Consider the following 57,671-nt stretch of genomic DNA (forward strand, 5'->3'; position numbering starts at 1 on the left):
AGACCATACCCCAAAAGCGGAGATAGAGAAAAGGGTGACTGAATTGCTTGCCTTGGTTGGTTTGGATGAAAAACACCATGACTATCCGGTAAACTTATCCGGCGGACAAAAACAGCGGGTAGCCATTGCCAGAACACTGGCCAGCAATCCTAAAGTACTACTTTGTGATGAGGCCACGAGTGCCTTAGATCCTGCAACAACCAAATCTATTCTCGCTTTATTGAAAGACATCAATAAACGGCTGAACATCACCATACTGCTCATTACGCATGAAATGGAGGTTGTTAAAGACATTTGCGATGAAGTGGCGGTCATTTCTGAAGGAAAATTAATTGAACAGGGTGCGGTGAGTGAAATATTCTCTCATCCAAAAACGGAACTGGCGAAGGCGTTCATTGCCTCTGCTTTGAGCCTGGACATCCCAGCAGACTATAAAGAGAGACTGGTTGCCTCCCCTGCAACCAACAAACGTCCATTATTGAAGCTTGAATTTACCGGACAATCAGTAGATGATCCGGTATTGTCTGAAGTTGCGCGTCTTTTCCAGATCGACAGCAATGTAATCAGTGCAAGAATGGACTATGCCGGAGGGATTAAATTTGGTGTCATGCTGATTGAAGTCTTCGGTACACAAGAAAACAGCCTTCAGGCCATAGAATTTTATAAAAGTAAAAACATTAAAGTAGAGGTAATAGGTTATGTCTGATTCAATGATTTTGCTCCTTGCTAAAGGAGCCTGGGAAACCATCGTCATGACTTTTGTTTCCGGATTTTTCGGTTTCTTAATTGGCTTACCTACGGGTGTGCTGTTATTTATGACCAGAAAAGGACAGGTTTTAGAACATAAAACCTTCAACCATACCATTTCTATTGTAGTGAACATCTTTCGTTCCATTCCCTTCATCATTTTGATCGTTTGGATGATTCCTTTCACCAGAGCATTGGTAGGTACTTCTATTGGGGTAGAAGCTGCAATTGTCCCTTTGAGCATTGGCGCTGCCCCTTTTATCGCCAGATTGATAGAAAATAGCCTGATCGAGGTTCCTGGCGGATTGGTAGAAGCTGCAAGAGCAATGGGCGCCACTCCTTTCCAGATTGTTTATAAGGTATTGCTACCAGAAGCCCTTCCTTCCATCCTCAACAGCGCATCTGTTACCCTGATTACCCTGGTGGGTTATTCTGCAATGGGTGGTGCCGTTGGTGCCGGCGGACTTGGCCAGATCGGCTATCAATATGGATATGTAGGTTACGATGTGGTAGTGATGAACACCGTATTACTCCTATTAATTGCATTGGTGTTTATCATTCAGTTTCTGGGTGATTTTATCGCTAAAAGAGTTGACCATAGGTAGTCTTTAAGGATTACCTATCAAATATGAAAAACAAATGAATACAAAAATCAAATTTATCGCGGCATTAGCCCTTCTAACGAGTTCAGTAGCCCTATTCAGCTGCAGCCGTACGGCAAAAAACGACGACCCTAACTATATCCAGGTAGGTGTAGAATCTGGTCCGGAGTATAGTTTAGCAGAAGCAGCAAAGAAAGTTGCAAAAGAAAAATACGGTCTGCAAGTTGACTTGGTGCAATTTAACGACTATGTAATGCCAAATGAGGCCCTTCAGCAAGGAGATATTGATGTCAATGTTTTCCAAAACAAACCTTATCTGGATGTACAATCAAAACAACGCGGGTATAAATTTGCGATCGTAGGAAATACATTTGTTTTCCCATTGGCAGGTTATTCCAAAAAGATCAAATCTTTATCAGAGCTTAAAGATGGCAGCACGGTGATCATTCCTAATGATGCTACTAATGGCGGAAGAGCTTTGTTGTTGATGGAGAAATTTGACCTGATCAAACTAAAAGACGGTGTTGGGCTTCTACCTACCGTAAATGACATCGTAGGTAATCCTAAAAAACTTAAAATTGTAGAGTTAGAGGCTCCGCAGCTGCCAAGGGCTTTGGATGACCAGAATGTAACAATTGCCATCATCAACAATACCTTTGCTGCACCAATTGGCTTAAGTCCTGAAAAAGATGGTTTATTTGTGGAAGCAAAGGATTCTCCTTACGTCAATAACATCGTAGCCAGAGAAGACAATAAGAACGCAGAGAAAGTATTAAAATTTGTCAAAGCATACCAAAGTTTAGAAGTAGAGAAAGCTGCACAGGAAGCCTTTAAAGGCGGTGCGATTAAAGGCTGGTAATATTCAATCAAAAATCTTTCTTATCCCTCCATAAAGCTGAAACTTTATGGAGGGATTTTTTTTGCAGTCATTAAAGCGCTTCCGCTGCTCGCTCTAAAAAATCAAAATGTTTAATGAAACTAAACATTTTAACATATACATTTAACTTTTCAATACGATTAACCAATTATAAACCACACAAATGAAAAAATCAATTATTGCCTTTTGTTTGCTTTGCGCGGGTTTGGGCGTCAATGCACAAGTAAAAAATGTGAAACATGTAGTCTTAATTGGCTGCGATGGCCTGGGTGCTTATGCCATTCCGGATGCACAAATGCCCCATCTTAAAAAGTTAATGGAAACCGGAGCTTCCAGTCTGCAGGCGAGATCTGTCCTTCCTTCTTCGAGTGCTGTAAACTGGGCCTCCATGCTTATGGGTGCCGGTCCAACAGAACACGGCTATACGGAATGGGGAAGTAAAACACCTGAAATCCCTTCGGTAACGACCACTAAGTATGGTATTTTCCCTTCTATTTTTAGTGTCATCAGAGCGCAGAAGCCGAATGCAAAAACCGCAGTTATTTATAGCTGGCCAGGAATTGGTCCATTGGTAGAAACAGATGCCATCAGTATTGTCGTTCCCGGAAATGATAAAGATGATTTTTGTGCAGACACGACTGCATCGATTATAAAAAGAGAAAAACCATACTTCACTTTCGTTCATTTTGATGAACCAGACCATACTGGTCATGAAATTGGCCACCGTACTCCGGCTTATTATGAGCAATTGAAAAAAGTAGATGAAAGGATCGGAAAAATCGTGCAGGCGGTAAAAGATGCTGGAATTGAAAAAGAAACGATCATTATTGTTTCTGCTGATCATGGAGGTACTGGTAAAGGTCATGGTGGTAAAACACTGGACGAAGTACAAATTCCATGGGTGATTAATGGTGTTGGAGTGAAGAAAAATCACCAGATCAAGGATATTATTATCACTTATGATACCGCAGCAACATTGGCCTGGATTATGGGATTAAAAGCTCCGCAAAGCTGGAGAGGTAAAGCAGTGAGCGATAGTTTCAGCAAATAAAAACATGTAATTCATGAATAAAACCAGCATTTAATGAATAAAACGGAGCAGGGTTTACCCTGCTCCGTTTTTCAATTCTCTACCGTATTTGTACGCTTCCTCACCTCTTCCGTATCTCTGTTGCTGATTCTATTCTTTATCGCTCCTCCAAAATTATAGCTGAATGAGAGTCTGCCGATCCGGGTCTCAATTTTATTTTCCCATACCTGATGGATTGCCCCAGAGTTTTGGCTGTACCTGGATTTGTAGCTCTCAAAAATATCGGTCACATTAAAGGCCAGCGTCCCTTTATTTTTGAAGAGCTTCTGACTCAGCCCTGCGGTGAAAATAAAAGAAGGATCGTTGATCAGGTTACGCTCCTGAAATTTCCCATTATAAATCAATAAAAACAACAAAGAGAATTTTTTCGTCAGTGAAAAGACCTGATAGGAATTGGCCCTAAATCCTGGAATCCCGGCACTATTCAATTCATACCCATTAAACTCCGCCTTATAAGTCCGCTGGTTATAACTGAGCACGATTGAATTGTACCAGCAGATATTGATTTGTTTATTGTAAGCCACATGGGCAGAAAAATACTGCGTATACCTGTTGTTCTCTGGTCTGGTACTGACCATGTCATTATCCTCATAAATCCTGGAAAAGGAGGTAAAATCATTTTTAGTATAAGTGTAGGCAATGGTCCCATAAAGCGCGTTCTTATGGCTATAGGTTAATGAGGCATGGTAAGCAACTGCGGGTTTCAGCTCCGGATTTCCCTGCAAGTAATGATTAGCGTCAAGGATCCTGATCAAAGGATTAAGATTCTCATAAGTAGGCCTGTTGATGTTCTTATTTAAAGTCAAATTCAAGGTATGATGAGCATTGAGCCTGTAATCCAAATTAAGCGAGGGGAACAGCTGAAAATATTGACGGTTGGTATTCATATTCAGTTCAGACTGTAATCCATTCCCCACCGTATTTTCCCCACGCAGTCCTATTTGATAAGAAAACTGCTTCCCATCCTGACTAAAAGTGGTATATACCGCGTTGATCATTTCTGTGTATTTGAAATGATCATTTTGCGTTGGATCCAAAATATTCATTCCTGCGCTTTCTCTGAAAAGCTGGTTCTCATTATCAGACCTGACAAAACTTGTTTTCAAGCCCAGTTCTATTTTGCGTTTTGATCCAAAGGGATGCGTATAATCTACTTTTGCGGCATACATCTTGTATTTTCGATCCTGATCCAGAAAAGATTTGAAGGTGTTCAGGGACATTGAATGGCTGCTATAGCTCAGGTTGGTATTGTTGTTTCCCGTCCGACTGTCATAATCATACCAATCAAAATCTGCGGTCAGTTCTTTTCCCAAAGTATCAATTTGTCGTAAAAAATGCAGACTGTAAGAAGAATTCATCGTTTTTGTGCGCTGTTGGGTTAAAAACAACTCTTGTTCATCAGCAGATTGATCTACCAATAAAGGAGAGGATATCGCATCTTTATGAAAACGCTGGATATTTTGAATCGTCGTAAAAGAAAGTGTTGATTTCCTGGAGAGGTAAAAATCCAGTCCAAGTGTTGGGATGTAGATCCGATTATTCCTTATACTTTTAATTCCTGAGCCGGTTTGATCCCCTTTCTGACCATTGATATCCAGGAAATCAGTGATCACATTCGTATCAAAGTAGTATTTATTGTAGTTGTAATTGGTATTTAACAGTACATTAAAATCCTCTCCTTTGTAATTCAGGTTTAATCCGCCTACTTGCTTCCCATACGCTCCTTGTCCGATGTTGGCAAAAACGTTTCCATTTAATCCAGCCTTATAGTTTCTTTTTCTAATGATATTGATAATCCCGGAGCCGGCTGCGGCCTCATACTTAGCTGAAGGGTTGGCTATCAATTCAATCTTTTGAATACTGGCCGGTGACATCCCTTTGAGTAAGCCGGCAAGCGCGTCTGAGCTCAAAGGAGTCGCTTTCCCATCGATATAGATCTGAATGACCCTCCCGTTCAAACTAATCTGATCATTAATCGGGTTAACCTGTACACCGGGTAGTTTGTTCATGACTTCCAGGATGGAAGGACTGGATTGCAGTTGATCGTCAATGTTGACAATAATTTTATCTGCTCTTCTTTCTATTAATGGAGGCCGACCTGTAATGGTAACTTCTGAAAGGCTTTTTGAAGATGGAATGAGCAGTATCATTCCTATATCAATTAAAGTGTTCTTTTGATCGATAGTCAATCCTCTTTTTTTTAAATCTTCGTATCCCATGGCTTTAATTTCCAGCAGGTACTTTCCCTCTTTTAACCCGGCAATAAAGAAAGTACCATTTTCTGCTCCTACCTGACGCTTATAAATCAGGCTATCGGTTTCCAGTCTAAGAAATATAGAGGCAAAAGGGATAGTGACTTTATTTTCATCCAGCAGGGTTCCTTTAATGCTTCCTGAAAGTACATTTTGGGCGGAGGTCGTATCACTACAAGCCATAAAAAACAAGATAGTGAGGTAGTGAATGATTTTTCTTAATGAGTTGAGCATAAGCGTATATGGTAAGTCTATAAGGTTTATAGGCTCAAACATACAACTAAGTTAATAGTTATACAACTAATCAAGTAGTTTTATTACTAATTGCTTAGTTTCAAAACCAAGTAATCAGTTCTTCTACTAAAGAACAAGCTAAAATCACAAAACAATCAATGGATAGCATATCCACAACAGATACCCAGCATTTCAGCTACCGATGTCCAGCCCATCCACAACATTAACCAACCAGCCTGCCACATCCCAACAAACAATCAACGTTTAAAATTCAGTCTAATATCATGCTTAATCCTAACAGGAGTACCATTTTGCTTTCCAGGAATCCAATTTGGAGAGTTGCTGATCACCCGTATTGCTTCTTTATCTAACGCAGGACTGATCCCCTTTTTTACTACAACTTCCGTAATGGCCCCATCTTTTTCCACTACAAAAGAGACGATTACGCTACCTTCCAATCCTTTGTTAAACTCCGCTTTCGGGTATTTGGTCTCTGCAATCAGATATCCTGTAAATTTGGATAATCCACCTGGAAATTCCGCTCCATAATTATCTGCATCTTTTCCTTTCTGCTCATTTTCCTTTTCTCCATCATCTTGTTTTACATTATCTTCTTTTCCAAATTCAGCAGGAGCAGTTTTCTCTTTCAGCCGACTCGCAATCTTAACCTGGCTTTTAGTCTCTTTTATGGCGGAAGAAAAGAATAGCAAACTGGAAAGCAAGGGAACCAGCCATAGGTATTTCCATAAAGCTCGTTTGTCAGATCTTTCTCTCTGCAGCATGAGTAGTCTCTTTTTAATCTCCGACTGGCGGAGAAAAGAGTTTGTCAGATCCGGACTTAAGCCCATCGCTTTATGCAGTAACAGCAATGCGTAATTCCTTTTACTGCCTTCAAACTCGGCCGCAGCCTCATCTGCCAGGTACTCATGGATATTTTTAATGCTTGACTTGTATAAATAAATAACCGGGTTAAACCATAGCAGCACTGCTGCAAGCTCCATCAATAAAACATCTATGCTATGAAATTGCCGAATATGAACTTCTTCATGTCGGTTAATCATTTCAAAATCCGGGAGCGCAGAATCTATCCGCTTAAAACCGAAAAAAGAAAAGGCCTGCCCTGTTTGAGGATTCTCCAACCTACTTTTCAGGATCCACAATTTATACAGGAACCATAGCATCGAAAGCATTGCCCCAAGAAAATACAGTCTATAAGTCCATTGCATCCAGTCGAAATCTGTGCCTGCTCCAACCCTGCCTTGTACTACTACATCCAACATTTTTGATTGCAGCTCCCTACTGACCGAACTTCTGCTCAGCCATTCAAAACGAAGAATTGCTGAGAAAAGCGCAAAACACAGGGTACTGATCAGGTATACCCTATTCCATAAGAAAAATGTTTCCTTGTAAAGGAACAGTCTATAAAATGAATAAAAAACAAGGAGGCAAAAATTGCTTTGGAACAAGAAGACGGCTAAACTCATCAGGCTAATCTTTGATATGGTCTATAATTTTCAGGAGTTCATCTACTTCCTTCTTATTCATTTTCTGCTCCTTCATGAAAAAAGAAAACATATCCTGAATAGAATTCTCAAAATAATCCGTCAGCAATTTCTGGGCTTGATAGCGGGTATAGTCGACTTTACTAATGAGTGGAAAATATCGGTGTGTTCTACCGAAAGCTTCATAACCAATTAAACCTTTTCCTTCCAGAATCCTGATGATGGTAGATGTGGTGTTATAAGCAGGCTTAGGCTCTGGCAATTCCGCAATCAACTCTTTTACAAATGCTTTATCCAGCTTCCAAAGCAGCTGCATCAGCTGTTCTTCTGCTTTTGTCAAGTCCTTAACTTCCATTTTGATGAATTAGCAAACGAGTAAACTTATGTTTAAAGTTATAACTAATTTCTTAGGTACAAGATATATCCCTAAGAAATTTTCGCTTAAGCGTGTTCTTTTTCAAAGAAATCTGCATAAAAATCAGGGATCGGGCTATTGCGAATTCCTACAATGGTTTCTTCCATTGGGTAGGCTACTTTTCGAATCACAGGTTTCAAAGCCTGAATTCCAGAAATACCGGCGATACTTTCTAATTGCAGGTAAGCTGCTTTTCTGTCTTTTTCTTTTGAACGGCCTACAGATCCTGCATTGATCATTAATTTCGGTTGCTGGTTATTGGATCCTGGCAGATACCGGAGGTAAGAAAGGTGGGTATGTCCTGATAGGATGACATCCACCTGCTCCTGCTCAAACAGCTGGCGAAGCCTGCTTTCATCGGCATCTTCATAAAGATACTCTTCATTGCTATTAGGGCTGCCGTGAACCAATAAAATATGCAAACCTTGCAGTTCAATTTTCAGTGTGGCAGGTAATGTGGACAAAAAAGCTTTGTTGGCGGCTGTAATGTCCTGCTTTGTAAAATTAATTGCGGCTAAACGTGCTTTTTGTTCTGCTAAACTGTGTTTGGAGAGTGAATGAACTGGATGATCAAAAGCGATGCGCTCATCGTGGTTCCCCATAATGGTAGGAATATTCAGTTCTTGAATCAATTCAATTACTTCATTATGCCATGGTGCAGCATCGGTTAAATCTCCAAGGCAATAGACCTGATCTGGTTTAAATGAGCCTATATCTTCTAATACTGCTTTTAGGGCTGGTAAGTTGGCATGTATGTCGCTAATGATGGCTATTTTCATTGGAGTACTGTAGCTGATTTCTATTGAATTGCAATAGCATAAAGATCGTCTTGAAGGGCAATTCAATTGTTGTACTATTCAGGGAAAAGTTGGTATAAATGAATTAACCTGCGTCTAAATCCTGTTCATTGCGGATTTTATGTACAAAACCCGCAAGTTCCCTTGTATAGTTATCCAGCATAATTGCCGATTCCTTGATCCCTTCGACAATAATTTTCAGGTCTTCGGGAGAATTACGGGAATCGTCAATCAAATCAGATAAACCCAGAATTTTCACCACTGGCTGCCTTAATTCATGAGAAATTTTAAACAGCATCTCTTCCATAGCATTGACTTGACCTTCTCTATCTTTTTCTTCTTTTTCTTTTCGTTCAGAAATGAGTGTCCTTAAAGAAAGGTATTGCACCGGTTTGCCCACTGAGTCTTTAATGGGTACAATCACACTGTCTACCCAGTAATAGCTGCCGTCTTTGGCTTGATTTTTTATCTCTCCATGCCATACTTGTCCTTTTCCGATTGTAGTCCACATCTTTTTAAGGAATTCTTTGGGATGAAAGCCGGAATTGATGATGCGGTGATTTTGACCTAACAACTCTTGTCTGCTAAATTTGGAAACCTCACAAAACCGTTGATTCACATGTATAATCGTCCCCTTCACATCTGTAATAGAGGAAATTATACTGGTATCTACAGCTTGCTGATACGCCATCAGTAGCGGAATCAATCGTTCCTGAGCACCATTTACCGTATAAACTTCATTCCTCTTTATTATTCCCATAAGCGCTCAAATTTACGGTTTACCCCTGTTTTCCGGGCAATAAAAAGTAAATTAAGCACACTCAGTTAAATTCCGATCGCCCTAAAGTACAGTATGCGTTTCTGGTGGAAATACCAATAAAGGTAATTTTGTATCAACAGCCATTCTTTGTGTATGACTACCTTCAAATAACCTCTTGATAAAATTATGTTTGCGATGAACCATAGCCAGCATGTCTATATCTACATGATCAGTTAGCCAGTTTAAACCTTCATCGATTCCCATATCTTTCACATGACGGTAATATACTTTATGGTAATGTACTTTACAGGTTACTTCATTTAGAAAGTCGTCAATTTTCTTTTGATCAACGTCAGGATTAAAATCATCCTTACTGATATGCACAATTAGAATTTCCGCATTAAAAGGTCGGGCAAAGATGGCCAGCGAATGAATTAATTCCAGGTCTCCTGCTGTTAAATCTGTCGCAAATGCGATTCTTTTAAAGGGTTTAAACTCCGTTCCCGGTGGAATTAATAAAATGGGCAGGCTACTGTTGGCGATTAAATCCCTGCTGGTACTTCCCAGGAACAATTTATTCAGGCCACTTGCGCCAGAGGTCCCCATCACCACCAGATTAATTTCCTCTTTTTCTGTTATCATCCTGATCACCTCAGGTACAGTTCCTACTTCGGACAGCACCTCTAATGGCGGACATATCCCGGAAGCAATTCCGGCATCTTTAACTGGTTTCTGCAGTTTTTCCGAAAGTTTTTTCAGTTCCCGATCGGCGTCTTTTTTCAAAGTACCCAGGTCCATTAGAGGCCAGGCTACCTGCGGCGACATTCGCGCTGCTGCCGGCACCATAATAGCATTACAAAGTTTAAGACCTGCTTTTATATGCTTTCCAAGTTCAAAAGCATAAAATGCAGCATGATCTGCATTAGGAGAAAAATCAGTAGGAATCAAAATAGTTTTCATCGCGCTTATTTTAGTTGATCTTTAACTAAGGTCTGAAATCCTTTCTTAAAGAAATATGATATCTATCATACTAAACACTGATACTGAGCCTATTTGTTTTAAAAAAGAAATCCTGTCTTCGTCAGGTCGTTAAAAACCAACAAAGACAGGATCGTATTTTGTATAAAAAACGGGGATATTTCCCTTTGAGCAATGGTTTAGAAAACCGGTTCTGCTGCTACCTGGAAATCTTCATCTCTCAGGTGGACCACTTCCATACTTTTTTCATAGTTTGTTGACTTCTTAGAGAAGAAATCATGCTGTGTAGTTTCGCCGTTCAATCCATTTAATACTATAGAATTTACTGCTTTCACTTCAAACAGCTCTTCAAAACCAAGGTTCATCATTGCTTTATTGGCATTATACCGCACATATTCTTTTACATCCGCAGTTAATCCAACTTCGGTATACAACTCATCCGTATACTTCAATTCATTTTCATAAAGCTCCATCAAAAGATCAATCAGTTCTTGTTTACTTTTTTCCGGATTTGGTAGTTTTTTATAAAGATCCTGTGCCAGCAGACCTACAAATACACCGTGGATAGACTCATCGGCTACAATTTTTTTAATGATATCTGCACTGGCTACCATCTGACCTTGTCCTGCCAACCATAATGGCATAAAGAATCCACTATAGAATAAGAAAGATTCCAGCAATACCGATGCAGCAAGTCCCATAAATAAGGTTTCATCACTTACTTTGTTTGCATCCAGATTCCTGTAATATTTGTCAATAGTGGAAGCTTTATATTGTAACAGCTTGTTATTTTCCACCCATTCAAACAGTTCATTGATTTCTGCGGTACTATTTACTGTGGTAAAAATCGTTGAGTAAGATTTGGCATGAATGGCCTCCATCATACACATAAAGGACAATACCGCTTTATTTTGCAATCCGTCGATATGGTCTAACAATTTAGGCATTCCAGTATGGCTTTGCAGGGTATCTAACAAAGTAAGGCCACCCAATGCTTTTTTATAAGCCTCCTGGATTTCAGGGCTCAAAGACTTCCAGCTGTCAATATCTTTAGAAGGAATATATTCAGTATCCACCCAAAACTGACGAAGATTTTGCTCCCAGAACATTCCTGCGTAATCATTTTCAGGTGTATTCCAGTTTACTGCTTTATATGAACTCATTTATATAATTTAATAAGGTAATTAATTAAGTCGGGGGTTAAACCGAGCAGGAAACACATTCATCAATAGAGGCTTTACGCGTCCTGGTATAATACAGGGATTTCAGTCCCATTTTATGCGCATAGATATAGTATTTAGCGATATCACGCGTACTGTCTTTCGTATTGGTATGCAAAATCGTTGAAATCCCCTGATCCACATGCTTTTGAATGACCGAAATCAGGCGCAACACGTTCTTCTGATCCATATCATAAGCAGATTTATAGAAGAAATAATTGTCGTTATCCAGGTAAGGCATTGGGTAATAGGTGGTACTATCACCATACTCTCTTACTTCAATCACATCCACTACCGGCATTACAGACGCGGTTGCATTCATGATATAAGAGGTAGATTGATTCGGTGCAATGGCCAGACGGTAAGCATGGTAAAGACCATGGATTTTCACCTGGTTCATCAGTTCCGTCCAATCTGCAACCGTAGGAATCGCCATTCCTTCGAATAAACCAGCAATTTTATCGCTTACCGGTGCAATGTCTTTGCTCAGGTAAGGCTGGAAATAATTACCATTTGCATATTCTGATTGCTCAAAGCCTACAAACGTCTCTTTTTTCTCTTTTGCGATTTCCATTGAACTTTGAATAGAATAGAAATTGACCATCATAAAGAACACATTACAGAAGTCCAGTGCTGCTGCACTTTCATACATAATAAAGTTTTTGGTCAGGAAGCCATGTAAGTTCATCGCACCAAGACCTACGCTGTGTAGTTCTTTATTTGCTTTCTGTACAGAAGGCACCATGGCAATATTGGTCAGGTCAGAAACTACGGTTAAAGAGCGCATTGCTGTTGCTACTGCTTCTTTGATTCTTTTATTTTCCATTACCGTGGCAATGTTCAATGAGCCGAGGTTACAGGAAATTCCGTAACGGATGGTATCTTCTTTGCCATAGATCTCGATATCTGAAACTTCGGAGATCTGCATGATTTCGGTACAAAGGTTAGAGAACTTCACATTTCCAAGTTCCTTTAAAGCATGTCCTCTATTGGCGTTTCCTTTGAAGAACAGGTATGGGTAACCGCTTTCTTTTTGGGTCTGAGCAATTTTCACCATCAAATGACGGGCATTGATCTTTTTCTTTTTCACCAAAGGATTGGTCACCAACTCCTCATACATCTCGTTCATGTCCAATTCATCCAGATATTTACCATATTGTTTATATACCGTATGAGGATAGAATAAGTAGCATGCTTCATCATTTTCTGCAAGTTCCATGAACTTATCAGGCACAATCACCCCTATGGAAAGGGATTTGATGCGGACTTTCTCATCCACATTGATTTTTTTACAATCCAGAAACTCTTCAATATCTGTGTGGAAGATGTTTAAGTATACTGCTCCAGCACCAGGGCGCTGCCCTAATTGGTTGGCATACGAAAAAGTATCTTCCAGAATTTTCATGATTGGCAATACACCTCCTGCACGACCTTCAACATCTTTGATCGACTCCCCTCTTGCACGTACTTTAGAGATGTTAAAAGAAACACCGCCACCGATTGAAGAAAGTTTCATTGCTGAATCAATAGCATATCCGATACCATTCAGGTTGTCACCGATTTCGTCCAAAAAGCAGGAAACCAATTCACCTGAGCGTTTTTTACCTGAGTTTAAGAAAGTAGGTGTTGCCGGTTGATACTCTTGATTGATCAGCAATTCTGCATATTGTTTGGCTTGAGGTACATCGCCTCTGGCCAGAAATAAAGCCACTGCGACCACGCGATCTTCATAACGTTCCAGGAATTTCTCCCCGCTATCGTCTCTTAGTGCATAACTTTGAAAAAACTTAAAAGCACTCATGAAGGATTGGAACCTGAATTTCTTGGCAAAAACCAGATCGTATACTTCTTCCATCTGTTCAAATGTATACCATTGATAAAAATCAATGTAATACTCCTGTTCTATCAGATAATCGATCTTCTCTTTTAGCGTATAAAAGAAAACCGTATTTTTATTTACATAGTCCAAAAAGTAAGAACGAACTGCTTCCTTGTCTTTGCTAAGGCTGAATTCGTCGTCTTTTTTAACCATGATCTCGTTGTTCAACAAGATCCATTTTTTAGTTACCATATCTTTTAGCCTTCTATATTGTCTATAAATTGTTGAATATCATCTGCGGTTCCTGAGAGTTCAAACTGCATTAAAACAGGCAGCTGAAACAAGGCAGAGATTTTTTTTGCAGCGAGGGCATAATTAGGGCCCCAGTTTTTATTCCCGCTGGAGGTAATAGATTTGATCCTGCCGCTATTTTCCTCCAGGAAACGCAACGTGGAGGCTGGGATTTCGCCAAAACCTGTAGTATAGGTAATCAGATGTCCTTCCTCTAAGGGGGCAGACACCTGATCAATCTTTTGAATATTCCAGTCGCGCTGTAACTTTAAGCGGTTCACAAACCGTTCTACATTACCGGTTTTACTGTCATAATAAATGCAGGTCATCGCAGCAGCAAGATTAAACGGCTAATGCGGCTAATTCTTCCGGTTTATAACCGATCACTCTTGCCATTTCCTGTTCTGCTTCCATTAGAATCACCGTAGGTACAGAACGTACTCTGAATTGCATGGCCAGTTCAGGTTGATTGAAAGGATTAATGGTTTCGTATACCACTCCTTTTCTATCCAGATATTCCGAGACCATATTACATGGGCTACAATCTTCTTTTTCGAATTTGATGATTCTTTTAGTACTCATTTCGTAGGATTTTGTTTGTAAAACAGGCCTCATGCAGGCCTGATGATCGAATTCAAAAATGGCAAATATTATCTGGAAAGACTCTAAACTGTTATCCACATTCGGTGGAAAAACAACTGAAATTTATGACAGATGAGGTACTGATAAAGTCGCAAAAATGATTACACTATATAGGGGTTATTCCGTAACCCATTCTTATCAAGTTTATTGAGTAAAATAATAGGATAAAGGAAAGCGTTTCGGCTATAAAAAAAGCTATACATTGAGCGAGATGGCCCTGTGTATAGCTGATCTGGAAATGACAAAATTCTGTCTTGAAAACTATTCTGTTTCTTCTTCCTCTTCTAAATAGATTTCATGAACCAGGAATTTAACTTTTTCCATAGTTTCTAGTAAATCTTCTATGTCTTCAGAAAGGATATGATGGATAAGGTCGCCGGTTTCTGGAATTTCCGAATTTGGAATTAATTCAAAAGCTTCGATACTGCCGCTCAAATTAAGGTTTACAATTTTCACATAATTAACCCCGTTATCGATCCAATCTTTCAGAATATTGGCGTCGAACTCTACATATCCTTCTATGTTTACCTTTTTCATAATGGTAAAGCTAAGGATAATTCGGGATTATCCTTTTAAAGGAAGTTTCATCACTCCTATTCCGGGCTTAATATTGACGAAAAGCAACATTCATTATTATGAACACCTGATTTAGATTTAGATTTAGAAAAAAAACCAGGAAGTGGTCGGGAAGTGGTCGGGAAGAGAAGGGCCTTATAATAGGGACTCCGTAGGGTTCCGATAGGGTCCACGTAGAATTGCCATAGTCTCTGCTATCCAGACCCTATCCGAACTCCTTCCTCCGGCTAAAAAAAATCAGGTCTCTTCCCGAGCACATCCTAGCCCCAACCGGAAGGAAATTATCAATATAAATACATCCAGCAGCCAAGATACGGACCTAAAAAAAGCCGACCATTCGGTCAGCTTCAGAACAAAGTAATTTTAAACCATTGCGGAAATTAAATCCGCTTTGCTGGTATTTAGTTAAACTAAGGTGCAACGATGGTAAATAGGTATACTGCAAAAATTACCAGCAATACAATTCCCTGCAGAATATTTGTTCGGCCGGTAGCTAATGACATCATAATCGTAAACAAAGACAGGAGTAATAATACGGTTGATTTCATATCGACTCCCAGAGTGATGGTCATTCCGGTGACCATTGAAACGATCGCAACTGCAGGAATAGTTAAACCAATACTGGCTAATGCAGAACCCATTGCCAGGTTCAGACTGGTTTGTAAACGGTTCTTTTTTGCGGCACGATAGGCGGCAAGACCTTCTGGCAAAAGCACCACTGCGGCAATAATTACGCCCACCAGAGATTTAGGTGCTCCTGCATTGACTACTGCCAGCTCAATATCTGGAGCAAGCGCTTTAGCCAGGAGTACCACGATACCTAAGCAGACTAATAATAACAGCGCACTCCATAGGGCTACACTTTTAGTTGGCGGCTCCGCATGTACATCTTCATCTCCATCGGCTTCCGGAGGAAGGAAAAAGTCGCGGTGTCTAACCGTCTGCACCAAGACAAAAGTGCCATATAAAACCAGGGAAACGATCGCTACAAAACCTAGCTGTGCCGAGGTATACACCGGACCAACGGTACTAGTTGTATAATTAGGAAGGATCAGGGTAAGGACTAAAATCGCGGTAAGGGCGATTAACGCGGCACTTACGCCTTGTGCACTAAAAACCTGCTCTTTAAATCGGGCACCGCCCACCACTAAACAGAGTCCAATCATTCCGGTTAAAATAATCATTACTGCAGCTAGCACCGTATCACGGGCTAAGGCAGTAGTTTCGGGACCTCCCGTTAACATGAGGGATACAATCAGGGCAACTTCTATGACCGTAATGGCCAGCGCCAATAATAATGTTCCATAAGGTTCACCAACTCTGTGGGCAACTACTTCGGCATGATGTACCGCAGCAAGCACACTACCGATTAATACTGCAGCAAGTACAAAAGAATATAGGTTTCCCAATTCTAATGACATTCCAAAATAAGCAATCCAGGCTAGAATGGGAATAACAATGGTCCATAAAGGAAGAGGTAACTTTTTTTTCATAGTAAAAGATATTTATTTAGAACCAAAAAAATCAATAATTGTTTAAATTAGCTGCATTTAGTCGTTCTATTTAAATTAGAACCGGGTATTTATACCTGTTTTTTCATTAGGGTATTTACACGCTTATAGAAACTGCAAAGTACAGGTACTTTAGAGGTATACAAATATCAACCTCCAATGATAGCCGAAACAGTACCTTTCGAACCCCTAAATTTACGAATCCTCAGTGAAGGGTTATTCCAACCTGTGCTTCATTTAAATCTGCAGCACCAAGCCAGCGGCAGGATTTCCGGGACGGCAATCATCACTATAAAAGAACTGACCGGCCCACTTAACCTCAGCTTTAAAGTGGTTGGAAATTACCAGCAGCAACTTGCAAACGTATCTATACAGCTCAAAGGTCATAAGTTGATGGATAGCGCCCAGAATCCCTGCTTATTTTTGAATTTAGAGATGAATTCTGAATATACCACAGGAATTTGCAATTATCAGTATCACAGTGAAATCAGCAAAAATGTGAGTAACGCAACCGTATCCAGTATACTATTTGCCACTACCCCATCAAAAAAACCTTTTAGAATGGCTGATCTTCCTCAAAATAATCATTACGCTCTATTGTGATCAAATACTGTTCAAATAGTAATTGATTTGATAACTGGCAGTCCCCCACCTGCCAGTTTTTTTTAAAAAAACAATTGACCTGCTATATTCTATAGAGAAAAATAGGTCATTAAATTCCCGAAAATGTATATTTTTTGTATAATTTCATTATAAAGCCCCACTAGAATTATATATATTTAAGTTTTTGCAGCCCCCTTAATCATTTTTATATGCTTCCAGATCCAAGCCCAAAATCGAACTATACTCATTATTTAGAAGGTGGAGGAGAAATGGGGCAGTTGATTCGGGATTATGACTGGTCAAAAACTGCTATAGGCGCTCCGGAACAATGGTCGCAAAGTTTATTAACCACCATTAGTCTGATCATCAGCTCCCGTTTTCCGATGTTTTTATGGTGGGGAGACGAGTTGCTGCAGTTTTATAATGATGCTTACCGGAAAAGTCTGGGCAATGATGGGAAACATCCCGCCGCCCTCGGACAATGTGGTGCAGATTGCTGGCCGGAAATCTGGCCTACCGTTCAGCCGATGATTGATCAGGCGCTTGCTGGTGGTGCTGCCACCTGGTGTGAAGATATATTGCTTCCAATTTTCAGAAATAACCAGATAGAGAACGTATACTGGACCTTTAGTTTTAGCAAAGTGAAAGATGCACCAGGAAAAACCGGCGGTGTACTGGTCATCTGCTCAGAAACTACAGAAAAAGTTAATGCCGATCAGAAGATGGAAAAGACACTGGCAGAACTCGCTGATCGTGAATCAAAAATCAGGTATATGCTGCAGGATGCCCCCGTTTCCATTGCGATGTTTACAGGTTACAATTTCATTATTGAATCGGCAAATAAACAGGCTCTGAAAGAATGGGGTAAAGGTGAAGAGGTTATTGGCAAGCCATTGGTACATGTTTCGCCAGAACTAAACGGGCAGCCATTTCTTAAATTATTGAAAGATGTAATGGACACCGGAATACCTTATTATGGAAATGAAGTTCGTGGCTTATTGAAGCAGCAGTATAAACTGGAAGAGTTTTATGCCAATTTCGTTTATCAGCCGATGAAGGATGAAAATGGTAAAACCAAAAGCATTTTAATGGTGGCCAATGTGATTACTGAGCAGGTAGCTGCAAGAAAAAAAGTGGAACAAGCAGAAGAAATGCTGCGTTTATCTATCGAATCTGCAAATGTAGGCACCTGGAGGCTGGATATTGAAAGCAATACTTTTATTGCTTCTCCGCGGATGAAAGAGTTGTTTGGTTATTCTGCCGAAGAGGAAGTGACATTGGCTGATACACTTAACCAGGTGCATGAAGATTACCGTCAGCAAGTTGCTGATGCGATCATCAAATCTATAGCAAGCGGAAAAGATTTTAGTGTGGAGCACCCGGTTTTGGGTCGGGACCATCAAAATATCCGATGGGTTAGGGCTTTGGGTCGAATTTATTCTATGGAAGCTGGTCATCCTGCTCATTTTTCAGGTATGATGTTAGATATTACGGAACAAAAGCAGGACGAGATCCGAAAAAACGACTTCATTGGAATGGTGAGTCATGAGTTGAAAACCCCGCTGACTTCTTTAAATGGATATCTTCAATTGATGATGCTCAAGTTAAAAGAGCCAAATGGTGATTTTATGGCTTCCTGTTTAAAAAAAGCGAATGTACAGGTCAAAAAAATGAGCAGCATGATCAATGGCTTCCTGAATTTATCGAGGTTGGAATCCGGAAAAATACATTTGAATATGGAACATTTTGACCTTGGTCAATTGATCAGAGAAACAATTGAAGAGACAAATCCGACCTTGCACCAGCATACCATTTCCTTAAATACTTGTGCTGAAATTACTGTGCATGCGGATCGTGATAAAATCGGATCTGTGGTTTCCAATTTATTGAGTAATGCGGTGAAATATTCGCCAAAAGGAAAAAAAATAGAGGTGAATTGCCAGGTGACGGATTTAGCCGCTCAAATTAGCATTAGGGATGAAGGGATGGGAATTAAACCCCAATCTTTAGAGAAGCTATTTGAACGTTTCTTTCGGGTAGAAACGAAACATACGGAAAACATTTCCGGCTTTGGCATTGGATTGTACCTCTGTTCGGAGATATTGGAGCACCACAAGGGTAAAATATGGGTGGAGAGTGAGGTTGGTGTGGGCTCTACTTTTCATTTCAGCCTTCCACGAGGGACCTAACTCACGCTCCTACCCTTAAAAAAAAACTATTTTGTTTTAAATTCTACGCGACGGTTTAACGCTCTTCCTTCTTCAGTAGCATTTGAAGTTACTGGATTTGTTGCGCCATGTCCTTTGATTTTTAATTTACTACCACTGATACCTGCATTCACCAAATAAGATTTTACTGCATTGGCACGGTCTACTGATAGAGACATGTTGTGTGCAGCAGATCCTTCAGTAGAGGAGTTACCGTGGATAGTTAGCACCACATCTGGTGATTTTTTCATTTGACTCACTACCTGATCCAGAATCTCAAAAGAAGCCGTTTTTAATACATCTGAATTGAATTCAAACTGTACATTACTGAAATTAAAACTTGCTTTTTCTTCAGGAGCAGGTGCTTCTTTTTCTTCTACTGGCGCAGGAGCCGGTTTTTCTACAGGTGCAGGAGCTGGTTTTTCTACAGGTGCAGTCGGTTTTGCGACTAATTTTTTAGTCTTACAAGCTTGCATCGAAAGGGTCAACAACCCAATCGCAACGATTAGTGTGCGTGTTCTTAAAATTTTCATTTGTGTTTTTATGTTTGTTAAAAATAAAAATTATTATCCAATGATTAAGGAATAAAACGAATTAGTTACGGTAATAGTGTTAGGCGCAACAATTTCCGGGATCAAATGGTATGGATCAGCGGCTGAAGCAGGTGGTCAGTCCATCAGAGAAAGTCATGGGGGCTGGCCCACTGAACAAATAACTACTTTTTCCCGCGTAAAATCCCACTGGAAATACCAAAACGAAGGTAGCTATACTTATCCCTATAATATATATTATAGGGATCTTCGCCATAATACCCTGCAGCCATCATAAGGTAGGCATTGTTCATAAAGGGAAAACTATAATGGAAAGAAAGCTCTGAGTTGAGTCTTTTTTTGATGGCAGTAAATTGATATGCTGTCATCGGGTTCAGTGCGTAATTAATTTCTGCATTTAGCCTCCACTGTTCTTTTGCGGGTTGATAATTCCTTAAAGAGAAGTTGTAGATCAACCTGCTAAATCCATAGTCGTGCTCCAGAGCCTTTTCGTAGCTAAACCATTTATGCCATTCAAAACCGACTTCATGATTTAAGGAATAATATCCCTTTGCTTTTTGCTTATTGACATCTCTTCCGAAATGATAGGCTAAGGTCAGGTAGTTCGTTGTAAAATTACCATTAATTGTATTGATGCTGCCATCCGGGTTTAGGGCCTCTCCGTCTTGTCCGTTAGAATGATGGGTAAACTTTAAAGTGGCATATTTATAATCGGGGATAGACCTGTCCAGCCTCACAAACAAGGTTCCTCCAAGTCTGAAACTGGGTGTCCGCACTCCTGCCGATTTTTCATCTCTGACCCGAACGGTGAAATCGGGCACTACAGCAAAGGCAATAGGCAGTTTTTCTGTAGCGAGCAGCATATAGGTGGTGGTCACCCTTCCGTTGATCACATATTTACTTGGAGCTCCTATTTCTCCTTTTGGAGAGATATAAGAAAGTTCCGCATTCTCCTTGTAGAGCTGTATAAAATCGTTATTTATTTCCTGTTGATTTTGAGCCTTAGCAGATGCGATACTAAAGCCATATACCAGTAAGATGATGCGTAGAATTTTCATTTGGAGCCTTTAGCATAGATACGCATCGAGCCTTTAAAAAGTTTCATTCTCCGAAAAAAAACAAATAGGATCAGTACCTGAATATTAATCCGGTTTCAGCCTCGATTAGTCTCGGTTAAAAGCATTGAGTGTGGCGGTTTTCCACCTCACATAGCCTAGTTTATCGCATTGTCTGGCTACTTCAGCGATGGCTGATTCCGGTACATCATTGACGATTTTCCAGCGAACCCCCTGCTTGCTATTGTAACCGATATAGATCACAATATCTTCAAATAAGGGCTCCATGAGCTCAAGATCTTTGAGGTGTAAATCCTGAAGTTCCCTGGCTAGCAGCACCAGCTGGTCATTCATTACTTTTACTAAAGGGTCTGCCGGTTTAATTTCCGGTTCTGCAATTGGAAGTACGGTTATGGTCATACGCTTGTTCAATCTAGGATCCTCTCTATTATCTGCCAGTCATAAATTCTGCAGACAAATGAAATACTACAAATATTAGCAAATATAAAAATTATTAAGCATTAAAAGAAGTGCTTTACTTATCTCCGCGCAAAAAGCCCATAGATAATGCGGAGCCTGTGCCTAAAACTGCTCCCGCAGCCACATCTGTAGGATAATGAACTCCAAGATATAAACGGGAAAAACCGACCGAACCTGCCCAAAGGTATGCTGGCGCGATTACGTACCATTTCTGATAACTATGTGACAGCGCTGTTGCCGTAGTAAAAGCAGTAGAAGTATGGCCTGATGGAAAAGAATAATGGGAAGGCTGATAAACGGCATTGATTTTCACGACCCCATTAAAGGGCCTGGGACGTTTTACAAGTTTTTTAATGAGCATAGTTGCCAGTACATTGACAGCAGAACTACTGGCTATGTAGGCTGCATTCTGACGCATCTCTTTGTCATTTGAAATGACTCCTGCTGCCATCAGGCCGACTGGAACCCCCACATTGACCACATCATTATATTTAGAAAGGAACATAAAGAAGCCGGTTTTTTCTGGCGTTCTCCGCTCGGAAAGGCTAATCAGGATCCGGTCGTCCAGCTGCTGCAGCTGATGCTGGCCAAAAACCTGCGATGGAATGGCTAGACCTACAGTCAACTGAAATATTAGAATATATTTGAGAAATGTGCTTTTCCTGCCAATCATGGTGTAAAGCTACAGTTTATTTTTTTAAACTTATCTTCGGAAGAAAATAAGCAAATGATCCCCAGAGGCAAATTAGACCTTAGTTTTTCAGATACTTTTGCCGGCATTTGCTACTGCCTTGCTGGCTATTTTCGCAAAAACAAAACGGCAGCAGACTTTCCAAAAGAAGAAAACCGTATGGTGACGCTCTCTGTGCGTACTGGTTTGGACCTCATCCTGACTGCTTTAAATTTCCCTCCCGGCACGGAAATCCTGGTCAGCGACATTAATATTCCAGATATGTTCCAAATTATCCGGGCACACCGGCTGATTCCTATCCCTTTATCTGTTAACAAAGACACGCTCAGCATTGATCTGGAAGCACTTAAAGCAGCAATAAATCCGGCCAGCAAAATGTTATTACTGAGCCATCTTTTCGGGGCCGTGATGGATATGGAGGCCATTATACCGATTGCAAAAGCACATCAGATTTTAGTGATGGAAGATGCCGCACAAGCTTTTATGGGCAACATTGAAAGTCCGCAGTTTTCAGCAGTCTCTCCTTATCCAGCATTTCCAGGGCACTCCGAAACCGATGTACTACTTTATAGTTTTGGCTTGATCAAAACAAATACTGCCCTTTCCGGTGCTGTTGTTCGCATAAAAGACCCTTCGCTTTATTTAAAAGTCTACTCACTGAACAAAGGTTTAACGAGGCAAAAAACAAGTGTATACCTAAAAAAATTGCTGAAGGTTTTATTCATGCAGATATTGACGACTCCTCCCATTTATACTTTATTTTATCATTTAATTACGAAGAGTGGAAGAGATTTCGATGAAGCGCTCGCTGGTTTTACCCGTGGATTTCCAGGTCAGGATGTCCTAAGCAAAATCAGGTTCAGACCTTGTACGGCCAATCATCAGTTGTTGAAAAGAAAATGGATGAATTTCTCTCCAGATGGGATTAGTGAAAGGAAGAAACTAGCTGCCACTATTTTAACCCGGTTGCCTGAGGCAATGAAAATCGGCTCTTTAAATAAAAACCATAGTTATTGGGTATTGCCCATTTACACTGCGTATCCAGATTCACTGATCAAACACCTCCGCAGCAATGGATTTGATGCCACTTCAAAAGCATCCAGCCTGGTCAGATTGGAGCCGCAAACAGCGGTCAACGATTTGTGTTCCACGCTTTGTTTGACACACATCATTTATCTGCCCATGGATATTAAGATGAAAAGTTCAAAGCGGGAGCAAATCTCTTCACTCCTGCTAAACTATCCTTAAAATCTGGTGTATAAAGCGAGCTGGATGGCATGATTAATTGTTTGCCCTTTACGCATTTTCTGCGCCTGGTTCAGGTAGCCCGCTTCCAGGTCAAATTGCTTGCTAAAGCGGAATCCTCCTGCAAGGTAAGCCCTGTTTTGATCAAAAAAATGACCATTTACATTGTCATTGTGCTGCACATTGAACATCAGTTCATTTTGTAATGCCGCAAATGCACCTCTTTCAAACTTCTGCTGACCTTTTCCCAGAGGAAGTATCACGCGGGCAAAGTACCTGATGCGCTGTGCAAATACATCTGTTCCATTCTGCTGTTCTATAAATCGTTGTTCTAACCTAAATCTATGGCTAAAGTTCAAGGTATTCAGCTTATGTCTGTAGATATATTGCTGCCAGATCCGATGTTCTGTGAGCTGAATATCAGCATTACTTTCCTGTGGGATGTACGTCTGATTTAACAAATAACCCAGAGTCAGGTCACTTTTATCATTTAGAAAATAAGTCAGACCTGGTCGGAACATAAAGTTTCTCAAATGACTAAACTGATCACCGGTTCTCAATTGAACATCCAGGTGGGTCCCCCATTTTTTTGATAATTTATTGTTGTTCATTAAGAACAGCCAACCAGTGCTTTGCACTGAAGTCTGGGCAATGGCCATGCTGCTGTACAAGCATAGGAAGGCCAGCAAAAAATAGTAAACACGCATTGTTAATAAGGTTTCAAATTGTTTTGCCCAAAATAAAACAATTATTTAAACAAATGGGATAAAAATTGGGATGCGAGTTATATTGCCTATGTTCGTAAAAAAACATGGGTGTAAAAAAGCATTTATTAGATGTGGAAGTGAAATTATCGGGTGGTAGAATTGTTAAAGGGCCAGTAACGACTTCAGACGACAAGACTTATCATTTCAAAAGCCAGTCCGGAGGCTCAGGTTTTTATCTTTATCTGATTAAAGACGACAATGGCTGGTACGAGTCTGGTGGAAATGAAGCGGAACATCCACAGGAAATCGTGGATCAGGTTGGTCTGCAGATTGACACTCATTTAAAAGAAAATCAAAAATCCTTATAAAGCAAAGGGCCGTATTTTTAAATACGGCCCTTTGCTATGATTTCAACTATTGCTTAGTCCATTACCAACTGTCCTAATGCTGCTTTGGTAAAGCCTTTCAGTTCTCCCAAACGGTTTTCTTTAATTTTCTTTACCCAGTTTGGATCTGCCAATAATGGTCTGCCCACGGCTACTAAATCAAAATCTCCACGCTCCATACGGCGCATCAATTCATCTAAAGAGCTTGGCTGAGCACTTTCTCCTGCAAAAGCTTTCAAGAACTCTCCGTCCAGTCCAACAGAACCTACGGTAATTGTTGCTTTTCCAGTGATTTTTTTAGCCCATCCTGCGAAGTTTAAATCTGAACCTTCAAATTCCGGCTCCCAGAATCTACGCTGTGAACAATGAAAAACATCTACACCAGCCTCAGCCATAGGAATTAACCATTCTTCCATTTCCTGGGGTGTTTTTGCCAATTGATAAGTATAATCTGCAGGTTTCCATTGAGATAAACGAAGAATAATGGTAAAATCTTCGCCTACTTGCCTGCGCACTTCTTTGATCACTTCTATGGCAAAGCGGCTGCGTTCCGCTAAGGTTTTACCTCCGTAACTATCGGTACGCAGGTTCGTGCCTTCCCAGAAAAACTGGTCGATCAGGTAACCATGTGCACCATGAATCTCTACCGTATCAAATCCCATTCTTTTTGCCTCTGCTGCCGCAGCACCATAAGCAAGAATCGCGGCTTTTATATCGGCTTCTGTCATGGTATTCCCATTGTTAAAACCCGGTCTGTTTAAACCAGAAGGGCCTTCAAATGGTGTGGAAGGCAGCCAGCCTGAAGCGTGGTTGTCCATGATTCCCATGTGCCAGATCTGAGGACCCATTGCACCGCCATTTGCATGCACTTCATTGATCACATTTTGCCATCCTGCCAATGCTTCCGTTCCATAAAAATGAGGAACATTTCCATCATTTGAAGAGGCTGGGCGATCAATTACGGTTCCTTCAGAAAGGATTAAGCCAACTTCTCCAGCTGCTCTTTTACTATAATAAGCAGCTACATCTGCACCTGGGATACCATTTGGCGAGAAAGATCTCGTCATTGGCGCCATCACTATTCTGTTTTTTATATTTAAAGATTTCAGACTAAATGGTCTGAACAAGCTATCTGTATTCATGATTATATGATTTATATATCGGATTCAATAATTTTACTCAATTCAATAAATGTTTCTTCATTTCTTTTATAATATGTCCACTGCCCTACTCTTGTAGAAGAAACCAGGCCAGCACGCTGAAGAATGGATAAATATTCTGAAACAGTAGATTGTGTCAATCCTGACTTCCTCTGAATTTCTCCTACACAAACCCCTACTTCAAATCCAGCGTGAATTTGCTCCGGAAAACTCACAGCAGGATCTTTTAACCACTGTAAAATTTCCAGTCGGGTCTTGTTAGACAGGGCTTTAAAAATTTCTAACTGTTTCATGTCACAAATATATATCGACTTTTTCCGATATACCTATTAAAGAAAAAGAGATGACATTATCCTGATGATATCGGGTTTTTCCGATATCATTAAGGCAGGATTGACAATTAAATTACTTAGAAAGCCAATAGTTTTCAATAAAATCAGATATTTGATTGCTATTTAGCTGCTCCGCATTAAACCACAGCTGCATTCATTTATAAAAGATGGGGCTAAACTCGCTTTATGAAAAAAGAGAAAAACTGGCGATTATACGTCAACACTACCCAAATGCTATTTCTACGATTGATAGCATCAACCGTTTAATTGATTTTGTAGAGGAAAACCTAGACCTGGAACCTTCTCAAATTATGATGGCCGATAGCATTTGCAGTGATGATGTAAATAGCATACAGTTTCCGGTGAGGTCGAATGAATTTCTAGGCCCATTCAAATTGGGCGGCCTGGATGGTTTTCCTTTCGCTGGATTGAGCGGTATGTGTGCTTTTGCCAGCCATGTCCCGGATGACGGTGCTGTTCTTGTCTATTATGGACCTCATATTGGCATTTCAAAAGCAGGGGTCCTTGGTGAAATCCATCGTTACGGGCAGCAGAATAGTACCGATTGCTGTGGTGCTGCAAAGGGTGCTTTAAAAAAGCTTTATTCCAATTCGATTATAGAAGGCCATCTGGAGGATATTGATTATCAGATGAATACGATAGAACAGATTATACTGAAAGAAAAAGAAAGGATTCTCGCCGCAGTTCATCCCATAAAGGAGACTACAGAGGTCATCTATGAGGCCATTGATGCGCGCATCAACACCTTGGTCAATCAAACAAAGTACACCTGTAAATATGTGATTCTATTGGGTACAATTCATATCAACAGCGATACTGACATGGGCTCTTTTACTTCTGCTAAACGCTTTGAGCTCATCAATCTTGCAACAAATGAGCGACAAAACCTAATGGAAGAATTTTTCAATTAAAACTGTCTTCAATAATAGTATATTAGAAAAAAATATCACGTTAAATATCAGCTATGAACTTAAATAGAGCCATCTTAACTACTACTTTGATCCTTGGAACAATCAGTATCAGCAACGCACAGGAAGCTAAGCATGAGGACACCGAATTTTACACCCCTGTTCCACCCATAGTTAGTCCTGCAAAAGTAATCGGAAATGCTCCTGGGGATGCCATTGTCCTTTTTGACGGAAAGAATATGGACCAATGGGTGATGACCGACGATCGCAGTAAACCTGCTACCTGGAAAGTTAGCAAAGGGGCATTTACCGTGGACAAGCACAGTGGAAACATTGAAACCAAGCAATCTTTCAACAATTACCAGCTGCATTTAGAATGGCAGGTTCCAGCGAATATCTCTGGTGAAGGACAAGCGCGCGGGAATAGCGGTCTTTTCCTGGCCTCTATTGGAAAGGGAGATTTGGGTTATGAACTGCAGATATTAGATGCTTATAACAACCCAACGTATACAAATGGAATGGCAGGCAGCATTTACAAGCAAACTACTCCATTGGTTAATCCTTCAAAAAAACCAGGAGAATGGCAAACTTATGATGTCATCTGGACTGCGCCGGTATTTGAAACTGACGGTACATTGAAAAGCCCGGCAAAGGTAACTGTGCTATTTAATGGTGTACTTGTCCAAAATAATTTTGAGCTAAAAGGACCTACTCAATATGTAGGATTACCTGCTTACCGTAAAGCACATGGTGCCTCTCCTATAAAATTACAGGCACATGGTGATAAAAGTGAGCCTTTAAGTTTCCGTAACATCTGGATCAGAGAACTATAAATTAAAGGTATAAAATCAAATCTATGAAAAAGTTAATTCTTCTTTTAGCCCTCGGCCTCAGCTTTGCAGGGTGCGGCAGTATGAAACGCTCTAAAGGTGGGCATACGGTGAGCCTGACTGGCAAGATTGAAATAATAGGAATGACTACCTATCAATATGGTACCCATACCATCCAATCTGACCATAAAACTTATGCCTTGAAGAGCAGCAGTGTAGACCTGAACAGTTATGAAAACAAAGAGGTTGAAGTGATTGGGACAAAAGTTCCGGGTTATCCTGTAGAGAATGGACCAGAACTGATCGAAGTCAGTGCTGTAAAAGTAAAATAAACTATAAAAAAATACTGGTCTCCCATTTTTTCATCAATGGGAGACCCTGTAATGGAAAGGGCTGCTAAATCAGACCGGCGTACCATTACTAAAAAACTGATCCTGATATGATTTCAGCTCATTTTTCAACAGACCTCTAGCCACGTGAATTCTTGTTTTCACGGTTCCTATCGGAATATTTAATTCCTTTGCAATTTCATGGTATTTATAACCTTCAAAGTATTTTACGAAAGGTGTGTAGTATTGAGGCTGCAATTTTCCAAGTGCACTGTGAATATCGTTCATGATACACTTCCCTACCCCGGTATTGTGGGACGCACCTAACGCTGCGCCAGTGGTCGTGATGTCGACCCCAAAATTCATAAAAGTTTTAGCCAGGTTTCTACGCCTGTAGCTGTTAATAAAGGTATTCCGTAGAATCATGTATAACCAACCTTTCAAATTCGTACCGTGCTTAAAGTTCTTTTCATAACGAATTGCTTTAAGCATGGTGTCCTGAACCAAGTCGTCGGCATCATCATCATTCTGTGTAAATGCCAGAGCGAAAGATCTTAAATTATCCTTATAGCTCCATAGTTGAAAGTTAAAATCGATTGTGGTTGTGCTCATGGTATTTGTTGATTAGTATACCATGGAAATATCAAATGCTATGCCTCAGACCGTGCCAAATTTCTAATCCGTATATATCATACATAAAACACGTATTAAGCATTTGTTTTTACGTATTTAACGCAGAAAGCCATTTTAAACCGTTTAAAGCCGATTTAAAATGGAGATAAAGCTTTTTCTTAGTGAATCAATCCATTCAATATGGCATAATGAATCAAGGCTGCAGTATTTCTAGATCCAGTTTTTTCTATTAAGCCTTGGCGGTGTCCTTCTACTGTTCTTTTACTAATGAATAATTTTTCAGATATTTCACTGTTAGTCAACCCTTCAGCGATCAAAGTCAGTATTTCAATTTCCCGATCAGAAAAATCATGACTTACTTCGGGAAAGTCCATACTTCTTGTTGCATTTTGACTACATTTCTCCAGCATTCTCATGGCTAATTCTGAACACAGGTATTTTCCTCCGGAATTGACATGCTTTAAAGAAAATATCAATTCTTCTGCACTCACATTCTTTAATAAATACCCCATAGCACCTGCTTCAAAAGCTTGTATCACATATTTTTCATTGTCATGCATAGAAAGCATGACCATCGATGAGGTAATATTCATGCTCTTCAACTCCTTCAGCAACATCATTCCATCTAATTCCGGCATATTGATGTCGGCGAGTATAATGTCTACTTTCTTTCCCGTAGCCAGAAATGCCAATGCTTCTACCCCATTTTCAGCTTCTGCAACGACATTGATGTCTTTATCCGTCTCTAACAGCATTTTAATGCCATTTCTAACAATATTGTGATCCTCTACTAATAATACCTGTAACATCTTCTAAATTTATTTTAATATGTGCTTCCTACCCCTTGTTCTCCAGGTTTTCATTTAAATCTAATAACATTTTTTTTAGGCGGTCAATATGGATTTTCATTTGACCTGCCCGTTCTATTGTGTTCTGAGGATGATTTTCCATCATGGTTTCAAGAAGGTTTTTTCTTTCCTCCATCATCCGGATGGCCACCCATAATGATTCTTCTCTTCTTTTAATCTTTTCAGCTTCAAGTACTTTTTCTGTATAGGTATGTGCGGTATAACAGCGATAAGGGGCGATCTGATCGTTTTCAACTTTTGCTAATATTCCACCGCAATCCGGGCAGGTGAAAGGAGTTAAGGGACCCAATTTTTCCTGGTCTTTTACAATGCTGCTCATTCTCATGGTAATTTCCGCTTCCAGTTTTACATCGGCAGGAACTTTTCCTCCTTTAAAAGGATTCTTAGCAAAGTTATCTGAAAATATATATCCCATCTCATTAATGGGAACTTTATAATCCACTTCCATATTATTCAGCACACTATTTGGCATGTCGGAAAATCGGCTTCCTGATGTTTCTGAACCATACAGCGGCCGCCACTCCTTTTTATAGCCGACATACCAGAAGTACCATCATGCAGATCATCATATGATGATCTGCATGGGCCAGATAAAAAACTTTCTTATTGGAAAAAACTTTCTTTGATTACTCTTCTCCGTCAGCTCGTCAGTAAGTTCAGAAAAATCATCCATTTGTAATTGCTGATTGGAACTATTTTGGTCTATATCCATATCCTTTCGGTATTTAAAGCTAATGTATGGTTAATATCGAAGTGATAAAAGTTTATTCAACAACGAAAATAGTTCAAATCAGGAAGATCTCCAGTCAAATTACTGTCCAGGAACAAATTGGCAAAGAAAATAAGGTTATTTTAAATAGCCGTTGACTACTGCATATAGGATTAATGAAGCGGTGTTGCGTACCCTGGTTTTCTCAATCAGCGTTTGCCGGACTTGTCGCCTCCCCCACCACTTTAATGCTTTTCTCCTGCCCTAATAATAAGCGAATACCATCCTTCGGCTAGCACAACTCTTAAAGCTTCCATGAAATGGATTTCGAAAAAAAACACAACATTTAACTCTAAAAGAAGAAATATTTCATCATCAATCTATGAAATCCAGTACAAATACGCGGCCATAGCAATCACTTACCAATTATCAAACAATAATTAAAATAAATTATCCTCAATTAATTAATTTATTACATTCGGAAGTAGGACCGAAATTACCGTTCCTTTTCCTATAACCGAATTAACAGCCATACAACCGTTTAAGAGATTTGCCTTGTTTCTAATTGCTTTCAGCCCAATTCCCTTATTCAATACCAATTCCTGATCAAATCCTTTTCCATTATCATCCACCTGGATAAGGATTACCTCCTCATTGGCATTAATGGTTAGGTTAATTCGCGTAGCTTCTGCATGCTTGATTACATTCATCATCAATTCCTGAACCACTCTATATATCGCAACTTCTATATAGTTATCCCATTTTTTTTCTAATCCGGTATAAGTGGTACGAATAACAATTGCCAGTTGAAATTGATTGCAGATATCATCCAATGCGGCTTTTAATCCAAAATCTTCGAGTATCGATGGCATGAGTTTATGAGATAGCTTTCGGCTCTCTCTAATGGCATCAGACAATAAATGATCGGTTTGCTGCATTTCTTTTAAAAGATCCGTCGGACTTAAATTAAAGAGATTGAGCATATTTTTAGCTAAGCTTAGCTTTACACCATACAACAGCTGCCCAAGTCCATTATGCAGATCCTCGGCTATCCGCTTACGCTCTGCCTGCTGTGTCCCTAGAATCGTCCTGAAAATTTCCTTTTGCAGCAATTCATTCTTTCTGAAAAGCTCAACTTGCATCGTCATGTCTATATCTACCCCTAACACCTTCAATGGCCTTCCATTTTCATCACGGTGTATGGAAGCTTTTATTTTCAGGACCTTCGGGATCTTTCCTACTAAAATCTCAAGACTTTCTTCAAAACCAGAGGTACCAGCCTTCATGAGTTCAATAATTTTCTCTGCTGCATCAGTATGTTCTGGTGCCGCATATTGAAGGTAAATTTCCGGTACTGGAACGTCCGTATGCTCCAGCTTAAAAAGCTGGTACATTCCTTCAGACCAGCTAAAGGCTCCAGAGCTCAAGTCGTATTCCCAACTTCCAATTTTAGCCAGTTCTTCAGATTGTTCCAGAATCATCAGATTTTTCGACTGCTCCTGTTCGGCAATTTTACGGGTAGTAATATTTACATTGGTCACAACTAACCCGTCTTCCATTTTCACAAACATACTGGAGAACCAGGCATCAAACCCATCATAGTTGTAATGATATTCGGTTTGCTGAGGAATGGAAGTCTCCATTACCTTTAACATCACATCAAACAATCCTGAGGGCTTTACACCAGGAAATTCAGTTAAATAATGTCTACCAATCAAATCTCCCCGTCCTGCTTCCTTTTCCAATTCCCGGCTCATCATTTCGATTCGAAAATCGACAATATCTCCATCAGTATTCCTAATTGGTTTTAACAAGGATACGCCCAGCAAACTAGCGTTGAACACAGATTCAATCAAGTCTTTACTTTCTTTCAGTTCTGCTTTTGTAAGATGATGTACAGTAACATCTTGAATTACCCCATAAAAACGAGTCAGGCCGGTAGTAATGTCCAGCAAAAATTCCATTTTCATGTGGATCATCTTCGTTTCCTTCTGCGCAGTAATTATACGGCAGCTATGCTCAAAAGCACATTTTTCCTGTCGATGTTCTTCAAATGTTTGCCTCACTAGGTTTTGGTCGTCTGGATGAAAATAGGAACAGAGCAGTTCAAAATCAAACAGCTTCTCTTTTGGCTGATAACCATAGATCCGGTACAGTTCGTCACTTAAATAAAGGGGATCGGTTTTACTGAGGCCTTCAAAGTAGCCGATATTACCCAGTTCCTGAGCCAATTTCAAACGGCGCTGTTCTTCCAGTAGCTGCAGTCTGGCTTTGGTAATTTCATTGATCTCGGTAAACATTAAAACTACTCCGGTTTCAGAAGGGATGGCATGAAGTGAAATCCATATTTCAGCCTGATTGCAGAAATATTCTGTAATTGTTACTTCTCTTTTTAAAATTGCTTTTTGAATGGCCTGAAAAGCTTCTTCACAAGCGTTTTTATCGAAAAAAGTCCAGGCGTTTGTACCTAAAAACGCGGCATCTCCCATTTTAAAAAGTGAAACCGCCTTTTTATTCCCATATAAAAAAACACTATTAACATCTAACTGAAAACAAGCTACATCGATTAAATTCAAAATATATTCTGGGCTGGAAACACCAGATAAGCTAAGGTCTTTTGATGGAGAAGTACTGATCATAAATAAGCGGAAACAATGTCATTAAATATATAACAAATATGCGTTAAAAGTGTTTTTTTTGCCCATCTGGCCAGCATTCTTGTCCTTAATATCCAGGATGTTTAAGAGAGATCAAGGCATTAAAAACAAGTATTTATACGTAAAAAAAACTCAGGAAAAACACGTACAATCACAACATAAAACACCTTAAATCAACCACTTAAATTATAAATCACTTATAAACTATAAACATTTTTATACATTGCTTGTTCCGGTGACATAACAAAATCGCTATAGAAAACAACAAGCTAAACCCAGAAACTATAAACGACCTGATTGAGATACACAAAGACCGCATTCTCGGTTATGAGAAGGCAATAGATGAATTAGAAGAAAAAGACAGTAACTTGATTGAGTGCTTCAATGCAAGGATTCAGGAAAGTCAGCAGTTCAAAGCGGCGCTAGTCAGAACCAGTATTTCATTGGGCGGGTAGCCGGCAGAAGACAGTACTGTTTCTGGAAAGATCTATCGCGCACGGATGAATGTTAAAACCGCCTTGGATACGGAAGATTTATCTACTGAATTGCGAATCTATTAACAGACCAGTAAGTACAGCTACAAAATCCGCATCAACATATCAGAATTTTAAGAGCTCAAATTGCCTAATCAAAAAACCACAAACATTACACCATGCAAAGAGGAACAGTAAAATTTTTTAATGCGACTAAAGGATTCGGGTTTATTGTTCCTGAAGATGGAAGTGCCGAAGTATTCGTACACTCTTCAGGGCTAAAAGAACCTATCCGTGAAAATGACAGCGTAAGTTACGAGGTCGCTCAAGGTAAAAAAGGCTTGAATGCTATCAATGTAAGAAAAAGTTAATTCATTTACTCCCTTCCCTAAATCAGGCCTACTGCAATCGATCGATTACGGTAGGCCTTTTATTGCTATTGTTATATTTCCCGCTTACCGTATCGTACGTATCATCAGAAAGCACATAGTTCATAATGTTGTTTTATATCTTCATTTAATTAGTTAACTTTAATTATGAATTAAATGAAAATTGAGTCATAGCATTGGCCTAACCACCTAAAGCGACTTGAATTACCTAAAATAACCTATAAACCACATAAGAATTAACACAATCAACCAATTAAACCACAAACTACTCAAAAGATAAATAAGCCTATTGATGCTTTGCAAAAAGCAGTTATAATTTGTTTTTCTTTTTTACCGCCCTCCACATGAATACAAAATCGAAATTTGAATTGGAAATTGTCCGTAAAGTACGGACGATCAGAAAAGAAAGAAACAAAGGGCAAACCTATATTGCCATGGTTTTGAAAGTTTCCGATGGCTACATAGGACAAATAGAAGGAGAAAGGTGGCCAGCGATGTACACCTATGATCAACTCAACAAAATCGCGATAGATTTCGGATGTAGTCCCCAGGATTTTATCCCCAATGAAAGTATCATTGAAAACTATAGCTGAGCCTTCTATACCTTGCTGGTAACCACTTATCAAGCACCTCGATGGAGGTGCTTTTTTTGTCTATCTCCCTATTTCAATACCAGAATACGTGTCGCTTCCAGCTTAAAATGAACGGCTCCAGAAAGCTCCAGCAGGCTCAAAAGTTTAGAGAGTTCGTCAAACCTGGAAGCTTCTAAACTAAGTAATGGCTGATCTGGATTAACCCCTTCATACACTACAGGAACATCATACCAGCGACTTATTTTTTCCATGATACTGCTCAATGGCTCCGATTTAAAGATAAACATTCCATTTTTCCAGGAAGTTGCAGCCGCTATGTCTACATTTTTCAGTTGAGCCATTGTTTCCGTCAGGATCAGCTGCTCACCAGGTTTCAGGATTGTTTCTTTGTTTCCTATTCCGGGATGGTCAACCAGCACACTACCAGTGACCAAAGTACTGCTCACAGCGGCATCTTCCGGATAACTGCTGACTTGAAAATGAGTGCCTAAAACTTTCAGTTCCTGTCTGGTCGATTTTACCATAAAAGGAGCAGCTGCATTGGTCGCTACCTCAAAATAAGCCTCCCCGCTGAGTTGTACTTTACGTACTTTCTCCGCTGAAAAAACACCAGGAAACTTAAGGGAAGAAGCTGCATTTAACCAAACTTTGGTACCATCAGCTAAAGTGAGCATATACTGACCGCCATTTGGAGTTTTGAGCGTTAAATCCATTCCATCTACCGAAACGGGCAATTGGGTTCCATCATTGTAAGTTATCCCAGATTCGGTAATCCTTAAGCCACTTTTAACCTCGCTTAAACTCAGCTCTTGTCCATCGGGCAATACTAGTGCAGCTTTATTACTACCAGGTACAATACCATAAGACGCTGATCCAGTAATCGGATCATCAAACTTAGAAGCCCTGAATTCCCGGTAAAACATAGACATAAAACCCGTTACCATTAAAGCCAGGCAAGCAATAGCGAGGTAGGCGAAGGACCTTTGTTTATAAAAAGGGATGAGCTTGATCTTTTGATCAGCAGATTTGATGACTGTACTTAATAAGGGATATAGTTCAGCGATATGTTTTTTTAAGCGTACATCTATGAATTTCGGAGGTAGCTCATCAACTAGTGCTTTGCGGATCAGCAAACGTAATTCCTTTTCAGAAAGCGTCCCGAAATGCGCGATCAAAAGTTCTGTTTCCTCCTCGGCGACAAACTTTCTAAAATAATCAAACACCAGGTTTTCAGCCATGGTATTCAGCTGAATTACAAAAGCAATTTTTAAAGACAGTTTTCCCCTACTGTCCCAAACGGTAAGGAATAAGTCCTGAATCAATTTATCTACCAGATTCTGATCCTTTAGGAGATGCAGCAGCTGCCCGTATATTTTTTCACTGAAATGTGCATAGAGTTTTCCGAAAGCAGTTTCTTCTCCTGCTTTCAGTTTGATCAGTTCTTCTTTTTCATTCCAGTGCTCTGGTGCTTTAATCCCCATATATTTTTAGCGTTGCCCCGATTATTTAAGCTTCATCCTTATTTTAAGAAAGCATCCAGCTCCGCAGTTTTCTTAATCAAGAATTAAGCAATTATTACTTATAACAATATTTTAATACAAACGTTTGTATTAAAAACAATTTCGCCTTTTGTTATTTAATAAGCAGTGCTTCTGATTTCTTCTATGGCTTCTACAGAAATAGCCAGGTCTTTCCCCAGTTTTTTATAGCCATCCGCGGTAATCACGTAATCATCTTCCACCCTAATGCCACCAAAATTGCGGTAAGCCTGGACTTTATCATAATTGATATAAGCTGAAAACTCATTGCTTGCCTGCCATTGATCGATTAGTTCAGGAATAAAATACAGTCCGGGCTCAACCGTAACGACATATCCTTCTTCCAATGCTTTTCCTAATCTCAGAGATTTTAAGCCAAATTGAGTGGTGTTTTTTTGAAGTTCATCCGTATAGCCTACATATTGTTCTCCTAAATTTTCCATATCATGCACATCCAGTCCCATCATGTGCCCAGTACCACATTGGAAAAATAAAGCATGTGCGCCCTGAGCTACTGCATCTTCCAGATTACCTTTCATCAAGCCAAGTGTTTTTAAACCTTCTGCAAGGCTCAAACAAGATTGATAATGCACATCAATATACCTTCGCCCAGGTTTCAACGTCTGTACGGCCTCCTGATAGGAATGAAGTACAATATTATAGGCATCTCTTTGTTCTGGGAGGAATTTTTTACCAGCAGGAAAAGTGCGTGTCAGGTCACCTGCATAACCCATTGGCGTTTCTGCACCTGAATCATTCAGAATCATATCTCCTTCTTTTAAAATATTACCATGGTAATGGTTGTGTAAGATCTGTCCATTTACCGTTAATATGATTGGGTATGAGAGCTGCCCTCCTGCTGTTAATGCGACTTGATGAACAGCTGCTGCCAATTCATTTTCCGACATCCCTGGTCTGGCCAGTTGCATTGCTTTCAGGTGCATATCCGCTGAAATCACTGAAGCTTTATCCAATTCTGTGATTTCCAATGCTGATTTTACCGACCGTTGTGCAACGACCGCTTTAATCAAGGAAACAGCAGCTTTTTCTTTTACTTGCGCCGGCTTGATATCCAGCAGTTCTGCCAGTTTAATTTTATGCTCCGCGCGATAAGGGGGAAGGAAATGTATGGCCCTTCCCTGTGCTTTTGCTTTAGCAAGATACTGATCCAAATGCTGAAAAGGCACTAATTTAGTGATTCCCGCTTCTTCTGCTTTTGCTGAAAGTGTTTTTTGTCTGCCCATCCATACGATGGCATCTATACTCATTTCATCTCCAAAAAGAGTCACCTGATTTTCATCCAGATCAATCACCGCAGCAAGCTGAGGTTCCGGTATCCCAAAATAATATAAAAATGTGCTGTCTTGGCGGAAATGGTAGGCATTGTCCAGAAAATTCATTGGGCTTTCCTCATTTCCCAGAAAAAGTAAAATTCCAGACTGGAACGCTGCTGAGAGCTGCTTTCTTCTTGCTATATATTCGTCTTTATGAAACATATCTGATCGTTTTTAACTGAATCTTCAAAGTTAGCGCTTAGCTTTAGAATTCTATCTTTTTCAACGAAATAATGAATACAGGAATATCAAAGGAGCGTCTATCAATTAGAGGAAGAAATTGGCAGGATGAGCAGAAGCTACTGCTTCAATAAAAAGGCTATCTCTTTGAGATAGCCTGCAAAAAATTGTTTATTTTAATACGTGAAAAGCCAGTACATTTTGTACATCGAACACATTGACTGACTTGTTAAATTTCTTTCTGACACTTGGTTGAGCTTCTCCGGAGATCCAGATTTTAAGTTCCGCATCCAAATCAAAAGTACCTGCGGTTTCCACACTAAAGCGTGAGATACTTTTATAAGAAATAGACATATATTCTGTTTTACTACCTGTAAGACCCTGAATATCCACCAGGATCAACCGTTTTGAAGTAAAAATAAATGTATCTCTAAGCAGTTTGAATCCCAATTCAATTTCCTCTCCATCAGTTAAAAGTTTATGAAAATCCTTATTCAACTGATCGTTGTTTACAATGCCTGCATTGCCCATCAGGGCAGAAAATAATCCCATATTATATTTTAGTGTTTGATTTTAAGGTATCCTCTTTCAATAGTTTAAACGATGTAGCTTTGAATCTGCCGTTTACAACTTTTCCTGTTACTTCCGCTTTTCTCACTTTATTACAGAAACCATCTTTAGCATGGGCGTCGCCGTGGTCATCAATATCAGAGCCATCTACAAAATAAGCCTGACCATCGATTCTTACCGCTAAGTCACATTCTTTTCCTTTCAAATCGAATTTACACTCACCGCAAGCAGTTTCTACAACATGTGGTGTTTTAAAATCAATAACTGGTTCTTTTTTTGCTTTTTGCTGCGCCTGAACTCCAATAGCCATCAAGGCGAAAAGCATAAGGGTAATCAACTTTTTCATGTTCGTTTAAATTTGTATAAAATTAGCACAAAAACCGGAGAATTGGATCCCCTTATAAAGGCTACCTAAAAGATTTAGGTGTACACTGCATGTGTTTTTTGAAAAATATGTTAAAATTGGCCGGATACTCAAAGCCAAGACAGTAGGCAATCTGCGCCACATTCCATTCTGTATGTTTCAATAGCGCAACGGCTTCCGTTGCAATTCTTCTAGCCAGATGGTCAGATGTGGTTCTTCCAGTGACCTCCTTCACACTATGATTCAAATGATTCACGTGTACAGATAGTTTATGCGCAAAATCATGTGCCGTCCGCAGTTCCAAAACATGATCTGAAGAACCAATTGGAAACTGGCGTTCCAACAGTTCCAAAAATAGAGAAGTCAGTCTAACAGACGCATTGTTTTCTTTGAAATAAGTACTTGCTGGCCTTACTTTCAAAGCTTCATGTACAATCAGATGGATATAATTACGCAAAAGGTCATATTTATGAACATATTCCCCTTCCATTTCTTCCATCATTTTGATCATAATTTCTTTGAAGGTTTCTTCCTGCTGTTCATTGATTAAGATGACAGGACAATCCTGGATTCTCCACAGCAAGGACTCCCGCAGACTTTCATTTCTCTTATGGATAAAATTCTCGGTAAAAAGGCAGAAATAGCCAGACTGAGATTCGGAAGTCGACTCCCAGGCATAAGGAATATTAGGATTGGTAAACAACAAAGCCCTTCCATTCACTTCTATCTTTTCATTGGGATAATGAAGTACACCATGACCAATAATCAGAGAGATTTTATAAAAATCCCTCCGGTTATAAGGAGTCGGATTCAAATGACAATAAGCCGATCTTTTGAAAACACCAAAATGACCGATATCACTGACCATCTCAAAACTTGGAACCGTAATTTCCGGGCGCTGAGTCTTTAAATGATCATAGTACTCCTTTAAGCTTTCGCTTTTATTCACTTGATAAAGATCCTGATTTTTAAACAACATACAATCAATCTTTAGGCAAATTTAGGGTTTGATTGGCGTTCCTGCACGTAATTCTTCAGACGGACTTGTAACAAGTTCATCACCAATACTCAACGTGCCGAAAATCTCTGTCTGATCGTCCGTTTCTCTGCCTTTCTTTATATTTACTTTTTCTGTTTTATTTCCTACTACCTTCCATACATAGGTCCCTTCCGCTGTTTCTATAACCGCTTTTTTAGGCACAATAAAGGTGCTGGCATTAGCCGGAAGTGGGATATGGACTTCTGCAACCATTCCTGGCAATAGCTGTTTGTTTTCATTTGGCACATCCATTTCTACCTTTTCAGAACGCAGACGTAAATCCAGGGCACCAGATAAACGCTTAACTTTTGCCACAAACAGCTGTTCCGGCAATGACCTTACGGTGAAACTGATTTCATCCCCGGCCTTCAAATATCCAGTATAAACCTCTGGAATAGAGATCGCCAGACGGAGGTGTCTTTGCTCCTGCAGCGTGAACAATGGAAATTCAGAACCCTTTCCTGAAGGACCTACATAGGCGCCTAAATTCACGTTTCTTGCGGTAATTTTCCCATTAAAAGGTGCACGAATCTCCAGGTAATCTCTCAGCGAGCCCACTTCCTGATAAGATGCTTTAGCGGCTTCAAATTGTGCCAGATCAGAGTTTTTACGTGCTACAGCCTGATCCAGGTCATTTTTAGAGATAGTACCCGGTGTCTTACTGGTTTCATAAAGACGGTCGTAATTTGCTTTACTAGCCAGATATAGTGCTTCCTGGGCTTTCAATCTGCTTTTTGCCGCTGCAAGCTGAGAATTGGTTTCCGGTGCTTCCAGCGTCATTAATAGCTGCCCCTTCTTCACTTCCGAACCAATATCTACGTTTAAAGTCTTTACAAAACTGCTCACCTTGGCATACAGGTCGACCTGCTGAAAAGCACTCAGTTCACCGGGAAGCTGTAAAGCAGTCGCCAATTTCTCTTTCTGAAGTTTAAATGTGGCTATTGGGGCCGCTTTTTCAGTGGCAACTGTTTCTTTTTTAGCAGTAGCTGAACAGCCATTCAACAGCGTTAACAGCGCCATTCCTCCAGTGATACAAATGGTATATGGAAATATATATTTTTTCATCTATGTATGTTTATATCTTAATATCTAAGCTTAAAATCGGTATTATTTATCAATTATTCGGACAAGCCTTTGATGTAATGTTTACTTTCTTCATCTTCAGGATCCAGAGAAATCGACTCCGTAGAAACTTTTCCTTGCACCCAGGCGAATACCAGCGGTAAAATGACTAACACGGCAAAGGTAGAAGCAATTAAACCACCAATTACGGCTCTTCCCAATGGGGATACCTGATCGCCACCTTCTCCGTGTCCTATTGCCATTGGCAGCATTCCTGCAATCATGGCCACCGTGGTCATAATAATAGGACGAATCCTTAATGCAGCGGCCTCTCTTGCCGACTGTAACGCATTTCCATTATGCTTACGCAGCTGCTCCGCATTGGTAATGAGGAGTACTGCATTCGCTATAGACACACCCACGGACATAATAATTCCCATGTAGGACTGTAAGTTCAAGGTAGAACCTGTTAACATCAACAACAATAACGCACCCAATACCACCGCTGGAACCGTCGCTAAAATCACCAAAGGAACTTTGAAAGATTGAAAGTTTGCCGATAGCATCAAAAAGATCACCACAATGGCCACCAATAGCCCGGATTGCAGACTGCCCAAGGTATCATCCAGCACCTTAATCATCCCTACTGGCTGTACAATCAGCCCTCTTGGCAGTTCTCCCAAAGATTTGATGGCTTGTGTGACATCTTTTGAAGCTGTTCCAAGGTCTTTTTTATTCAGATTGGCCGTTACCGATAAATAAGGTGTTGCTCCAACATTATCATTTTCCCCGTAGGTGGTATCTGTACTGATGCTCGCCACATCACTCAATATCGGTCGGTTTGAATTCTTCAACAGCGGAATTTCTCCAAGGTTATCCTTACTGCTCATTTTATTGAAAGGAACCTGAACCTGAACTCCGTAAGCTAGACCAATCCTTTCGTCTACCCAGACATTTTTATCCGTATATCGGGATGAAGAAGTAGAAGCTACCAAAGACCTGGATACATCATTTAAATCTACACCTACCTGTGCCGCTTTAATCCGGTCGATGTTGATGTTGAGGGAAGGATATTTAATGGGCTGCGCAATCTGCACATCCCTCAGATAACTAATTCCATTCAATTCTTTCATGATCTTATTCGCGTATACTTCGTTTTCTTTCTTATTCTTCCCTGCGATGCGCACTTCCACTGGAGTAGAAGAACCCTGACTCAACACTTTATCCGTAAGTTCTATCGGTTCAAACGACAATTTAACATCGGGCTCCAATGCTTTAACACGAGCCCTCAGGAGATCTTTAAACTCTTCCATATCCACATGATAATCTTTCAATCCCACCTGGAATACAGCTTCATGAGGCCCTGCCATAAACAAATATATTGGATTTACAGAAAACAAAGCTGGATGCTGCCCTACATATACGGAGGTAATATCCAGGTGTTCCGGACCCACCATTTTTTTTAACTCCGCCAGGATGACCTGCACTTTTTCTTCTGTGCGCTCCAGACGAGTTCCATCCGGCGCCCGCATTCTCAATTGAAACTGACTGGAATTTACTTTCGGCAGTACATCTCTTCCGATGTTGGCCAATAAAATAGCGGCGATAGAAATGATGACTACCAGATAGCCCAGCACTACTTGTTTCCGGTAAGGCATGATCCGGTCCAGGAAACGCATAAAGCGGTTTCTAAAGCGTTCAAATGGCCCCAATTTTCCATTATTATTAAAATCTTCCCTTTCTACCAGTATCTTTTTTTGATTTAAGGTATCCTTTTCAGATTCCAGAGTTAATCCTGTTTCCAAAAATACAGCTTCATCATCTGTAATATCATCCGAATGCTTTTTTGCTTTCTTTGGATGCGCTACCATCAGCCAGTTGGCCATAATGGGCACGAAAGTTTGAGATAAAAAGAAAGAAACCACCATAGAAAAACCAATAGCCAGGGCAAGCGGTAAAAACAATGCACCAGGTATTCCTGTCATCGTAAATGCAGGAGCAAATACAGCCAGGATACAGAATAAGATCAGCAATTTCGGAAAAGCAATCTCTTTACAGGCATCCCAGATCGCTAAAGCCTTCGGTTTTCCCATATCAAAATGCTGGTGTATATTTTCAATGGTTACGGTCGACTCATCTACCAAAATTCCGATCGCCAAGGCCAGTCCACTCAAGGACATGATATTGATCGTTTGTCCGAAAAGTTTTAAAAACAACACCCCGGCTATGATAGAAGTAGGAATAGTCAGAATAACAATTAATGCGGCACGTTTATCACCAAGGAATAACAGCACCATTAAACCTGTTAACAAAGCGCCAATTACGCCCTCGCTGATCAAACTTTTTACCGCATTGATCACATATACGGATTGGTCAAACTCATAAGAAAGTTTCACATCTTCCGGTAATGTATTCTGGATCATCGGAAGGTTCTCTTTCAGTTTACTCACCACATCCCAGGTAGAGGCATCGCCAGACTTGGCAATACTCAGGTACACGGATCGTTTTCCATTGATCAGTGCATAACCCACGGTCGCATCCGCCCCATCCTTCACTACCGCTACATCACGGAGGTACAGGTTCTGGACACCTCCTTTAAACAAGGGGATACTCTCAAATTCTTTTACTTTTTTTATAGTGTAATTGGTTGGTGTCAGGTAGTTTTTATCCCCAATCCTGACGTTACCGGAAGGTGCAGTTTGGTTATTCACTTTAATTGCCTCTACCACCTGATCTACGGTAAGCTGATGTGCACGCAGCAATTCTGGATCTACGTTGATCTCAATGGTTCGCACACTCCCGCCAAAAGGTGCAGGAGCCAGTAAACCTGGAATGGCTGTAAATGATGCCCTCACATAGGTATTTGCAAAATCCTGCAATTCATTATTACTGCGGATTGGACTGCTCAATACCAGTTGTCCGACTGGCAGGGAGGAAGCGTCGAAACGAATGATAAATGGAGGCTGTGAACCCGGCGGAAAAATCGCTTGTGCCCTATTGGAAAGCGAACTGAGCTCAGCAGCGGCCTGCGCCATATTTGTCCCTTCATAATAAGTCAGTTTCATTAGCATCAATCCCTGTACATTCTTCGTTTCTATGGTTTTAATCCCATTGGCAAAAAGCAGGATATTGATGTATTGTTTTCCAAAATAGGCTTCCATTTGAGAAGGAGTATAGCCACCAAAAGGATGCGCAATATAGATGACAGGAAGGTTCATTTTCGGTAGGATATCTACCTTGATATCTTTAATGGCACCGATCCCAAAGAAGAACAAACCGGCAACAAGCACCAGGATGGAGATGGGTTTACGAAGTGCAAAACGTATTAAATTCATGGAGGTGGCTAATTAAAATTCGTTGATAAACAGGTCAAAATTTCCAAGGGCAGCTGATTTTAACAAGAGCGCCTGCCAGACATTATTATAGGCGATGTCCCGATCGGTCTCTGCCCTATTGAGCACAAAAAGTGCTTGGGTAAGGTCTACAATAGTGCTGAGCCCGTTTTTATACAAAGTGTTTTTTTGTAAATAAGCGGCGGCAGCGGCTTTAACCTGAATCGGTGCTTCTTTATAATTGTCAAGAGCATTTTTCAATTTGGCATCTGCAATAGCCACCTGCGCCTGTAACTGCTGCTCGGCAAGGTCGTATTCATCTTGAAGGCCTTTAGAAACAAATTCCTGAGCCCTCACCTGGGGATGTGTTTTCAGGATAGTGGTCAGGTTCCAGACCATCCCTACCCCGAGCAGATAATTCCCACGTACCGGATTAATGCCATCTGCGTAATTCCTGGTAAAAGCGCTTTGCTGCTGCGCATAATTGGCACTGAATCCAGAGCCCCTGCCCTGCATTACCCCAAACAATGAGAATGTTGGATAATAGGATTTTCTGAACAAATGTGCTTGCTCTTTACTCAGATCCACTTTACTGCGGTAAAACTGCAGCAATGGATGTGATTTTTCCTGGAGCACACTATCGGTAAATAAATGCTGTGGAATTCGGGTAATGGAAGCCGTATCCAATTCCAGACTCGTTACGGTTTCGCCCATCAATACCCCTAGTCTGTTGGCTTGTTCCTGCTCCAAATCTTTTGCTTTTGTTAAAGCAATCTTTGCACTGGACAATTCCGCTTTAGCCAGAGAGGAATCTACACCGGCAATCAAACCGTTACTTGCCCTGATTACAGCGGTATTTTTAAAGGTAATTGCTCTTTGAAGATTATTCTCCTGTGTTCTCCTCAACCTTTGTGCGGCCAATAAGTTCAGGTAAGCGGCAGAAACACGGATTTTTTGCTGGAACTGCTCCTGAACCAAGTCTTGCTCATCCCGTTTCAGAATGCCTGCAGATACTTTTACCCGTTCCTTAATCTTTCCGAAGCTGAAAAAATCCCAGTTGACATTCGCCAGGTATAAAGCGCCGAAAGCAGCATTCCAATTCTGCTGATCAAAGGCTGGACCACTGGAAGCGACGCCAAGACCACCCAAACCATAAGAAGGTCCGTTTTGTCCGTTAATCGTTCCATAATCCTGCTGAGCAGATAAATTGAGGTTGGGTAGGTAATCTTTCCTCGCCTGCTGAAGGCCCGCTTCTGAGGCATTGACGTAATTCTTTTTGGCCTTAATACTGCCATAATTACTCAAAGCAGTGTTGATCGCATCTTTTAAGTAGAGCGTTTGTGCATAGGTACTAGTCGTACTTAGGATTAAAAATCCTGTAACTACGACCATAAACAATAAAGGTTTAGGCATGGTGTGTATATTACACCGCAAATTTATCTGCTGACTATAAAATCAAAGTATTCCGTTCAAACCATTAGTTATGAAAATCAAATAATTTCCGAGATTGCTTCTTAATGACATTTAGCTTACAAAAAGTTCCAATCCTTCACATGACTGTCCTGATGTTCTTTTTTCACGATAGCTTCGAATTGTGTCACTAATTCCGGATGGCTTGATGCCAGGTCTTTAGTTTCATTACGATCAGTTTTCAGATGATAAACCTGCCATAGGCTATTGGGGTCTTTCCTCACATTGGTTCGTACGCCTTTCCAGTCTCCCATTCTAATCGCTAATTGTCCGCCCTTTTCAGGAAATTCAAAGTAAAGGTATGGATGAGTTTTCTGTGCTTTGTTTTTACCTGTTAAGCTGGGTAGAAAAGAAATTCCATCTGTATTTTCCAGCTTCTGACCTGTTAAATCGGCCATTGTGGCTAAAAGATCATATTGTGCAGAGATCAGGTGACTGGTAGATCCAGGTTTGATTTTCCCTGGCCATCTGGCCAGAAATGGCTCTCTGATCCCGCCTTCATAAACATCTGTTTTCAATCCTCTCAGACCATCCACACTATTGAAGTATTTTGCATTGACACCTCCATTGAAAGTGGTTCCGTTGTCGCTGGAAAACATAATGATCGTATTTTCATCTAAGCCCAGCGCCTTAATTTTTTCCATAATGATCCCAACCTGTGCATCTAAAAAGGTAATCATCGCAGCATAGGTAGCATATGGATACCGATTTGGCGCATACCCTTGCTGACCATAATAGGGCTGCTCTTCAAATTTCCCTATATAAGGTTTCACAAAGTCATCTGGTGCCTGTAAAGAAACATGTGGCAAAGGGTATGGAAGATATAGAAAGAAAGGATTTTCTTTGTTTTGATCGATAAAGGCCAGTGCTTTTTCCGTCATTTTCTCAGGCGCGTAAACTTTACCTTTATAATAGTCGAAATCTTTAGGACTTGCTTTTTGGGGATCCAATGCGCGGTGAACATTGATAAAGGTGTTGTCCAATGTATCCTGTTTGTCATTTTCCCATAAATGTGTCGGGTAAAAACTATGCGCCTGTTTCTGATCCAGCAAGCCGTAATAATAATCAAAACCTTGCTTCAATGGAGAACCTGAAGTACCGTTCATACCCAATCCCCATTTCCCAACAAGCGCAGTTTTATAACCTGCCTGCTGCATCAAATGACCAAGGGTAAAGGTGCCTTCCTTCAAAGGCATCTGGCCACGCTCTTCACTATCCGGAAAACCTCCAAGTTCATAATTTCCTCGAATATAAGCATGTCCGCCATGTTTACCAGTCATGAGCATGGCTCTGGCAGGTGCACAAACTGGCGTCCCCGTATAGTGATCGGTAAATTTTATTCCCTCTTTTGCCAGGCGATCCAGGTTGGGAGTCTTGATTTTCTCTTGTCCATAAGCACCAATTTCTGCATAGCCAAGATCGTCTGCATAAATATAAATGACATTTGGCTTCTTTTGAGCAAAGCCATCATTAACTGAGATCCATCCTAAAAAAAGTTGAGCAATAACCCCTATAAACACCGCGCGTTTTTCCATTGCTGTCTAAGATATAGAAAGATCCATATAATATTGTCGTCTGCTTTTCGTAATTTTGCGCTCCCAAATCGGGAAGACGTTTTTTACTTGATATCAAACGTTTGATTTACCTCCATTTAATACCGCTGCATTATGAAAAAAAATATCCTGCTTAATATCCCACCATTACCCGCAGTGTTATTGGCCATCATAAGTGTACAAGCGGGCGCGGCAATTGCAAAAGGACTTTTCCCAGCTATTGGGCCTACAGCTACTGCTTCTCTTCGCATCGGATTATCTGCCATCATTCTATTGGTTGCAAATCGCCCAAATCTGTTCAAACTGACCGGAGCTCAATGGAAAGCCGTGATTCCTTATGGTCTTGCATTGGGTGCGATGAATGTGATTTTTTACATGGCGATTAAACGCATTCCTCTGGGATTAGGTGTGACGCTTGAATTTATCGGTCCTTTATTATTGGCGGTATGTAACTCTAAACGCGCACTGGATTACCTTTGGGTATTGCTTGCCGCAGCTGGAATTGCCTTAATTGCCCCCTGGTCTAACGAAGGTCTGGACTTGATCGGCGTACTGCTAGCGCTATTGGCGGGAGGATTCTGGGCTGCATACATTGTATTGGGCAGTCGGATTTCTAAAATTATGAAAGGTGGTGATGCGGTTTCCGTAGGCATGATCTTCGCCACATTACTCGTAGTTCCATTTGGATTCTTCGGTGGTGGTTTCAGCCAAATTACCCCAACCTTATTATTACTTGGCGGCGCATTGGCACTTTTATCCAGTGCCATTCCATTTACTTTAGAAATGAGTGCATTAGGGCAAATGCCTGCACGTACTTTCAGTATTCTGATGAGTATGGAGCCTGCAGTTGCCTCATTAGCTGGAATCGTATTCTTATCGGAACACCTTTCTTTTTTCGAATACCTTGCCGTAGCCTTAGTCGTGATTGCTAGTGCCGGTGCAACGCTGACTTCGAAAAAAGAAACTTTATAAAGATTTAGCCCGCTAAAAAGCTCATCAATTCTTCTTTTTCTTCCGCTTCCAGTTCTACGATCCCTTCGATCACCTGAAACAGCTGCGCTCTTTGATTCGAATTGAGCAATACATGAGTAAACCTGACAAAAGCTTTCTTTTGATCAATACTTAAACCACTAAATAGTTTAGGCTGCAACTCATACATCACTTTTAAAGTTTCGATCAAGTCAGTTTTTTGGCTGACCTCCTCTTCTTTAAACGAGGGCAACACCCCTTCCAACGCATACTTTTCCATCAGCTTGTTAGAAAATTCTTTTAAAAAAGGTTTTCTTTTGGCCCTCAATAACTCGTTCACCTTTTTGATCAGGAACTTATATTCAGGAGAAGATTTGGTACGCGCATAGAGCTTTACCTGCGCTTCATAATCGGTTCTGCTGAAATCAAACTCATCAAAGAATTCACTTTCAATGAAAACACTATGATAATATTCATCTGCTTTCTTGTTCAGCGTAGTATAGTCTTTATAAACTTCCTGACCCTTATGATTTATAAAATAGTTCTTCGATAATTCTTTGTGTAGTGATTCCTTCCATTGGATGAATTTCACTTTAAATGTGGTGTTACTTTCCGGATATCTAAAGACCAGGTCATCTTCCTGATCAATGATATTATCCTGATAAACTAAAGGTTCCCCATTGATCACAATGGAAAAACCACGGTTTTTATGGAGCTCCAGAAACCAGCAGAATTCCGCCTGCAAATAAGGGATGATACCCAATTCCATGGCTTCTTTTGACAACTGCACATTTGAAAAAGAAACCGTAGTTCCTGCCTTTTTCTCCTGTACATTTTCATTCAAAAGCTTAGCTTCATAATTGTTCAATTCCCCAACTGCGACTTTTATGCTGCCATTTTTGAACTGTCCGTTTTCCTCGTAGGTGGTGTTCCATTCCGCAGCATGCGCAAAAGTAAAAAAGGTGAGTCTCCCTACCCCATTCTTTCCGTGCATGGTAGACTTATGCAGATGGATGCTTTGTTCCAAGGCTTTTTCAGATTCATAAAATGGATTAAACTTATCTTTTAATAAAGAGAAATTGATGCCATAACCATTGTCTGCCACCTTCAAACTTTCTATACTTCCTAGCGCATTGAAAGTATAATCTATTAAAATGGTATTTGCTTTTGCGTCAAAACCATTCCAGATGTACTCTGCCAGTGCTTGTTTTTCGTTGTAAAGACGCAAGACTTTTCTAATTCCTTTGGAAGTGATATTTACGTTATTGGCCATGGTGAAGGGGTTGTTTTTGGAATTCAAATTTAAGCTTTTTGTCTATTCTTTAAGCTATCGACAAAGATTCTACTGCTGATTATCGTTGGATTTCTGGCTTACCGCCACAGGAGCAATATCAGCAGCTGTGCTGGAATACACCAGCTCATAATGCGCTACCGTAGGAAAGGGATCATAATATTTATGCAGTAATGATTTCCAGTCCTGATAACCCGCTGACTGTCTAAAGCCGATGGTATGGTCTTCCAGTTCTTCCCAGTTCACCAATAAAATATAGCGGTTGGGAACCTCCAGACATCTTTGCAACTGATGGTCACGATAACCTTTGATACTGCTGATGATACTGGACGCTTTTTCAAAATCTCTCTCAAAAGAGCGCGTTTCCTGAGGAATTACGTCTAATATAGCTACTTCTAAAATCATTTCTTTTCGCGGGTATAAGTGATGTACATCAGGTCTGGATAGGTACTGAGAAACGGTTTCATCAGGCTAACGATTTGTCCCTGGTGGTATCCTGAATGAACAATAAGGTGGGTTAAAATATCTGACACAATGGTCTCATAAGCAACTCCTTTTGTATTATAATAGCGTATTTTACGATGAAGGTCTTCTACTTGCAGCTGCTCCATAAAACCCTTCATTAATTGATAATTCTGATCCAGTAGTTCCTGCCATTCCTGCTCATCAAATTTCTCCCAGACTTCCACATCCTGCATTTCTCCTGCCATCCTACTCCTCCATACCCTTGTGGTAGCGAGTAAATGGTTAAAAAGATCTTTCGCACGCTGTGGAATATCCGTAGCGGTTTGCATAGATTGAATCAGCCTCACATTGGTCCAATGGTCAAAAGCCAGGAGGTTAAAAAAATAGTCCTTCATAAATTTGAATCTATGAAGGACAAGTTATAAAAATTCCTGAAAATAATTCTTTAAAGGATTAAAGTACAGTCAGGCTATTTGCGTCATAAACTAATGCCGCTTTACCGTCTGTTTTATAGAGCTTTCCTGCCATCACCACTTTCTTAGCCACTAATCCTTTAGCCTGCTCTATTTTCATTTGATGATTCACTTTCAGTAAGCTTCCATCTTCAAGAATCATTTCTAACTGACCATTAGCCGCCACTGCAGAAACCAATCCTTTAATTTTCAATTCTGACTCTGTTCTCTTTTTCATGAAAGGTTTCACTGCCGCCAGATCGATCAGGTCTACATTTTTCAAAGGCTCACCATAAATAGATTGACCGGCCACCTGCTCCACCGGGCGTACCTGGATCAGTTCTGAATCCGCTGAATAAAATTGCTTAACTCCAAGGAAGGCAATTAGCAAAACCGCAGCAACCTTTAGGATGCGGACTGTCTTGTCCGTATACACGAAATATGTTTTTTCGCTGTTTACCCTTTTTAGTATTTCATTAACAGCCAATGAATCTTTTCTGGTCAAATGTCCCATGTCATCTATGATTTATGATGGTTCAAATTTCCTGTTTATTTCCATCTGAATTGTTGACCTATGGTAAGTAATAGTCAAACCGACAAAAAGATGACGAAATCCTGAAAAACATCGACGAAAATAATTTCGTCGATTGGTCGAGAAGTTCAGGCGATTCGTCGAGCCATATTTTAACCTGGTCTAAAGCGCCGAAAAACGCCGTAACCTTTCCCATCTGAGGCGGTCTTAACTACAAAAAACCTTAAAAAACTTAAAACATAAAGACATGAAAACTTCCATCAAAACATTATTCGCCTCAGCTTTAACTGCTATCATTTTAACTTCTTCAGCTTTCACAACTATCGCTAAAGACAAATCCCCAGCCAGCAAAAATGCCGCCGTAAAATTCAATAAAGTAGTGGTTACAGGAAATGCAAATGTGATCCTGATCCAGGGAAATACAGAAGGTGTCAACAGTTATGATGAAGTACAGGCGAGCAGCAATAGCATTCAGCAAAAAGGATATACATTATATATCAACTCAACCGACAAAAGCACCATCTATGTTCATGTGAAAGACCTGCAAAGAATTGATGCTGCAGAAACTGCCACCATCAAAACCCGTGGTTCCTTTGACCTGGCTGTACTTCAGATCTTCTTAAAAGACGGTGCAAAAGCAAACGTGAATGCAACTATAGGTAGTCTATATACAGAAATGAGCGGAAAATCAGACTTAAAATTAAGTGGATCATCAACTGAACACCACCTAGTAAGAAATGATGTATCTCAACTTAATCAAACAGATTTCGTGATTGCAAAATTATAAAACAAGATGATTGGGTACAATAATTCATGACCCCTCAGTAAGAAAGATCCTCAGACCCGTAGAAAGCGATAGGATACAGGAGCCAGCGTTAAGCTAGTTAACAACGAAAAACCGTTCAGATGCTGAGCGGTTTTTTTGTTAAGAAAGCATCCTGAAATAAGAAAACATCCTGAACAGGCAGCCATCCTGAAAGAAAGAATGCTGAAAAACCTAGAGTAAATCATTGGCCAAATTGGCGAGCTCACTGCGCTCCCCTTTATCCAGCGTAATGTGTGCATAGAGCGGATGGTTTTTCGCACTTTCAATCAAGTAAGACAAACCATTACTTTCTGCATCCAGATAAGGGGTATCAATCTGATAAATATCCCCTGTAAAAACAATCTTTGTTTCTTCCCCTGCACGTGAAATGATGGTTTTTATTTCATGAGGAGTCAGGTTCTGTGCTTCATCTACAATGAAAAAGATCTTCGTCAGTGTTCTGCCCCTGATATAAGCGAGCGGAGCGATCAGGATCTTTTCTGTCTGTACAAATTCTTCAATCCTGGCCTGAGTTTTCGGATCATGCTGATACTGCTCTTTAATAAACCGGAGGTTATCCCAAATGGGTGCCATATAAGGATCAATCTTTGATTTCGCATCCCCAGGTAAAAACCCAATATCCTTATTACTTAAGGCCACAATTGGCCGGGTCACATAAATCTGACGGTACTCTTTGCGCATTTCTAAAGCACTGGCAATCGCGAGTAAGGTTTTTCCTGTCCCTGCTTTCCCCTGAATAGTGACCAATTTTACTGCCGGATTAAGTAAGGCATTGATGGCCATGCTCTGCTCCTCATTTCTAGGAGAAATATTGAAAACCTTTTGTGGCTTCACACGGAGCAACTGATCACTGCGCACATCATGATAAGCAGTTTGAGTTTTTCTTTTACTTTTCAGGATATAAAAATGATTCCCTGGGCTGGCATCCAGCAGCAGGGCTGAGGCAGCAATATGACCTTCATTTTTCAAGGTTTCAAAAAGCTGCGCATCTACATTGGAAAGAATTGTTTTCCCTGTGTACAGTGCATCCACATTTTTTACTTTCCCAGTTTCATAATCTTCCGCATGAAGATCCAGCGATTTAGCCTTTAACCTTAAACAGATGTCTTTGGAGACCAGTACCACCTTCTTTTCCGGAAACTCTTCCTGTAAACTCAGTGCTGCATTTAGAATGCGATGGTCGAATTTACCTGGTCCAAAAACCAGTTCCGCATCAAAAATCGTCGGCTTGTGATCCATTACCACCTTAAAATGCCCCTGTTTAATCCCTTTCAGTGGAATCCATTGATTCATAATTTTCTCTCCCGAAGCCTGGTCTATTAAACGGATAAAACTTCTGGCCTCTGCATTTCGGGTTTCATTCCCATTTTTCATGTTGTCTAGCTCCTCCAATACCTGGATGGGGATAGCCACATCATGTTCCTGAAAATTATTAAAGGCATTATGATCATATAGAATAACTGAAGTATCCAGCACAAAGATCTTTTTTTTCGCAGAATTACGCTTTTGGGAAGGTTGACTCATCCTTATAAAATTAATGAATTTTAAGAGATCTTCCAGCTATTCCTGCTCAAAAAATGGATCCGATTATTTGAGTTTCTTTTTATTCTTCAACTCCATTACTTTAAGTATTTTATGAAACAGTTCATGATTTGGATAAGTTCCTTTAAAATCTGCGGATCCTGGGCCATAAGCAAATACCGGCACCATAATATTGGTATGGTCATTTGTGCTAAATGAGCCTGTGATCATTCCTTTTTCCGCGGAAGCGTCTAATAAAGTTAAGCCACCTGTCTCATGATCGGCAGTGATCAACACCAAGGTTTCTTTATTCTGATCTGCAAATTGTAACGCAGCGGCAACCGCTTTATCGAAATCATGCAGTTCTGTCACCACATAAGGTAAATCATTCACATGACCTCCATAATCAATCTGTGCACCTTCAGCCATGATGAAAAATCCAGGTTTATTTGCCGATAATAGCTTCAAAGTATGCTGCAAACTTGCTTTCAGTAAATCTCCACGTCCATCTTTTACCGGTCTGGTGGCACTATCTGATAATACAACCAATTGTTTTCCCTGTGTCTGCTGGAAGAAATCTCCGGCACTGGTACTCAATTGAAACCCTTGACTTTTCAGTTTGCTGATCAATGCTGTATCCTTATTTTTCAAAAAGCTCTTTTGATTGGAACCCAGTAAGATCTCTGCTTTGCTCTGCAGCAAATCTGCGGCAATCTCTTCCGACATTGCCCTATCCAGTTGATGTGCATAAAAAGCCGCAGGAGTTGCATCAGTCAGGTCTCCGACACTGATGACCCCACTTTTAATGCCATAACCCGCCAATGTATCTACCAAATTAGTGACTTTCCGTCCATCTGGACCAACACCAATATAACGGTTGTTGGTTTTCTCGCCAATGGCCATTGCAGAAGCACCGGCAGCAGAATCTGTATTCCCAGCATCAGCAGCAGCGGTTTGAGAAAAACCAACATTGGCAACATTGCTCATATTTAGCTTTCCATGATTGGCAATGGAACCCGCGTGAATCTGTGCCAGCCCCATCCCATCACCGATCAGCAGGATTACGTTTTTAACCGGTTTATTCAGTCCATCAACTTTGTATTCCGGTGTATATACCGGATAAGCCACTGGATTGGTATAGGTCAATTTATCCTTATGGATATAAAAATCTTTTAGTTTTCCTGGCTGATCGGTATTGATCCAATCTACACCTAATCTTTCTAAAACGATCCAGGTATTAGGACTGTCTTGTGTGGCCCAAAATCTGAAAGGCTTATTTTGTGCATGTGCGGCATCGATCAACGTTTTCATTTTCAGCAGATCGCCAGGCGTTGGATTTCCCTTTCCATTCCAGGAAGTATAATTTTTCAGGTCATCACTGATCATTGCTACTCTTTTCAATTGATCAGCAGCATAATTGACATAAGGTCGGCCATCAAAAGATAAGTAAACTGGATAATTCTGAAAATCAGCCGGTTTAGGAACATCTCCGCTAATCACAATTCGAATGGCATTTGAGTTGAGCTGATCGTTGAAAACTCCCGGATAAGCAGCCAGATCTTTAATCAGCTGTGCCAATACTGATGGGTAATCCTCTTTAATATCCACTACCAATTGCAGTTTCATCTTTGCATCCGCATAAGGCTGATTTCCGTTCTTGCGGTAAAATCTTGCTAAAGGCTCCAGATAAAGTGCCTTTAATGTCGCTTCTGGTGTAATTTCTGAGGCATCATGTGCCACATACAAAACTCCATTTTTCAGAAACACATCTGCTTCAATAGCACCCATCCCTGCATAATAAGCGGTTAACAGGGGTATATTTTGATGATAATCGTTGTGGCTATGGCCAGAATTAAAGCCTAAACCATGCTGGGCCTTTGCTTCCATCGCAAATAAAGCAGTTGCAAAAACTGCCGAGCGAATGATATTTTTTATATCCATATTGTATTTTGAAAGAAATCTGAGTTAAAAAAAGAACCTGTAAAAGTACCATCAGCAGGTTTTTTCACCTAACCAATGGTACTTGAAGTTTTATAAAAATGAACTACCAGCCTGGATTCTGAGTAATTACTCCAGCACTATTGTCGATTTCTCTTTGTGGTACTGCCCAGACATCATGAACCTGAGGATTAAATGCTCTGGATGGCCAAATCACATTTCCTTCTGAATCGTGCAGAGGCAGTGCATAGGTGGCCTGTGCATCTCCCCACCTCACTAAATCTCTGTGACGATCTGCCCATTCTCCAGCAAGCTCACTCCGGCGTTCTCTTTTCAAATCGGTCATATTCATACCTGATTTTGCAGTTAAACCGGCACGAAGCCTGATTTTATTTAGTTCCGTATCACCAGCTCCGGCTCCGCTTACCATAATGGCCGCTTCCGCTTTGATCAGCAATACTTCTGCATAACGCATCAAAGGAACATTCAGATCTGTGGTTCCATTGTCTCCATTAGGATTAACATGTGTTGGGATTGGGTTTTCATAAGAGAAAGGTTCCATGTATTTTTTAAACTGATAATCAGAGGTTGCCCCGCCATCTTTCGTAAAACTGCGTTCCTTACCGAAGTATAAAAACTTATCATCGGTTTTCAAAATAGTAGCTTCTCTGCGCTGGTCATTAGCCTCATAAGCATCATACAATTCTTTAGTAGGCAGAAAATAACCCCAGCCATTGTAAATGCCCCATCCTTTATTGGTCAGCATTACTCCAGGAAGCTTACTTCCCCAACCCGTACCACCTCCATTAGGGGTACACACTACCGACCAGATGTATTCTTTAGACCAGTTATTTACCGCTTTGAAAACATCCGAAAACTTAGTCATGATCAGTTCATGCTGACCAGAATTGATCACCATATCTGCGTATTTTACGGCATTAGGATAGTCCTTTTTATACAGGTAAACCTTTGACAAATATGCCCAGGCGGCTGTTTTATGGGCTTTTCCATAATCTGTAGCTTTCATATCCTTGAAGTAAGGCAATTGATCTGCTGCTTTCAAAAACAGCTGAATGATATAGTCATAGTTTTCATTCACGTTTTTTGCTCTCGGAATCGCTTGTGAAGGATCACTATCCAGACCTACAATTGGCACTCCTGCTTTCTCATTTCCATAATTAGCCGCCAATTGAAAATATACCAATGCCGAATTAAAATAAGCATCACCAATCACCTGTTTCTTCAGGTTTTCATCCATTGGAATAGCTGGTACTTTGTTAATGATATCGTTGGCACGTTTAATCACTGCATAACGCATTGACCATTGCGTTTCTGTATATCCACCACCAACATAAGTTTTATTGAAGTTTTTAATGTTATCACCTTCCGGCTTATTCCTGCCAGTCACCATATCATCACTGGCATTGATAAACCAGAACATCCCTCTTCCATAAAAATTCTCATCATTGTATTTTTCATACAAGCCACTTTCTGCTTTTAAGGCATCTTCAGGTGTTTTCCAGAAATTCTGGGCAGAGGGTGCACCTTCTGGACTAAGGTTCAGTTGTTGTTTACAGGAACTTAAAATTGCCAGTGCTGCAATGGCTACATACGTTATATTTCGTTTCATCTTTCTTTCTTTTAAAAATTACAAATTCACACTTAGACCCAATAGGAAACTTCTCGCCTGAGGATATCTACCTACATCCAGACCATAGTTGTCCATACCGATTTCCGGATCAAAACCTGAATACTTAGTGATGGTAAATAAGTTATTTGCGGTGCCATAAACACGGATTGCACCTGTTTTTAGCTTATTGGTCAGGAATTTAGGAAGGGTATAACCCAGCGTCACATTGCGAATACGCAGGTAAGAACCGTCTTCAATATAGAAGTCGGAAGCATTGAAGTTTCCATTGTCATCTGAAGTAGAAATGATTGGAACTTTTCCACCTGGATTTTCCGGCGACCAGGCATCCAGAATACCTGTCAACTTATTATAGGAAGGTCCGCTGGCACTGTAAGTAGTCCTTTTCACCGCATTAAACAACTTATTACCATACACCCCTTGTGCAAAGATATTCAGGTCAAAATTCTTGTAAGCTGCATTAAAACTAAAGCCATAAGAAAAATCAGGATAAGCGCTGCCTGCAAAATAACGGTCGCCACCATCAATAGAGCCACTATTGTCTAGGTCTGCAAACTTAAAATCTCCAGGTTTTGCTTTTGGCTGGATCTTTTCCCCTTTTGCATTGGTATAGCTATCTACTTCTGCCTGAGTCTGGAAAATCCCTTGTGTTTTCAAAACATAATAACTGTATAATGGCTGTCCTACCTTTATGAACAAAGGAGCCAACTCATTTCTAAAGTTCTTATCCACTGGAAAACTTTCTGAACCCGGAGCCAGTTTGATCACTTTATTGTTCACTTTTGTCAGTGTTGCACCGATAGAATAGCTGAAATCTTTGTTTTTATCACTGTTGTAATTGATGCCCAGTTCTATCCCGTTATCCCTGATCAATCCAGCATTGATGGTTTGCTTTTCTAATCCAGCAGTTCCAGGAAGCTGTTTTGTAAAGATCATTTTATCGGTATTTTTGATAAAATAATCAGCAGTTAAAGTGAAGGTATTGAGTAGAATACCCAGATCTAAACCAAAGTTGGTCTGTTTAGATTCCGCCCATGTCAGATTTGGATTTTCCAGTACGGTAGATACATAACCATTACTGCTTGCCGGCGTCTGCCCAAAATACGACAAAACACTGGTCAGCAGTGGGTTCACATCCTGAGTCTGTAAACTCCCCAGGTTACCTAATACCCCATAACTACCACGAAGTTTCAATTCATTTAACCAGGTACTTTCTACAAGGAAATTCTCTTTTGATAATACCCATCCTGCTGAAGCAGAATAATAGTCGCCATATTTATTTTCAACTTTTGGAACCATAGAAGTTCCATCACGACGTCCAATTAAAGACAACAGGTACTTTTCCTGATAATTGTAATTCGCTCTCAGGAACAAGGACGATAGTGCTGTTCTATCCATTTTACTGACAGCCGGCTCGAACACCGAAGCATTCACCAGGTATCTTTT

The 57,671-nt window shown here is 40.3% G+C and carries 55 protein-coding genes (2 of these 55 running past the window's edge); 15 read left to right on the forward strand and 40 right to left on the reverse strand.

What is annotated here, in order from left to right; genetic code table 11:
* The 4 genes from metN to AQ505_RS17715 form a co-directional block, all read left to right on the forward strand.
* Positions 1 to 706, forward strand: the 3' portion of a protein-coding gene (gene metN / locus AQ505_RS17700) for a methionine ABC transporter ATP-binding protein MetN (RefSeq protein WP_062549398.1). It extends 326 nt beyond the left edge of the window; only the last 706 of its 1,032 coding nucleotides appear in the window; its start codon lies beyond the left edge, outside the window; its stop codon occupies positions 704 to 706.
* A complete protein-coding gene (gene metI / locus AQ505_RS17705; protein WP_062549399.1) occupies positions 699 to 1,352 on the forward strand; it encodes a methionine ABC transporter permease MetI in 654 nt (217 codons plus the stop codon). Before metN ends, metI begins: the two co-directional genes overlap by 8 nt.
* Before the next feature lie 34 nt (positions 1,353 to 1,386).
* The gene (gene metQ, locus AQ505_RS17710) at positions 1,387 to 2,208 is read left to right on the forward strand and encodes a methionine ABC transporter substrate-binding lipoprotein MetQ (RefSeq protein ID WP_062549400.1); all 822 of its coding nucleotides are present in this window, start codon (positions 1,387 to 1,389) and stop codon (positions 2,206 to 2,208) included.
* 181 nt (positions 2,209 to 2,389) lie between these two features.
* Entirely contained in the window at positions 2,390 to 3,277 is an 888-nt protein-coding gene (locus tag AQ505_RS17715; RefSeq protein WP_062549401.1) for an alkaline phosphatase, read from the forward strand.
* A 71-nt stretch (positions 3,278 to 3,348) separates the two neighbouring features.
* On the opposite strand, the gene AQ505_RS17720 is transcribed toward AQ505_RS17715, so the two are convergent.
* From AQ505_RS17720 to AQ505_RS17775, 12 genes are all read right to left on the reverse strand, one after another.
* Entirely contained in the window at positions 3,349 to 5,802 is a 2,454-nt protein-coding gene (locus tag AQ505_RS17720) for an outer membrane beta-barrel protein (RefSeq protein ID WP_197286217.1), read from the reverse strand.
* Positions 5,803 to 6,059: 257 nt separating this feature from the next.
* A complete protein-coding gene (locus AQ505_RS17725; RefSeq protein WP_062549403.1) occupies positions 6,060 to 7,286 on the reverse strand; it encodes a M56 family metallopeptidase in 1,227 nt (408 codons plus the stop codon).
* 4 nt (positions 7,287 to 7,290) lie between these two features.
* Positions 7,291 to 7,659: a BlaI/MecI/CopY family transcriptional regulator gene (locus AQ505_RS17730; protein ID WP_062549404.1), complete on the reverse strand. Its 369-nt coding sequence runs from the start codon at positions 7,657 to 7,659 to the stop codon at positions 7,291 to 7,293.
* An 86-nt stretch (positions 7,660 to 7,745) separates the two neighbouring features.
* Entirely contained in the window at positions 7,746 to 8,498 is a 753-nt protein-coding gene (locus AQ505_RS17735; protein WP_062549405.1) for a metallophosphoesterase family protein, read from the reverse strand.
* 103 nt (positions 8,499 to 8,601) lie between these two features.
* Positions 8,602 to 9,276 (reverse strand): PAS domain-containing protein, encoded by a 675-nt coding sequence (locus AQ505_RS17740; protein ID WP_062549406.1) that lies wholly within the window; start codon positions 9,274 to 9,276, stop codon positions 8,602 to 8,604.
* Positions 9,277 to 9,357: 81 nt separating this feature from the next.
* Entirely contained in the window at positions 9,358 to 10,236 is an 879-nt protein-coding gene (locus AQ505_RS17745) for a universal stress protein (protein ID WP_062549407.1), read from the reverse strand.
* 197 nt (positions 10,237 to 10,433) lie between these two features.
* Entirely contained in the window at positions 10,434 to 11,417 is a 984-nt protein-coding gene (gene nrdF, locus AQ505_RS17750; RefSeq protein ID WP_062549408.1) for a class 1b ribonucleoside-diphosphate reductase subunit beta, read from the reverse strand.
* Between the two features lie 37 nt (positions 11,418 to 11,454).
* Positions 11,455 to 13,545, reverse strand: a complete 2,091-nt coding sequence (nrdE, locus tag AQ505_RS17755) for a class 1b ribonucleoside-diphosphate reductase subunit alpha (protein WP_062549409.1) — start codon at positions 13,543 to 13,545, stop codon at positions 11,455 to 11,457.
* Positions 13,546 to 13,550: 5 nt separating this feature from the next.
* On the reverse strand, positions 13,551 to 13,913 hold the full coding sequence (gene nrdI / locus AQ505_RS17760; protein ID WP_062549410.1) for a class Ib ribonucleoside-diphosphate reductase assembly flavoprotein NrdI: 363 nt from the start codon (positions 13,911 to 13,913) through the stop codon (positions 13,551 to 13,553).
* Positions 13,914 to 13,926: 13 nt separating this feature from the next.
* Positions 13,927 to 14,166: a thioredoxin family protein gene (locus AQ505_RS17765; RefSeq protein ID WP_062551093.1), complete on the reverse strand. Its 240-nt coding sequence runs from the start codon at positions 14,164 to 14,166 to the stop codon at positions 13,927 to 13,929.
* A gap of 321 nt (positions 14,167 to 14,487) precedes the next feature.
* A complete protein-coding gene (locus AQ505_RS17770) occupies positions 14,488 to 14,763 on the reverse strand; it encodes a hypothetical protein (protein WP_062549411.1) in 276 nt (91 codons plus the stop codon).
* A gap of 449 nt (positions 14,764 to 15,212) precedes the next feature.
* Positions 15,213 to 16,295 (reverse strand): calcium:proton antiporter, encoded by a 1,083-nt coding sequence (locus tag AQ505_RS17775; RefSeq protein WP_062549412.1) that lies wholly within the window; start codon positions 16,293 to 16,295, stop codon positions 15,213 to 15,215.
* 177 nt (positions 16,296 to 16,472) lie between these two features.
* On the opposite strand from AQ505_RS17775, the gene AQ505_RS17780 reads away from it, so the two are divergent.
* Together AQ505_RS17780 and AQ505_RS17785 are read left to right on the forward strand one after the other, a co-directional pair.
* Complete coding sequence (locus AQ505_RS17780) at positions 16,473 to 16,916, forward strand: DUF1842 domain-containing protein (RefSeq protein ID WP_062549413.1); 444 nt, start codon at positions 16,473 to 16,475, stop codon at positions 16,914 to 16,916.
* Positions 16,917 to 17,125: 209 nt separating this feature from the next.
* Positions 17,126 to 19,105: a PAS domain-containing sensor histidine kinase gene (locus tag AQ505_RS17785; protein ID WP_062549414.1), complete on the forward strand. Its 1,980-nt coding sequence runs from the start codon at positions 17,126 to 17,128 to the stop codon at positions 19,103 to 19,105.
* 26 nt (positions 19,106 to 19,131) lie between these two features.
* On the opposite strand, the gene AQ505_RS17790 is transcribed toward AQ505_RS17785, so the two are convergent.
* The 4 genes from AQ505_RS17790 to AQ505_RS17805 all read right to left on the reverse strand — a co-directional run bounded on the left by AQ505_RS17790 (position 19,132) and on the right by AQ505_RS17805 (position 21,834).
* Positions 19,132 to 19,656 (reverse strand): OmpA family protein, encoded by a 525-nt coding sequence (locus tag AQ505_RS17790; protein ID WP_062549415.1) that lies wholly within the window; start codon positions 19,654 to 19,656, stop codon positions 19,132 to 19,134.
* Between the two features lie 182 nt (positions 19,657 to 19,838).
* Positions 19,839 to 20,732 (reverse strand): hypothetical protein, encoded by an 894-nt coding sequence (locus tag AQ505_RS17795; protein WP_062549416.1) that lies wholly within the window; start codon positions 20,730 to 20,732, stop codon positions 19,839 to 19,841.
* 105 nt (positions 20,733 to 20,837) lie between these two features.
* A complete protein-coding gene (locus tag AQ505_RS17800) occupies positions 20,838 to 21,149 on the reverse strand; it encodes a hypothetical protein (protein WP_062549417.1) in 312 nt (103 codons plus the stop codon).
* A 115-nt stretch (positions 21,150 to 21,264) separates the two neighbouring features.
* A complete protein-coding gene (locus AQ505_RS17805) occupies positions 21,265 to 21,834 on the reverse strand; it encodes a phosphatase PAP2 family protein (RefSeq protein WP_231634925.1) in 570 nt (189 codons plus the stop codon).
* 102 nt (positions 21,835 to 21,936) lie between these two features.
* Here AQ505_RS17805 and AQ505_RS17810 point away from each other — a divergent pair, with 102 nt between their 5' ends.
* Complete coding sequence (locus AQ505_RS17810; RefSeq protein WP_062549418.1) at positions 21,937 to 23,148, forward strand: aminotransferase class I/II-fold pyridoxal phosphate-dependent enzyme; 1,212 nt, start codon at positions 21,937 to 21,939, stop codon at positions 23,146 to 23,148.
* Here the strand turns inward: AQ505_RS17810 and AQ505_RS17815 are convergent.
* A complete protein-coding gene (locus AQ505_RS17815; RefSeq protein ID WP_062549419.1) occupies positions 23,145 to 23,852 on the reverse strand; it encodes a DUF2490 domain-containing protein in 708 nt (235 codons plus the stop codon). The genes AQ505_RS17810 and AQ505_RS17815 overlap by 4 nt on opposite strands.
* A 104-nt stretch (positions 23,853 to 23,956) precedes the next feature.
* Here AQ505_RS17815 and AQ505_RS17820 point away from each other — a divergent pair, with 104 nt between their 5' ends.
* Positions 23,957 to 24,220, forward strand: coding sequence for a hypothetical protein (locus AQ505_RS17820; RefSeq protein ID WP_062549420.1), 264 nt, complete (start codon positions 23,957 to 23,959; stop codon positions 24,218 to 24,220).
* A gap of 53 nt (positions 24,221 to 24,273) precedes the next feature.
* On the opposite strand, the gene AQ505_RS17825 is transcribed toward AQ505_RS17820, so the two are convergent.
* On the reverse strand, positions 24,274 to 25,380 hold the full coding sequence (locus tag AQ505_RS17825; protein ID WP_062549421.1) for an NADH:flavin oxidoreductase: 1,107 nt from the start codon (positions 25,378 to 25,380) through the stop codon (positions 24,274 to 24,276).
* 11 nt (positions 25,381 to 25,391) lie between these two features.
* Positions 25,392 to 25,691 carry an ArsR/SmtB family transcription factor gene (locus AQ505_RS17830; protein ID WP_062549422.1) on the reverse strand — a complete coding sequence of 100 codons (300 nt, stop codon included), beginning with the start codon at positions 25,689 to 25,691 and terminating at the stop codon, positions 25,392 to 25,394.
* 206 nt (positions 25,692 to 25,897) lie between these two features.
* Between AQ505_RS17830 and AQ505_RS17835 the strand changes: the two genes are divergently transcribed.
* Genes AQ505_RS17835 through AQ505_RS17845 form a run of 3 tightly spaced genes read left to right on the forward strand, consistent with a single transcriptional unit; the run spans position 25,898 to position 27,821 of the window.
* Positions 25,898 to 26,662, forward strand: coding sequence for a hypothetical protein (locus AQ505_RS17835; protein WP_062549423.1), 765 nt, complete (start codon positions 25,898 to 25,900; stop codon positions 26,660 to 26,662).
* Between the two features lie 53 nt (positions 26,663 to 26,715).
* The gene (locus AQ505_RS17840; RefSeq protein WP_062549424.1) at positions 26,716 to 27,492 is read left to right on the forward strand and encodes a 3-keto-disaccharide hydrolase; all 777 of its coding nucleotides are present in this window, start codon (positions 26,716 to 26,718) and stop codon (positions 27,490 to 27,492) included.
* 23 nt (positions 27,493 to 27,515) lie between these two features.
* Positions 27,516 to 27,821 (forward strand): hypothetical protein, encoded by a 306-nt coding sequence (locus AQ505_RS17845; RefSeq protein WP_062549425.1) that lies wholly within the window; start codon positions 27,516 to 27,518, stop codon positions 27,819 to 27,821.
* A gap of 69 nt (positions 27,822 to 27,890) precedes the next feature.
* Here AQ505_RS17845 and AQ505_RS17850 read toward each other — a convergent pair whose 3' ends face one another.
* From AQ505_RS17850 to AQ505_RS17865, 4 genes are all read right to left on the reverse strand, one after another.
* Positions 27,891 to 28,430 carry an RNA polymerase sigma factor gene (locus AQ505_RS17850; protein ID WP_062549426.1) on the reverse strand — a complete coding sequence of 180 codons (540 nt, stop codon included), beginning with the start codon at positions 28,428 to 28,430 and terminating at the stop codon, positions 27,891 to 27,893.
* A gap of 179 nt (positions 28,431 to 28,609) precedes the next feature.
* Positions 28,610 to 29,260 (reverse strand): response regulator transcription factor, encoded by a 651-nt coding sequence (locus AQ505_RS17855; RefSeq protein WP_062549427.1) that lies wholly within the window; start codon positions 29,258 to 29,260, stop codon positions 28,610 to 28,612.
* A 28-nt stretch (positions 29,261 to 29,288) separates the two neighbouring features.
* Complete coding sequence (locus AQ505_RS17860) at positions 29,289 to 29,780, reverse strand: hypothetical protein (protein WP_197286218.1); 492 nt, start codon at positions 29,778 to 29,780, stop codon at positions 29,289 to 29,291.
* A gap of 713 nt (positions 29,781 to 30,493) precedes the next feature.
* Positions 30,494 to 32,668 carry a PAS domain-containing sensor histidine kinase gene (locus tag AQ505_RS17865; RefSeq protein ID WP_062549429.1) on the reverse strand — a complete coding sequence of 725 codons (2,175 nt, stop codon included), beginning with the start codon at positions 32,666 to 32,668 and terminating at the stop codon, positions 30,494 to 30,496.
* 670 nt (positions 32,669 to 33,338) lie between these two features.
* On the opposite strand from AQ505_RS17865, the gene AQ505_RS17870 reads away from it, so the two are divergent.
* The gene (locus AQ505_RS17870) at positions 33,339 to 33,530 is read left to right on the forward strand and encodes a cold-shock protein (RefSeq protein ID WP_062549430.1); all 192 of its coding nucleotides are present in this window, start codon (positions 33,339 to 33,341) and stop codon (positions 33,528 to 33,530) included.
* 362 nt (positions 33,531 to 33,892) lie between these two features.
* Positions 33,893 to 34,141: a helix-turn-helix domain-containing protein gene (locus tag AQ505_RS17875; protein ID WP_062549431.1), complete on the forward strand. Its 249-nt coding sequence runs from the start codon at positions 33,893 to 33,895 to the stop codon at positions 34,139 to 34,141.
* Positions 34,142 to 34,209: 68 nt separating this feature from the next.
* On the opposite strand, the gene AQ505_RS17880 is transcribed toward AQ505_RS17875, so the two are convergent.
* From AQ505_RS17880 to AQ505_RS17920, 9 genes are all read right to left on the reverse strand, one after another.
* A complete protein-coding gene (locus AQ505_RS17880) occupies positions 34,210 to 35,622 on the reverse strand; it encodes a FecR domain-containing protein (RefSeq protein WP_062549432.1) in 1,413 nt (470 codons plus the stop codon).
* 155 nt (positions 35,623 to 35,777) lie between these two features.
* Positions 35,778 to 37,175 (reverse strand): aminopeptidase P family protein, encoded by a 1,398-nt coding sequence (locus tag AQ505_RS17885; protein WP_062549433.1) that lies wholly within the window; start codon positions 37,173 to 37,175, stop codon positions 35,778 to 35,780.
* A 189-nt stretch (positions 37,176 to 37,364) separates the two neighbouring features.
* The gene (locus AQ505_RS17890) at positions 37,365 to 37,745 is read right to left on the reverse strand and encodes a PH domain-containing protein (RefSeq protein WP_062549434.1); all 381 of its coding nucleotides are present in this window, start codon (positions 37,743 to 37,745) and stop codon (positions 37,365 to 37,367) included.
* A 1-nt stretch (position 37,746) separates the two neighbouring features.
* Complete coding sequence (locus AQ505_RS17895; protein ID WP_062549435.1) at positions 37,747 to 38,109, reverse strand: DUF6370 family protein; 363 nt, start codon at positions 38,107 to 38,109, stop codon at positions 37,747 to 37,749.
* 61 nt (positions 38,110 to 38,170) lie between these two features.
* The gene (locus AQ505_RS17900; protein ID WP_062549436.1) at positions 38,171 to 39,106 is read right to left on the reverse strand and encodes a helix-turn-helix domain-containing protein; all 936 of its coding nucleotides are present in this window, start codon (positions 39,104 to 39,106) and stop codon (positions 38,171 to 38,173) included.
* A gap of 21 nt (positions 39,107 to 39,127) precedes the next feature.
* Complete coding sequence (locus AQ505_RS17905) at positions 39,128 to 40,231, reverse strand: efflux RND transporter periplasmic adaptor subunit (protein ID WP_062549437.1); 1,104 nt, start codon at positions 40,229 to 40,231, stop codon at positions 39,128 to 39,130.
* A gap of 53 nt (positions 40,232 to 40,284) precedes the next feature.
* On the reverse strand, positions 40,285 to 43,563 hold the full coding sequence (locus AQ505_RS17910; protein WP_062549438.1) for an efflux RND transporter permease subunit: 3,279 nt from the start codon (positions 43,561 to 43,563) through the stop codon (positions 40,285 to 40,287).
* A 12-nt stretch (positions 43,564 to 43,575) separates the two neighbouring features.
* Positions 43,576 to 44,973, reverse strand: coding sequence for a TolC family protein (locus AQ505_RS17915; RefSeq protein ID WP_082461615.1), 1,398 nt, complete (start codon positions 44,971 to 44,973; stop codon positions 43,576 to 43,578).
* A gap of 116 nt (positions 44,974 to 45,089) precedes the next feature.
* Positions 45,090 to 46,565 (reverse strand): arylsulfatase, encoded by a 1,476-nt coding sequence (locus AQ505_RS17920; protein ID WP_062549439.1) that lies wholly within the window; start codon positions 46,563 to 46,565, stop codon positions 45,090 to 45,092.
* A 132-nt stretch (positions 46,566 to 46,697) separates the two neighbouring features.
* Here AQ505_RS17920 and AQ505_RS17925 point away from each other — a divergent pair, with 132 nt between their 5' ends.
* Positions 46,698 to 47,555 carry an EamA family transporter gene (locus AQ505_RS17925; protein ID WP_062549440.1) on the forward strand — a complete coding sequence of 286 codons (858 nt, stop codon included), beginning with the start codon at positions 46,698 to 46,700 and terminating at the stop codon, positions 47,553 to 47,555.
* A gap of 4 nt (positions 47,556 to 47,559) precedes the next feature.
* Here AQ505_RS17925 and AQ505_RS17930 read toward each other — a convergent pair whose 3' ends face one another.
* The 4 genes from AQ505_RS17930 to AQ505_RS17945 form a co-directional block, all read right to left on the reverse strand.
* The gene (locus AQ505_RS17930; RefSeq protein ID WP_062549441.1) at positions 47,560 to 48,825 is read right to left on the reverse strand and encodes an ATP-binding protein; all 1,266 of its coding nucleotides are present in this window, start codon (positions 48,823 to 48,825) and stop codon (positions 47,560 to 47,562) included.
* Positions 48,826 to 48,894: 69 nt separating this feature from the next.
* Positions 48,895 to 49,248: an antibiotic biosynthesis monooxygenase family protein gene (locus AQ505_RS17935; protein ID WP_062549442.1), complete on the reverse strand. Its 354-nt coding sequence runs from the start codon at positions 49,246 to 49,248 to the stop codon at positions 48,895 to 48,897.
* Positions 49,245 to 49,703 (reverse strand): DinB family protein, encoded by a 459-nt coding sequence (locus tag AQ505_RS17940; RefSeq protein ID WP_062549443.1) that lies wholly within the window; start codon positions 49,701 to 49,703, stop codon positions 49,245 to 49,247. Before AQ505_RS17940 ends, AQ505_RS17935 begins: the two co-directional genes overlap by 4 nt.
* Positions 49,704 to 49,761: 58 nt before the next feature.
* Positions 49,762 to 50,274 carry a hypothetical protein gene (locus tag AQ505_RS17945; RefSeq protein WP_062549444.1) on the reverse strand — a complete coding sequence of 171 codons (513 nt, stop codon included), beginning with the start codon at positions 50,272 to 50,274 and terminating at the stop codon, positions 49,762 to 49,764.
* Between the two features lie 265 nt (positions 50,275 to 50,539).
* Here AQ505_RS17945 and AQ505_RS17950 point away from each other — a divergent pair, with 265 nt between their 5' ends.
* On the forward strand, positions 50,540 to 51,079 hold the full coding sequence (locus tag AQ505_RS17950) for a GIN domain-containing protein (RefSeq protein ID WP_062549445.1): 540 nt from the start codon (positions 50,540 to 50,542) through the stop codon (positions 51,077 to 51,079).
* Positions 51,080 to 51,289: 210 nt separating this feature from the next.
* Here AQ505_RS17950 and AQ505_RS17955 read toward each other — a convergent pair whose 3' ends face one another.
* The 4 genes from AQ505_RS17955 to AQ505_RS17970 all read right to left on the reverse strand — a co-directional run.
* A complete protein-coding gene (locus AQ505_RS17955) occupies positions 51,290 to 52,642 on the reverse strand; it encodes a PhoH family protein (protein ID WP_062549446.1) in 1,353 nt (450 codons plus the stop codon).
* Between the two features lie 63 nt (positions 52,643 to 52,705).
* A complete protein-coding gene (locus AQ505_RS17960; RefSeq protein WP_231634926.1) occupies positions 52,706 to 54,580 on the reverse strand; it encodes an alkaline phosphatase in 1,875 nt (624 codons plus the stop codon).
* A 103-nt stretch (positions 54,581 to 54,683) separates the two neighbouring features.
* On the reverse strand, positions 54,684 to 56,207 hold the full coding sequence (locus AQ505_RS17965) for a RagB/SusD family nutrient uptake outer membrane protein (protein ID WP_062549447.1): 1,524 nt from the start codon (positions 56,205 to 56,207) through the stop codon (positions 54,684 to 54,686).
* Positions 56,208 to 56,225: 18 nt separating this feature from the next.
* A protein-coding gene (locus AQ505_RS17970; RefSeq protein ID WP_231634927.1) for a SusC/RagA family TonB-linked outer membrane protein crosses the window boundary here: on the reverse strand, positions 56,226 to 57,671 show its end. It continues 1,914 nt past the right edge of the window; the window shows 1,446 of its 3,360 coding nt (coding positions 1,915–3,360); the start codon falls outside the window, past its right edge; it ends in the stop codon at positions 56,226 to 56,228.

The organism is Pedobacter sp. PACM 27299 (genome assembly GCF_001412655.1).
Classification (GTDB): Bacteria; Bacteroidota; Bacteroidia; order Sphingobacteriales; family Sphingobacteriaceae; genus Pedobacter.

Coding starts and splice junctions, on each gene's coding strand:
- metI (WP_062549399.1), top strand. CDS start 699: ATGTCTGATTCAATGATTTTGCTCCTTGCTAAAGGAGCCTGGGAAACC.
- metQ (WP_062549400.1), top strand. CDS start 1,387: ATGAATACAAAAATCAAATTTATCGCGGCATTAGCCCTTCTAACGAGT.
- AQ505_RS17715 (WP_062549401.1), top strand. CDS start 2,390: ATGAAAAAATCAATTATTGCCTTTTGTTTGCTTTGCGCGGGTTTGGGC.
- AQ505_RS17720 (WP_197286217.1), bottom strand. CDS start 5,802: ATGCTCAACTCATTAAGAAAAATCATTCACTACCTCACTATCTTGTTT.
- AQ505_RS17725 (WP_062549403.1), bottom strand. CDS start 7,286: ATGAGTTTAGCCGTCTTCTTGTTCCAAAGCAATTTTTGCCTCCTTGTT.
- AQ505_RS17730 (WP_062549404.1), bottom strand. CDS start 7,659: ATGGAAGTTAAGGACTTGACAAAAGCAGAAGAACAGCTGATGCAGCTG.
- AQ505_RS17735 (WP_062549405.1), bottom strand. CDS start 8,498: ATGAAAATAGCCATCATTAGCGACATACATGCCAACTTACCAGCCCTA.
- AQ505_RS17740 (WP_062549406.1), bottom strand. CDS start 9,276: ATGGGAATAATAAAGAGGAATGAAGTTTATACGGTAAATGGTGCTCAG.
- AQ505_RS17745 (WP_062549407.1), bottom strand. CDS start 10,236: ATGAAAACTATTTTGATTCCTACTGATTTTTCTCCTAATGCAGATCAT.
- nrdF (WP_062549408.1), bottom strand. CDS start 11,417: ATGAGTTCATATAAAGCAGTAAACTGGAATACACCTGAAAATGATTAC.
- nrdE (WP_062549409.1), bottom strand. CDS start 13,545: ATGGTAACTAAAAAATGGATCTTGTTGAACAACGAGATCATGGTTAAA.
- nrdI (WP_062549410.1), bottom strand. CDS start 13,913: ATGACCTGCATTTATTATGACAGTAAAACCGGTAATGTAGAACGGTTT.
- AQ505_RS17765 (WP_062551093.1), bottom strand. CDS start 14,166: ATGAGTACTAAAAGAATCATCAAATTCGAAAAAGAAGATTGTAGCCCA.
- AQ505_RS17770 (WP_062549411.1), bottom strand. CDS start 14,763: ATGAAAAAGGTAAACATAGAAGGATATGTAGAGTTCGACGCCAATATT.
- AQ505_RS17775 (WP_062549412.1), bottom strand. CDS start 16,295: ATGAAAAAAAAGTTACCTCTTCCTTTATGGACCATTGTTATTCCCATT.
- AQ505_RS17780 (WP_062549413.1), top strand. CDS start 16,473: ATGATAGCCGAAACAGTACCTTTCGAACCCCTAAATTTACGAATCCTC.
- AQ505_RS17785 (WP_062549414.1), top strand. CDS start 17,126: ATGCTTCCAGATCCAAGCCCAAAATCGAACTATACTCATTATTTAGAA.
- AQ505_RS17790 (WP_062549415.1), bottom strand. CDS start 19,656: ATGAAAATTTTAAGAACACGCACACTAATCGTTGCGATTGGGTTGTTG.
- AQ505_RS17795 (WP_062549416.1), bottom strand. CDS start 20,732: ATGAAAATTCTACGCATCATCTTACTGGTATATGGCTTTAGTATCGCA.
- AQ505_RS17800 (WP_062549417.1), bottom strand. CDS start 21,149: ATGACCATAACCGTACTTCCAATTGCAGAACCGGAAATTAAACCGGCA.
- AQ505_RS17810 (WP_062549418.1), top strand. CDS start 21,937: ATGATCCCCAGAGGCAAATTAGACCTTAGTTTTTCAGATACTTTTGCC.
- AQ505_RS17815 (WP_062549419.1), bottom strand. CDS start 23,852: ATGCGTGTTTACTATTTTTTGCTGGCCTTCCTATGCTTGTACAGCAGC.
- AQ505_RS17820 (WP_062549420.1), top strand. CDS start 23,957: ATGGGTGTAAAAAAGCATTTATTAGATGTGGAAGTGAAATTATCGGGT.
- AQ505_RS17825 (WP_062549421.1), bottom strand. CDS start 25,380: ATGAATACAGATAGCTTGTTCAGACCATTTAGTCTGAAATCTTTAAAT.
- AQ505_RS17830 (WP_062549422.1), bottom strand. CDS start 25,691: ATGAAACAGTTAGAAATTTTTAAAGCCCTGTCTAACAAGACCCGACTG.
- AQ505_RS17835 (WP_062549423.1), top strand. CDS start 25,898: ATGGGGCTAAACTCGCTTTATGAAAAAAGAGAAAAACTGGCGATTATA.
- AQ505_RS17840 (WP_062549424.1), top strand. CDS start 26,716: ATGAACTTAAATAGAGCCATCTTAACTACTACTTTGATCCTTGGAACA.
- AQ505_RS17845 (WP_062549425.1), top strand. CDS start 27,516: ATGAAAAAGTTAATTCTTCTTTTAGCCCTCGGCCTCAGCTTTGCAGGG.
- AQ505_RS17850 (WP_062549426.1), bottom strand. CDS start 28,430: ATGAGCACAACCACAATCGATTTTAACTTTCAACTATGGAGCTATAAG.
- AQ505_RS17855 (WP_062549427.1), bottom strand. CDS start 29,260: ATGTTACAGGTATTATTAGTAGAGGATCACAATATTGTTAGAAATGGC.
- AQ505_RS17865 (WP_062549429.1), bottom strand. CDS start 32,668: ATGATCAGTACTTCTCCATCAAAAGACCTTAGCTTATCTGGTGTTTCC.
- AQ505_RS17870 (WP_062549430.1), top strand. CDS start 33,339: ATGCAAAGAGGAACAGTAAAATTTTTTAATGCGACTAAAGGATTCGGG.
- AQ505_RS17875 (WP_062549431.1), top strand. CDS start 33,893: ATGAATACAAAATCGAAATTTGAATTGGAAATTGTCCGTAAAGTACGG.
- AQ505_RS17880 (WP_062549432.1), bottom strand. CDS start 35,622: ATGGGGATTAAAGCACCAGAGCACTGGAATGAAAAAGAAGAACTGATC.
- AQ505_RS17885 (WP_062549433.1), bottom strand. CDS start 37,175: ATGTTTCATAAAGACGAATATATAGCAAGAAGAAAGCAGCTCTCAGCA.
- AQ505_RS17890 (WP_062549434.1), bottom strand. CDS start 37,745: ATGGGATTATTTTCTGCCCTGATGGGCAATGCAGGCATTGTAAACAAC.
- AQ505_RS17895 (WP_062549435.1), bottom strand. CDS start 38,109: ATGAAAAAGTTGATTACCCTTATGCTTTTCGCCTTGATGGCTATTGGA.
- AQ505_RS17900 (WP_062549436.1), bottom strand. CDS start 39,106: ATGTTGTTTAAAAATCAGGATCTTTATCAAGTGAATAAAAGCGAAAGC.
- AQ505_RS17905 (WP_062549437.1), bottom strand. CDS start 40,231: ATGAAAAAATATATATTTCCATATACCATTTGTATCACTGGAGGAATG.
- AQ505_RS17910 (WP_062549438.1), bottom strand. CDS start 43,563: ATGAATTTAATACGTTTTGCACTTCGTAAACCCATCTCCATCCTGGTG.
- AQ505_RS17915 (WP_082461615.1), bottom strand. CDS start 44,973: ATGCCTAAACCTTTATTGTTTATGGTCGTAGTTACAGGATTTTTAATC.
- AQ505_RS17920 (WP_062549439.1), bottom strand. CDS start 46,565: ATGGAAAAACGCGCGGTGTTTATAGGGGTTATTGCTCAACTTTTTTTA.
- AQ505_RS17925 (WP_062549440.1), top strand. CDS start 46,698: ATGAAAAAAAATATCCTGCTTAATATCCCACCATTACCCGCAGTGTTA.
- AQ505_RS17930 (WP_062549441.1), bottom strand. CDS start 48,825: ATGGCCAATAACGTAAATATCACTTCCAAAGGAATTAGAAAAGTCTTG.
- AQ505_RS17935 (WP_062549442.1), bottom strand. CDS start 49,248: ATGATTTTAGAAGTAGCTATATTAGACGTAATTCCTCAGGAAACGCGC.
- AQ505_RS17940 (WP_062549443.1), bottom strand. CDS start 49,703: ATGAAGGACTATTTTTTTAACCTCCTGGCTTTTGACCATTGGACCAAT.
- AQ505_RS17945 (WP_062549444.1), bottom strand. CDS start 50,274: ATGGGACATTTGACCAGAAAAGATTCATTGGCTGTTAATGAAATACTA.
- AQ505_RS17950 (WP_062549445.1), top strand. CDS start 50,540: ATGAAAACTTCCATCAAAACATTATTCGCCTCAGCTTTAACTGCTATC.
- AQ505_RS17955 (WP_062549446.1), bottom strand. CDS start 52,642: ATGAGTCAACCTTCCCAAAAGCGTAATTCTGCGAAAAAAAAGATCTTT.
- AQ505_RS17960 (WP_231634926.1), bottom strand. CDS start 54,580: ATGGATATAAAAAATATCATTCGCTCGGCAGTTTTTGCAACTGCTTTA.
- AQ505_RS17965 (WP_062549447.1), bottom strand. CDS start 56,207: ATGAAACGAAATATAACGTATGTAGCCATTGCAGCACTGGCAATTTTA.